This is a genomic window from Gammaproteobacteria bacterium, assembly GCA_035546635.1.
GTDB lineage: Bacteria > Pseudomonadota > Gammaproteobacteria > JAURND01 > JAURND01 > DASZWJ01.
The window spans coordinates 1-42496 of sequence record DASZWJ010000033.1 but is presented as its reverse complement, the minus strand read 5'-3'; the positions used below and the strand labels follow the sequence as shown (position 1 = coordinate 42496).

Here is a 42496-nt window from a genome sequence, read left to right as displayed (position 1 = left end):
TCTGGTTATGCCTTGGATGATGTTCCAACCAAATATGGATGTTTCCTTTGCCTGCCTTGCGGATAAAATAGATAGCATTCTTAAATAAATTAAACAGGACATGTATTAGTAACAGCTCTTTGCCATAGAATATGAAATCATGCTGATTATCCCAGATAATTTGTGGTGTATCTTTAGTAAATCGATATTGTGCAAACGCCTCGTTGATACAGTGACGGGCAGAGCATTTCTGTGGGTGAATAAGTTTTTCTTGTCGCAAGCTTTGCAAATTAGTGAGTAGCATGTCAATAATACGATTTGCTTCAGTAGTTTTGTTTTCAAGCAGGTCGAGGGCAGTCTTTAACAATTCTAATTTAGCAGCAGGGATTTTAGGGATGTTAAGTTGGTGAGCGAGTGCAGCCTGATAACCGATGGTAAGTGGTGCTAACATGGATCTAATACCATTAGCTGTGTTTTTTAAAGTCGCTAAAGGGGTACGCATTTCATGGGCGATACTTGCACTGACAATGGTCATGCCTTTGAGTTGGTGCTCAACTCTAGCCATGTGTTCTTCGATGCGTTTTTTCTCGGTAATATTAGTGGCTACGCCTAAAACGCCAACGATGGTACCGTCAGCGTCTATTAATGGCACTTTATTAACTAAAGTAAGGATTCGGGTACCATTTTTGACGGACAACCATTCTTCTTCATTCGTAACACAATACCCATCTAGCGTTTTTTGGTCGCCCGCTTGAAATTTTTCAGCGGTGTCACCGTCTGGCAGCCAATTTAAATCATAATCACTTTTACCGATGATTTCTTCAGGAGTATTCAAGCCTAACAACTCAGCAAATTTCTTGTTACAACCTAAATAAATAGAGGCGGTATTTTTCCAAAAGATAAGTTGTGGAATGTGATCAAAAATAGTTTCAATTAGCAGTTGTTGCACTTGTGAATTAAAGGTATTCATCCATTTCCTTGGTATGGGTTGATTTAATCTCTCATAAATGCGTGATGGCAGCATGGATTCCATCCAGTAATTGAATTCGGCTTTGCAATGAAAAGTGGGCAGCATCTAAGGCTTCTTGCCATTTGATTTCATCCGTTCCGCAGAGACTGGCGACCAACTGTTGCGATTGTTGGCTGTGTTTGTCGCTATCGAGGTCAATGTGGCGTTGCAAGTAACATTTCAAAGTTTCTAGTGAATAATGTGAACCAGTGGGTTCAATCGTTCGCAGTAAAGTTGAAAATAAATTCGAGGTGATATATTCACGAGCAAAGGCTAATGAGGCAGCAATGGCATGGCTGTTTTTTTCTATGATGGTAAAAGTATCGGCGATAAAGCGCCTGGCCGGCACGGGTAAATCAGTTCGGGCTAATAGGCTGGAAAGTGGCTTATCGGCTTTTATATCGCTGATAAAGCCGGTTATGGGCTGAATATTGGCGCCACAATGTGACATAGCTTCTAAATAAAGGGCAAAGTGACTTAAGTATCTACCATCAGGAAGATGATCACTTTCTTCCTCACTTAAGAGGGTATTGATTAAATGGCATCCCATAGGGTTTATGGGCGGTGTCCAAAGTGGTTGCATTGAGGTCAGTTTGCCTTGAAGGGCTTTTAGCAAGGCCATAAAGTCCCACACCGCATAGACATGAATTTGGGTGAAAAGGCGTAGTTTTTCGATGGAATCGATTGCTGTTAACAGCTTATGCCGTTTAATCGCATCAGCCAAGGGTGAGATGGCGGCGATAATCTGCAATAATTTTGTGTGCACGCGCGCGTCCTCGCTGCTGAATTTCAGCTGCGGGGAAGCTGGCAGAAGGGGCAGAATTAACGGCGGAGCGGCCAAATTCGCTCCGCCATCAATCCCCCTTCTGCTCAGCCTACCCCATTCCTTGTTACTGTTGACCCGTTTTTGGACATTTCGTGCCTGCGATTCTGCTTCCACAATGCATTATGGACAGAAGGTTTAAACAAAATCGCAGGGATGTTCGCTGCTGATCCGAAAACAGGGCGAACGGAAATGTACAAAAATTGATCAAAAGTAAAAAAAGGAATTTTGCGCGGACGCGCGTTGGTGTAAACTTTACGGGTCATAATTTAAGCTCCTGGATTAGCTTAGATTGTGGAAGTGGCCCCAAGGTGTTCTTAGCACCGAGGGGCTGCGCCTATTATCTGCGCAACTGTTTTTGAAAGCAATACCTTAATGGTTTTTTAAGCTTATGGCATAGACTGGTCTGTACCTGGTGTAGTCAAATTTTAATTTTTACTCTGATGGTTCTTCACTCCTATCGAATAAGACTCTTTATTCCACATATAAGACCAACTTCCTACGTATCAAAAGAATGAAGTATCGCTGACTTAACTCTCTAAAAGCGGAAATTTGCTACTTTTTAAATGGTATGTTATTCATATTAGAAATCAGCTAATTTTGAGGCAACTATTTTTCGTATTGGAGTTTACAGGGTTGGCAGAATATCTGGAGTGTGGAATAATTAAAAAAATTAACCCCTTTTTTTAAAAAACATCTTTGTATTGAATAGAGATAATTTAAATAGCAAATTTTTATCAATATCATATTGGCAACATTTTACATGACATCACAAAAAAAAATAGATGATCCTAAATCCTCACCAGAGGCTAGGGCTAAAAGATTGCGTAAGCTGCGGAATCTAGCTAATCTTACGCGCAAAGAAATGTGTGAACATACCGGCATCAAAATCGATACTTTAATTGGCTGGGAAGTAGCTCGGCATGGAGGACTTTCAGAAAATGGCGCACAGAAGGTTATAGGTGAGTTAAAGAAAGAAGGGGTTATGTGCACAGCTGATTGGTTGCTTTATGAAATTGGTCAAGGCCCAACGATTATTCCAAACTTTGAAAATGTAATGCTTGAACCACCTCCAAATTCTAAGGTCATTTCTGATCAAGATAAACATATTATAGAAGAACTCATTTATTTTAGAAATCATAATCCAGGATCTGTAGATTTGGTTATTCATGATGACAGCATGAACCCATGTTACCAAAAAGGAGACTATGTGGCAGGAATCAAACGTTACAAAGATGATATCCAATCAGTAATAGGTTTAGATTGTATTGTGCAAACTGCCGATGGAAAATTATTGTTGCGTAAACTATTAACTGAAGGCAATAGTAAAAAGTTTAATTTGATTTGTACAAATATCAATTCAAATATAAGTGACCCTATAGTTTATAACATAGATTTGATTTATGCTGCGGCAGTTATTTGGCACAGGAAAAAAAATCCATAGGATTAACTGATTGCTAACAAATAATCTTTATGAGATGTGATTTTATCCTTATTTAAATTATATCTTGTGTTGGGATGAATGGTTGCGAAATAATGACCCAACACTCCTGGAATAGGCAATGCCTCATGTAAGTAATTTTCCCAATTTGAAACGGGTGCCCGCCAATCATCATCTGTAAAGAAAAAAGGGATCTTCTTCTTTGTTTGTAGTAGTTTAATGATTTCGGGTTGTGCCTCATTTTCAACTGAAACCTCGGCTAACTGCTCAATCTCATTCGCAGATTTTATAATTATCCATGTTGGGTTGCCTTGAAAATCAAGAAACAACATGCTTCCAGATGAGTCAATTAAGTAATATTCAGAAAATTTATTTTCCATAAAAAATTTATGAATAAACTCGAAATATTTTATGTTATCAAAACAGGAATTCATTTTAGTAATATAGCTTAATAAATTTAGAGAAGATTTTTCAAAGTATGCTTTTTTGCACTTACAAATAGCCTGGTTTAATTCTGCGGACATATTGTTAGATTCTTTCACAATAAAATGATCAATTATTCCAGAGTTAAACCATTTAATTGCCCTAGAATAATCAGCTACCCCCGTCAACATAATTTTTTTTACGGGATTATTTTCTAATTGCCTACACAGCTCATCACCATCCATTCCTGGCATTGAATAATCAACCAGCAAAGTTGATATACAAGAAAACCTGCTTTTATAGTAAATATATTCATGAAGATTTTTAATATCAGCTCTCATTATATAGTCGGGGAATAGATTGGTATCCCCTGACTCTAAAGGCGCAACTGAAGTAATTGATTTATTTATAATATCTTCAGCTTTTGGCGACAACCTCAATATCTCCAATGCTTTGTGTGGGGTGTCGCATAATTTTAAGGGTATATTTTGGTCAATCATAAATCCGAAATTTGACAAAAAATTTGAATCGTCATCAACTAGTAACACAGTTGTTGGGAAATAAAATAATGCTTGGGTAATATTGCTCATATGGCCATGCCTTGATTGTGTAAAATTTTTTCAGATGATAAATTGCAACTAGTTTTTCCAACACACTATAAAGATTTTCTAAGAAATATGAGAAGGAAATGTAAGAATAAATTCCGTAAAACAGTTTTCTTCCGCATGACAAGTGATGTCGCCCTTTAATACCCTCATCAATTCTTTGCAGAAATATAGCCCTAGATTGTGTTGCTGTGAACGATAGGTTGGTAAAAAAACTGATTCTAATTCATTGGAGGGTAAACCTATATCAGTATCTTTAATATACAAATAATTTTCATTTTTACCTTTTTTCGTTATTATAGATATCGTACCATTTTCAGTTCTTTGAGCACGATAAACACTGTTGCTAAATAAATTCAACAAAAGATTGTTGATATACACTTTATTTCCATTAAACAAAAAATCTTCTGAATGAGTAATCGACTTAGATAAAATAAGTCTTTCACGATCTGATTTATAAGGGTATTTTTCGATAGCTTTGTCTAAGCAATCACTCATTGAGCATAACTCTATTAGATTTCCTATATTAATCCTAGTCAAGTTTAGTTCCAGTATATTAACATATACATTAGCACAATAAGTGGCTTGAGAAGCAAAATTTAATGCTTTCTCTAGCATGTCAAAATGTCGCGGTTGAATATCAGGGAGATTGAGTTGATGCTGAGCAGCTTGTTTATAAGTATCAATTAACACAGGAAGATATTTTTTTACACCTTCAATACCTGAATGCACGGCTAAAAGAGGGGTGCGAAGATCATGTGCAATGCTTTGGCCTATGATTTCAAGGTGATTTTCAAAATTTTCTTTCATATAGAGGCTAACAGCTCCAATTAAAATGAATCGTGTTAAATTAATCCCGCATGTTAAATAGCAAAAACGGCTCCAATTTGGCATAAAACTAAATTAAAAATTCGAAAAACATGATAAATGCAAAAATCGTAAATAATTTAATATGTGATACAAAGTTAGCGAGGATTTATTCTATCATTTTTAAAGTTGGGAGAAACCACGAATCCTAAAATATTGCTAGATTTAACAAGAATATTGTGTTATTTTAAGTTTCTTAAATTAACCTTATGGAGATTAGTTATGAAAAAGTTTAGAACTAATGCAAAGAATGTAGGCAATAGCTACCAATTCTAAAGTTAAACGCGCCAGTGTTATCAATGCTGGCGCAGTTTTTAATTCTCAAATTGTCTTCCACTCATGCTTATTTTAAACAAGTGTCAAAACAAAAATTTTTAATTTTATTTTACTTTATAACCGCTTTTGGATCTTCCTTAAGCAGCGTTTCGACATTTTTCAGCATAGATCCTTATTTTAAAAATATTTATTACATAGGCATAGCTTTGGGCGCTAGGACACTAGCTGCTTTCTTATTTAGTTATTTGGTGCCAAAAATTATAGCATGGTTTGGGATATCTCGCGCATTCATACTTTCACAAATTTTCGGGGGCTTATCTTTAATTGTTTTACTTTTAGGGTTTCAGATAAAGAATTTTGCTCTTACGTTGCTGGGGATAATGTTAACTGGCTTACCCGGTGTCCTTGTCGCAATATTATTATCCATAACATTTAAATTAACAACCAAGGATGAAAGTTTGTTCAGAAAATACTCGGGTAATAGGGAGTTAAGCGCAAGCATTGCCTTACTGCTAGCGACGGCAATATCCCCGCTCCTGCTTTTAAAATTTAAAATAAATTTTATAATCTTAATTGATGCCATAAGCTATGTTTTAGCGCTCATTTTATTGCATTTTATAAATGTCCAGAACAATAGTGCACTAGAAACAAGCAGACCATTAAATTTGTCTAAGCGCAAAATATTCTTAAATGCTGATACAGTGACCTTTTACACTCAAATAAGCATATCTTTACTATTAGCTGGATTAATACCCTTATTATCTTCATCTAGTCAACTTGGAATAATTGAGGGAATGCCGAAATTATTGCAAGAATGGTTATGGTTGATCGAACAATTAACCGGCATTATAGCCTGTATATTTTATGTCCACATATCAAGATTCATCAAAAGCAGTTTGTTATCTAAATTTTTATTGTTAAATAGTGTTTGGCTATGCTTGCTGCAATTTAATATTAGTTATGCAATTTTTCCTGCATTAGCCATAACCAGTTTTTTCATGCAACTTTCATTTTTACGATTCAGGGATGATCTAATTTTGATGGCTGGAAATGACAGCACGTTAATTCATGCCTATTCGGCTATAACTTTAGCGCAAAAAAATTTCATATATTTCTTTTCGCCGCTGTTGTTAGCCACCATCTTTAATCTGTCCAAAAAACAATCAATTTTGATTATGATATCATTACAGCTAATACTATATCTAACTTATATTTTTATTAGAAAATTTTTATATAGGGATAGCCTCTATAATAGAAAAAGCAGTGCTTGTTCTTAATACGGAGTTTATATGAAAATTTGATTCTTTCAACAACAACTCAAAATCGGATAAACTACGCTCTTTTCCCCCATGCGTAACTAACATATTGATATCGCCTAGAAAAATACTTTGTAAATTATTTCCATTATCTATTAATTTTTCAATGATTAAGATCTTAGATCTTTTTGTTACAGCTTTTCTGCAATTTTTTAGTATGGCTTTTGCATTATCATCATCCCAATCGTGTAATATCACTTTTAATAGATACAAATCTCCTCCTGCAGGAATAAAATCAAAAAAACTTCCCGATATAATTTCACAGCGATTATTTAATTCTAAACTATTGATATATTCGTTTGCGGGTATTGTAACATGAGCTAAATCAAATGATATGCCTTTTGCTGAGGGATATTTTTTTAAAATGCTGCCAATAAAATGGCCTTTTCCGCCACCGATATCAACAATATAATTAAACAGAGAAAAATCATAGACAGATAAAATAACATCAATAGTAAATCGAGACCCTGTCTCCATCGCGTCATTAAATATTTTAGCTTTTTCTGGATTAAGGTTTAAATATTCCCAATAATCCATCTTGGTTGAATGATAAAACCCCACTTGACCAGTTTTAACGCTATGCAATAAATTTGCGGCAGCATTATATAAAGATTCACCGCATAAGATAATAAAGTTTTTTGCAGAATTATTGGCAGTTGAGGTTAATGGAAGCGCTAAATCATTTAAAGAAAATTCTTTATTTTCATTTTCAACAAAGATGCCTAATGAAGCTAAGCATCTCATCACTCTATACAGTGCGCAAGGTGAGGCCGAACAAAGCTCTGCAAGCTGCTCAATTTCTTTACTACTCTCCAATAAATAATCAGCAATGTCCAATTTTGCAACTACGTACAAACACTGCGTGATTTCATAGCCATAAATATATTGTAACATTATTATTATGTTCTCCAGATTAATGTCAGTTAACGCATCCCCGCGATTTATAAAGACTTGGAAAAATTCGATAGGGATTAAAATAAAAATCCTTGGATACCCCTAATATACATTGGCTTATCAGATTGCTATGATCACTATAGTAAAGTGGAATAACAAAAGCTTCACTTTCAATATATTTTGCTATCGCATTATAATCTTGAAATCTTTTATGTGAAGAGGGTTCAGAAAGGGCTATATTTAACAAATTATCAAGCTGAAACCCTTTGATGTTAGCTACATTTGCCCCATTATGCGCAAAGGGTTGCAAAACCGTATAGGCTTCACGATTTTTTGCAACATAAAGCTCCATAAATGCATCAGCTTTATGGTTCTGATATAAGGACAACAGTATTGAATAATCAGCATCATAAATGAATTTCATTGAAATATTATATTTTTTGGCTGCTTCAATCAGTGCATTTTCTTCGCATGTATTCTTACTATCAATGTGGCGATGCACATAAACAATAGCCATTTTGTCTTTTAAACTGGGCACTTGTTTGAATACTGTCTCAGGGTTTATTTTTGGTTTAGATATAGGAGACATATTCGCTATTGATCCTCCTAATCCTGTAGGAATAATGCCATAAGCCTTATGTGAGTTTGATACACAGAATTCTACTTTGTGTTGGTCGTATATTTCTGCGGAAATAGCTTCTCTGACTATTTTATAATTAAATGGGAAATGGAAATTATTTATTACAAAAATCATTGTAATATTAGAATTGCTTTTAATTGTCTTATAATTATCGTCCTGCAAACCATTTAAATCAGAGGTTCTATACATAATGATGCCGTCAGGCCTCTCTGTTTTAAGAGATTCATGAACTTTATTCTTATCTAAATAATAGAAGATTATGCCATCATTTTTTATATTTAATGGATCATAATAATGGGTATTTTTCTTTAGAATAATATAATCATGATTCAAAGTATCTAAAAAATATGGCCCAGAGCCTAAAAGTTCTCCTGACAAGTTTCGCTTAGTAATAACAGCGTTGGGTGAGGCTAGTTGAAAAAGAAATATGGTTGGATGTGTATTTATTTTAAATTTGATCGTAGTAGCATTTAGCGCCTCGACCTGGGGATTCTGTTTATTGCATCCAATCAAACCCTCTAGCTCTAAGCTGACTCGACTTTTATTACTGCAGACTCTCAAAATTGAATTTACAACATCCTGAGAAGTCACCTGGCTTCCATCAGAAAATTTATGATTATTGTTCAAAGTTATTGTAATCGTATTGTGTTGTTGGTCAATATCCCAGGATTTAGCTAAGATTGGTTCTAATTCTTGGTTGGGATTTATAGAAACAAGTGGCTCAAACACCAGGGGAAGCGTATATTTTGTATGTGCTTGAAGAAAAGATATTGGATCAAACTTTCCAAAACTGACAGGAACAGCAAAAATTAGAAAATTTTTATATTGTTTCCAATCATTGATAGGATTGCTCGCAGGGGTGGCCAAAGTATCCACTGCAGAAAACAACAAAAAAATAATTATAAAGTAGCGGAAAATTAGAGCACTCATAAAAAAATCTTGAAGCAGCATAAAAGACCGAGAAAGTTAACTACAACCATACATTATATCCTTATGTGCCATTTTAACAAAGTATAGACTTTATCTTAATAACTTCTTCATCTGAAAGTTGTTCTTTTAAAATAGCAGTATTAAAAATATGTTGAGCAATTTTCTTTGCTAAATATCCTTGATTTGCATTTATATAGATAAAGAATAAATCTATCCATGGACTGAGAGATTGCTCATCCAACTGTGCTGCCTCATAAAATGCGGTCATAGCCATTTCAATATTTCCAGATAGCTCTAAACATTTTCCATAGTAATATGCATTCATACCAATCGCTGGGGGACCTAACTGAATTGCTTTTTTAAACATTGGTAATGCATCTTGATAAAGTTCATTATTAGAATAAAAGAGGCCTAGCTCACTATATCCTGTAGAATCGTGTTTATCCAAGTCTATCATTTCTAACAAACAACTTTCCGTATATTTATAATCCTGATTGCGCATTGTCCATTTAGATTTGGTTTGCAGTAAAGTAAGAAGATTTTCTTTTGCGCTTATTTCTTCAAAGACTGTTTCCCCTATGATATTGCGGGCAATTTGCTCGGATTTATCTAAGCAATCTTGCTGAAACGCTTTGCCCATATCAATCACCATTGCTAAGCCTCGATAGACTACTGATGCGTAAATTTTATTTAAAAATGTATCATTAGATTGATGCTCTATAATATCAATAAGTCGTTGAGCAAAACTTAATATTATGTTCTTATATTCAGAAAATTGATTGTGTCTATAGAAATAAACCACAAGACGATTTAACAAAATTATTTCTTCTCGACTTGGAATATTAGTTTGTGTAAGACATTGTTTTGATAGCTGAATTAACCCAGTCAAGTCTATAGTAGCTCCAGAGGACAAACAAACCTCAATTTTTGCTGTTTCCTTTGCGGTTTCAAATTCCAAATTAAATGGTTCTATTTTTATTTCATAAACCTTATTGGTAATAATTTCTTGCGAAAGACCATAACGCATCATTATATAAATCCAATTGATTAGCTCTCTCAAATTAGAGTTTGATTGCTCAAAAGAAACTTTATTTGCAGAAGCGATAGCATTCTTTTTAATCATTGAAGAAATATCATTAAATTCTTTCATAAATTCTGGTGATTCATGGGCAACTAATTCCTGAAAAAAACCGGATTTAGGAATTCTTTGAGGGAAAAGTATAATTTCGCGAAAAGATAAGTTTTGGCTAAACATTTCAGCGTAAAACCTAGAATTTAAGGTGGCGTTTTCATGTTTTTTACCCAAATATCCACATGTTAAATTTTCAAATATCATCACGTATTATCCTTTTTAGTAAGTACTTGCACCTTAAAAAAACCGTTTACCTAGCATGGATGTTAGGATTCAGAATCCATAGTAGAAGGCGGTCACATAGTTATCTTTATGACTTAAAAACTATAGGGTTTTTTCTTCCCAAGGAGGTGTTTTACTGACAACCCCCTTTAACCAGCTAATATTTTTAAAATTCAAAGGTTGCTTACCTGTGGCAAGATAAATATTTTTAAAACCGTTAATAAAAATTTCTTCACTAACTATCTCACCTTTTATACCATTACCTAGATCTGCATCAATGTATATCGGTGTCTCTGGAAGGAAACCATCACAAGAAGATAAAAATTGATTTGCCGAAGTAAATAACAGAAAGTTTTTATTATATCTGCTTGCCGATAATTCCCACATGGTGTGGGTTAGTGGATCATCATCGATTAATATCGCATCTATTTTATGCAATGTATTACTTATATTTTTTATTGGAATAAGACTGACGAGATCCTTGGGTATTATGCTAACCCCGAGGGCTTCACATTGCAGCAAAATGTTACGATCGTCAATATGACTTGTTACCAATATACTTCTATCATTAATAGATAGGTTTTGTATGAGGTCGAGACCAGTCTCTTCATATCCTATAAATTCATAGTCAAACAAATAGGTTACATTATTTTTTTCAATTTTTATATTTTGAAACCAATTTTTTATCTCATCAGGAGAATGAAATTGGTGTAACGTTATTTTTATATTTTCCATTTTGGTATATTGTTTAATTCTCTCTTTCCATAGTTCATGTATTGAAATATCATCATCTACAATAGCCAAGTGCTGCTTATCGTAGAGATGCAAGATGGGTACAAACCAAGAGGGAGATGGAGTTTTGGGTAGACAAACTTTCACCGACGTACCTTTTCCCAGCTCTGATTCAATTATTAATTTCCCACCCCATGAATCAAGGGTATTCTTTGCATAATACACCCCTAATCCATGACCATCCTGCTTGCCGTATGTTACACCGGGTTGACCAAGAATTTTTAAAACCTCAACTGGGATACCTCTGCCATTGTCTTGAATCCAGATCTCAATTTTTTTTTCATTACTTAAAAGCTTAATCGTTATTTTTCCTGTGTCTGTCAAAGATTCGACTGCGTTATTAATAAGGTTAGAAAGTATCCGTTTAAAGTCAGAAATCTTAATCATAGCAAATAAGCCATAAGAATCAGAATTAAATATATTTTCAATTTCAATGTTTGGTTTTGACCTATATTGCATTCTCTTTTCAGTAATTAACATGTTGATTACGCTAGAAAGCAACTGTTTGGTAAAATGCTCATCTTCTTCGATTTGTTGAGTTAATGGATTTATTGAATTTTTCTTTAGTAAAGTATTTGCAATATCTCTAATCCTCCATACGGCATTCCTAAATAAAATTCTATTATCTTCAGGTAATGTCATTGTGGATTGAATAATCATATCTAGAGCTGCTAATGGTGATCTAATATCATGAGCGACTTTTAAGGCGGTTCGAGATAACTCTTCTTGTAATTTCTTGTGCTCAGTTTCCGTAATAAATTTTTTCAAGTATGCGCGAGATTGTAATATTTCATGAATGAGTTTTGATATTGCCTGGTTGATTCTTTCTTCTTCAGCTGTATAGCGAATATTGCTGGTGAGGAAATCTTGTTCATCTTGAATATTTTCAAGCATTTCTATTTTTTTAGCGAGCAACTCGATTTCGGCAATAAAGTCATTAAAACGAATAAATTCAGTTTCGAGGTTAACTGTTAGTCGCCATCGTGCCCATAGATATAATGGAATAATCAAAATCGACATTAATAATTCCAGCATCAAGAAAGGCATAAGAAATTTGTTAAAGTTGGTATTGTAGGAGTAGTAACCCCAAGTTACTTTTGCTTCATCTTGGATAGGTATCAATTTTCTTGATAACTCATTGGTTGCAGAACCAAATTGCTGAATAATTATTTTTTGATTATCCGTGATCAAAAAATCCGAAAATAGACCTGTAGATTCTATAAGCTCAACTTCTCTGACGATTGAAAAATTATCCGAATCTATGAGATTGACCAAAACATGTTGGGGAACAATGGTTATCCAAGTTTTAACTTGTTGATCGAATGTTTGTCGTGAGAAAAAATAGGTTCCAAAAAAAATACAAATGCCAATTAGCATAACCAAGCTCAATACCGAGACTGAAATTTTTTTTGAAAGTCTTTCACTTAGAGATTTGCTATACGTGGCCATTATTTCAACGTCCGTGATCTGAGATGCAAATATCCATAACAAAACTTCCTATGGGGTTATTAGCAAGCAAGCCGTCATTTGTAAACAATAAATATGTTAAAAAAACATTGACAAGCAATTTCTTAACAAATATCATGTTAAAAAAACGATACTGAAACCCATAAACCTGTTATAGCTTTGATTAAAACACTTACCTTATTGCGCTGGAAAAGTGAAAACGGGAAATTTTTGGATGTTAACCTCGACTAATTACGCTAATTCACGTTATGAGGATTTATACTCTAGATTTCGGTAGAGCATGACTGAAACCCCATATTTTTCAAAAAACATGGGGTTTCAGGCACGCTTTACGATACAAACTGCGTGTCATTTTACTAACTTTAACTAAAGGAGAAAAGCCATGAACTTCACTATGAAGAGCGTGTCCACCAGCAATGCTGGTCTTGTTGCCCGAGGCTAATCGGCAATACAGCGCCATACAAAGCCACTAACTTTGTGTGGCGCCTTTTTACTAAAAATGACAAGGCGGAGAAAAGCCTCATGACTCATGTTTATATACCAAAATTTAAACCGATTGTCCAATACCATCGCTTTAATGAGCAACTTTATTTTAAAGCCGCTGGAAAAGCTAAAGCCATTGCAGATCCCTCGGGGTTTATTTACTCACTTTGTCAGCTTATTGATGGTAAAAAAAGTGTGGAATTAATAAAAAGCACCTTGAAAAATCAATACCCTCAAGAAGTTAATTACCTCGAAGAGGCGCTTAGGGTTTTTGATGAAAATTATTTATTGGAAGATGCTTTTTTGAGTATGCCAGCAGCCCTTACGGATTATGATGCTAAGCGATGGAGTAGGAATATAGAGCTTTTCGGTCTTTACAGCAAGATAAATGAAAATAAGTATGCTCATCAATTACGATTAAAAACTATTAAAGTCGCCCTTTTCGGACTAGGTGGTTTGGGTTCTCATATTCTCTATGATTTAGTCGCTATAGGAGTTCAAAACATCCGCGCTGTTGACTATGATAAGGTAGAGCTTTCTAATTTAAATCGTCAAATTCTTTATAATGAAACTGATTTGGGTACCTCTAAGACTGAAGCTGCAAAAAAACGTATTGATCAGTTTCTTCCAAGCAATAATATTACTTTTATAAATAAAAAAATTACCTCTGAACATGATATAGGATTAATTATCAAGGATTGTGAAATTGCTATTTGTGTAGCAGATAAGCCTAAAAAGGAGATGTTGGGTTGGCTTAATGCTGCTTGTGTAAAGCATAAAGTAATTTTCATTAATGGAGGGGTTGATGTTAACCGAGCATTGTATACTACAGTTTCGCCAGGTGAAACTGGATGCATTGAATGCTGGAAAAGCAATGTGGCACAAAAAGATTCTTTGGCTCACGAACTATTGCAATTAGAGCCGGCAGAGGATTCACCAGATGCGCCAGCAGTGGTCAATTTTGTATCATTACTGACGGGCTTAATGCTCACAGAGTTTTTAAAAATCGCAACCAAAATTTCCCGACCGCAGGCATTAGGTCGTTTAATGTCAGTAGATTTTGATACGGTTCAAATAGTAGAAGCGGAAAGTTGGGAAAAAAATCCCGAGTGTTTAGTGTGCGGAGCACATTAGCCATGGAGGAGCTTCTATTAAAGCAGCATGAACTACCAAAATTTAGTGAACTCTTGCCTGAACATTTAGAGCGCAGATTGGATGAGATATTATCATTAAATCGCAATGATCTCAAAAAAGCCCTTACAGAGAGGGATGTTCATACTTGGGAAACTCTAATGAGACCGCTGGAGATAATGGATACGCGCTTGAGCGAAGTATGGATACCTATCCAACAGATGATCTCAGTATCCCCATCAAAAGATTTGCAGGATGCTTATCAGCGATGCTTATCTAAATTGTCGGAATATGCCGTAGCGTTGGGACAAAATCTTGATCTTTATCAGGCGATGGAATCAATACTGAATAATAAAGAAGAAAATATTCTTAATCAAACACAAATTAAGGTCTTAGAAAATTATTTGCAGGTTTTTTATCTATCAGGAGTTCATTTGCCTGACAACCAAAAAACTATATTAATTGAATTACAACAAAAACTGCTGGAGTTAGAAAATCAATTTGAACAAAATGTGCAGAATGCTACTGCCAATGGATATCTGATGGTAGCTGAAAGTTTCGAGTTGGAGGGTTTGCCAGCAGAATTCATCCAGGCGGCAGCACATAAAGCTAATATTCAAAAAGAACAAGGCTATCTTTTGGGGCTTGAAGAGTCATCTTACCTTACAGTACTGCAGTGTGCTCAATCGCGTCAATTACGAGAAAATCTTTATAAGGCATATATCACACGTGCCTCAGAGCACGACGTGAAAGGTAATAAATTTGATAACGGTGCAATCATAGATCAAATTCTTCTAATACGGTCACAAATGGCTCAAATTTTGGGTTTTGATAATTTTGCACAACGTTCTCTTGCAATGAATATGCTCAAGCAACCAAATGAGGTAGAAAAATTTTTATTAGATCTTGCCAATAAATCCATTCCAGCAGCAAAAGAAGAAATATCTAGACTAGAGTTTTTTGCCAAAGAACAAGATGGAATCATGAAGATAGAACCTTGGGATATAGAATACTACACAGAAAAGCTAAAGAAAAAATTATATTCCTACAATGAAGAGTTATTAAAGTGTTACTTTCCTGTTGATAAAGTTTTAACAGGTTTATTCAATCTTTCCTATCAATTGTTTGACATTTGTATTGAAGAGATTCCTAACCCGGATGTTTGGTATCCTGATGTTCGGCTATTTCGGATATATGGTAAGAATAAAAATTTACATGGATACTTCTACCTTGATCTATATTCAAGGCCAAACAAGCGTGATACATCATGGATAGAGCAATACCGCACACGTTGTCGTGCAGAGGATGGAAGTTGGCAAATACCCGTAGTGTTGCTTATGTGTAATTTTCATCCGGCCGAAGGACATAAGCCCCCGCTGCTTAGTCATGAAGATGTACGGTATTTATTTCATGAATTCGGCCACACACTGCATCATTTATTAACTGATGTAGAATATTCTGGAGTTTCAGGCATCAATGGAGTTCCGACCGATGCACTTGAAATACCTAGTTTATTTATGGAAAACTGGATTTGGGAGGAACGAGTCATTAGGCAGATATCTAGCAACTACAAAACAGCAGAACCCCTCCCTGCTCACATAATTTCTAATTTAAACGCGTCAAAAAATTTTAATGCGGCCATCAAATTGGTTCAACGCATTCGATTAGCCTTAATAGACATACGTTTGCATTCAGAATATTCACAAAATATTCCTGGTTATATTAATAATGTATTGAATGATGCAGAAGAAATTTTTTCATTTCTTCCCAGTTGCATGGATGATCGTTTCCTGCATAGTTTCAGTTTAATTTTTTCTTATGGGTATGCTGCAAAATACTATAGCTATTTATGGGCAGAAATGATTGCTAGCGATATTTTTTCTAAATTTAAAAATCATGGACTTTTTAGTAAAGAAGTGGGGCATTCCTTTATGTCATTATTTTTACAGTCTGGAGGCTCGTGTGATCCTATTGAACAATTTAAAAAGTTCCATGGTCGTAACCCTTCTGAGGATGCCTTGTTGCATTACAGAGGAATTAGGAGATAAAAATGATGATCAATAAAAATTTTAGGTTACTTTTTTCCGCTTTTTTAATATCTTCTGTTGGAGATTGGCTATTTCGTTTAGCCCTGCCTTTACTAATTTATAAAATGACTGGGTCAGCTTTAGATATGGCTATTGCTTATGCTATGACCTTTTTACCTTTTGTTTTAGTGACTCCTTTTGGCGGAGTCATCGCAGATCGCTGGGAACGTCGTAAAATTCTTATATATGCAGATTTCTGTGCTTTTGTGTGTACACTGTTATTAGGGATTTTAGCTTTTTTTACACATAACCTTTATATATTTTGCTTTCTAATTTTTTTAATTTCTGCATTTACTTCCTTAGCTCATCCTGCTTTTCAGAGCATCATACCTCAGCTGGTCCCTAAAGGAGAATTAGCAAAGGCCAATTCCCTAATGAGTGTAGTAGATAATTTATTACTGTTAATTGGGCCATTAGCGGGAGGGCTTACGATTGCTATTTTGGGTAGCTTGAATGCGATATTTTTAAATGCTGCATCATTTATACTTTCAAGCACGTTAGTATTTTTCATTAAAATATTGAATGATATTTATGATGAGAGCGAGGGAAAGTATATCACCTTTAAAACTATTTTTAAGGATTTAACAGAAGGTTTTAATTATGTATGGAATCATAATCCCACTATAAAATATGGTTGTTTATTATTTGTATTTGCTAATTTTGGTTTACAGCTTTTTTATGCCAATTTTATATTTTTTTTAGCTAATTTTTTTCATTTAAATCCCAATCAAATTGGTCTTACTTTAGCGCTCTCAGGAGTAGGTGCCGTGACAGGAGCATTAATAGCTCCTATGGTTGGTAAATATTATAACGCAGGACGATTAATCGTCATCTGTTGTTTGCTTGAGGGTTTGATGGTGCTAACTTTATTAGGCGCCGCCAATGAATACTATATCGCACTATCTTGGGGTATTGCCTCTGCCTTTGGTTCTATTACGATTGTCACTTACTTTACCTTGAGACAACAAGTTGTTCCCAGTAATTATTTAGGTCGATCAATAGCTATCACACGTCTCATTTCGTATTCAGCTATTCCTGTAGCCTCCATTTTAGGAGGGTGGATATTACAAATTACTTCTCATATTAATTATTTAATCTTAATCAGTGGCGTAATTATGATTATAAATGCATGCGTAGGATGGTTCTCACCTTTAGGACGACCCTCAGTAAAAAATGTTGATATCAATAAAGTTGAATCTTATTAACCCAAATATTTTCTGAGTGACTAACTAGTACAGTGGAATTAATTATAACCTCATTGAATATCTCTTTATTAAAAGGATGAATAACATGCTACAGCATCTACCTTCACACCTGCACAAAACACATCAATTAGTCCATGCTGAATTTATTACGGATCATGAAAATGGCAATGGTATTTTCGATCTTTATAAAATAAGAGATTGTCATAAAATATGGGAAAATCCTTTATTAAAAGCTTGTGTGTCAGGCCTACTTACATTTGAAGATTTTCGTTTTATTTTTTCACAGTATTATTTGTACAGTAAGAATTTTACACGACTTTTAGCTGCATTTATGGTGAATTGCGAAAGCGACATTTACAGATCAAAACTCTCGGAAAATTTATGGGAAGAAGGTGGAGGATCAGATATAGAAAAAAGGCATGCGGAAATTTTTCGACGTTTTTTAGTTGATCATTTATATCTAAATCCATTAGAAAATATCGTATTTGAACCATTTACGCAGGATTTTTTTCAACAATATTTAGATATGTGTCTTAACTACAGCTCCCTTGAAGCTGCTGCAGCTCTTTCCCTGGGAACGGAGAGTATCGTTCCTAAGCTTTATCAGATTTTCAGGCAGGGACTTCGTGCTATTGGGTTGCAAAATAAGTCACTGCATTTTTTTGATTTACATATTCAATGTGATGATGATCACGCAAAAACATTGGAAGATATCTTATTATCTTATAAAGACGAGGCTAATTGGTTACATCTTTGCAAAGCCGCGATTATTCGAGCTTTGGATTTGCGTGATGTCTTTTTTGAAAATATTTATAAGCATATTTCTTATAAAAAAAATTTAGATGAACTATCCAAAAGTGTTACGCAACAACCTGCGGGTATTCATAATAATTTTGATTTTGAAAATTTACGCAGTACAACCTCCTTTTCTGGAAATTTATTATACAAAAATCAACAAAAGGAAGGGAAAATTAATTTCTTTGTAGAGAGAATTCCCTTCCCGTCCTATGTCCTAGACCCCAGATTGGTAGAAATTCCATCCGGGCATACTAATGAGCAGCATAACCATGCGCATGAAACCTTATTTCTTATTTTAGAAGGTTGTGGCAATGTCATTATTGGTGAAAATACTGTTCATGTGAAACCCGGTGATATTGTTTTTATTCCCCGCTGGATTACTCATCAGACATTAAATACTGGAAGCGTAAATCTGCGATATTTTGCTGTTACTGATTATGGGTTTACAAAAAACTTTCCTGAGAACACAGACATAGTATATCGCAATATACTTGAGAAATGATACATGACTAACTTAAAGCAGTTAAATAAAGCTGAAATATTTACTCAATTGCATTATGGGAAAAATCCTTTAATTCTACCAAATGCGTGGGATGTCTTGAGTGCGAAGCTATTTGCTCAAGCAGGTGCAAAAGCTATTGGCACCACTAGTGCAGGGATTGCTGCATCGTTAGGGTTGTCTGACGGACAAAAAGTACCGAAAGAAATGTTCTTATCCATTACAGAACAAATTGTAAATGCTGTCGATGTGCCAGTAACTGTTGATATAGAAGCTGGCTACGGTTTTGATTTACTCAGTATCTGCGATACAGTAAAAAAAGTGATAGATATGGGCGGAGCAGGAATTAACATTGAAGACACTATTTTTGATCCTTCTATTAAACTAGAAGATATGTCTGAGCAATGTAAAAAAATTTCTGCAATTAAATCGACTTGTGAGAATTGTAATTACCCACTTTTTATTAATGCACGAACCGATGTTTATTGGTTAAATCCTTTGCCAGAAAAAATATCCTCTGAAACAGCCTTACGCCGTTTGCTCGCCTATCAAAATTGTGGCGCAGATGGTCTGTTTATACCTGGGTTGACTAATTTATTTGAAATTTCGCGCTTGGTGCGAGCCGTAAGCTTGCCAGTAAATATTTTAGGTGGTGCTTGGGTTAAATCCGCTGCTGATCTAGCGACAGCAGGCGTCTCTAGGATTAGTGTTGGTTCGACACCTTGCAGGGCAACAGCAGCCTTTATTCAAAATATGGCGCATCAATTGATTGATCAAGGCGATTTTTCTATTTTTGAAGACACTCCATCTTATCAGTGGCTGAATGAACTTTTTAACAATACATAATTTTCCTGGGAGGAATTAAGGAACAAAGCATGATTGGTATCCAATTTAATTCATATTTCTTGAAAGATGATGTCTTGATGCAACTTTTTTTGCATTTGCTTGAACGCAATCCAAAGCCTCAAAAAATGAGTAAAACAATATACAGAGTTTGTTTGGCTATACAAATACTAGAAATGATCGGTAATAAATTTCCTCAGCAAATTGAAATTGATTCTATTGAGTTGATGCTTAGGCGATTTAGTAATCGAAAGTTAGCTAGGTCTGCTTTTAATAACGCTTGTGAGATTGCAGTGAATGTTGATGAAGTCGCATAGAAAGCTGCTTAATAATATTATCTGGTATAAATTGGAAATTAAGTTCCTTCGTAAAAGAAATTGAAGATGCGGCATTTACCATAAGAAAATGCATGCATAAAAGATAAACTAAGAACCTTGAATAAAAATTAATAACTTGTATTTGATAATACAGTATTCTTTTTTGAGAGAATGCTCATGATAATTATAACAAAAAAAGTAAATGAAGTAATTAGTGTTGCCGATGATATTGAAGTTAAAGTGTTAGAGGTTGCAGAAAACTATGTCAAAATGGGAATTAATGCCCCACGAGATATTTCGGTTTATCGCAAAAAGATTTATAAGCCTGCTGAGTTATTGAAGTTAAAAAAATCAAAGTAGCTATACTATTCTAGATACTGATAGTTTATCTTTTTGTGGCTATCGGGAGATAAATTATCTTGAAATTCCTATGGTGACAAGTTTTACCTACGAACTAAATAAAAAGTTCACCCCAAAAGTTGATAATTCCAAACATTGAGAATTATCAATTAAAAGTTTACCCTTCGTTATGCGAGCCCACTCCATTTTCTCATCATTTCGTGTAAAGACTCTCCTATCACCGGCTATTGACACTCAATAGCAGCCATTACTATTTGGGTATTTGCTAAATTATCAACAGTACCAATTTTAAGAAGTCGTAACTTAAGGTGGGGTTCAGCCATTTCCATGTCTTCTCCTAAATCCAGAAAAACTTCATCGACACGCTTGCTCTTATCCGCACTGTCTAAACCACCGGCAACCCAACTAAATATACCAACTACCTTTTCGGGAGGCGTATTAGGTTCCTCAGCATGAGCGATAAAAGGAACCAAAATGCCTGCTGCTTGAACAAGACGTTTGCTCGAAGCTTTTGAAAGGGATTTCCTGATAAGGAAAATGTTTTGAGCTTTTTCAGGGAATTCAAGGAGTATAATTTTACTGCTAGGTGCTTGCATTTCCAACAAATGCTTTATTTTGCTTCGGATTTCCTCCCAAGGCTGTGTGCCCAGCCAGTGCAGCCAAGTATGGTTGACCAGCTCTTTTTCCCGCTCTTTTTCAGTAAAGAATTTTTTTAATAGTTTTATCATGACAAGCCATTTGCGTAAATGTAAGGCTCACATCTGGGTTGGCCATATATAATTCTTCGACACATATTCGACACATTTTCTGTCGTTGCCCTTGATGATCTGATAACTCATTGATTATATGGTGCCGAAAAGAGGAGTCGAACCTCCGACCTACTGATTACGAATCAGTTGCTCTACCAGCTGAGCTATTTCGGCACATATTCCAACTAAGGCTTCCAGGACTGGGCGGTAGCTCATTCCCTACATATAAATCCAAGCTTTCAACCGCTAAACCCCAAGAAGACCCAAAAGTATAAGGAAGCTTTTACGGTATTGCAATCAACCTATGACTCACCTATAAATCTCCCCGTTAAATAACGGAATGGGGGTGCGATGATTTCCTTTCAAAGTAAACAGGTTCTAGGGATGCAGGGAAAACTCCTGCTAGATCCGCTGGCTTTATGCTTGGTGCGGGCTGGGATTTTAGGGCAGGGGGAGGCTATGCAGGCAGTTTTGGCGGCGCAGGGGGCTAAGTTGTCGTTGGTGGCTTATTTGGCGCAGCATCGGCAGGTAGATTGTGGAGTGATGGCGGAGCAATTGGCGGAGTATTTGGGGTTGCAGCGTTTTGATTTGAATCGGTTGACGGTGGATGCGGTAGTGACGGGAGTGGTGGATGAGGAGTTTATACGCTTGCAGCGGGTTTTGCCGTTGTATGTTGAGGCTGGGGAGCTGTATGTGGCGATTGCGGAGCCGGGGCAGTTGGAGGTGTTGGGAGAGATTAAGTTTCATACGGATATGAATGTGGTGCCGTTGGTGGTGGAGTGGGATAAATTAGCGCGCTTAATTGAGGCTTGTTTGAGTGAGCGGCAATATCAGGCGTTGAGTCATTTTCAACCGGTTAATTCAGGGCTGGCGGATAATGATGAGCGGATTATGCAAATGGTACAGGAAATTTTGTTGGATGCGGTAAAAAAGGGCGTGTCCGATATTCATCTGGAACCATATAAAACTTCTTACCGGATACGCCAGCGTATTGATGGTATTTTGCACAAGGTCACGCAATTGTCTCCAGATTTAGCGGTGCGGATGACGGCGCGTTTGAAAATTTTAGCGCGGCTAGATATTGCTGAGCGTCGTTTGCCGCAGGATGGACGTTTTAGTATTGAAATAAATGCGCAGGAAGTCAGGGATTGTCGCATCAGCACCTGTCCCACTTTATTTGGTGAAAAAACAGTCGTGCGGATTCTCGATGGTGGCAAAATCATCTTGAATGTAGATGATTTAGGTATGGAAGCGGTGCAGAAAAATTTATTTGTGCAGGCGATACATAAACCGCAAGGAATGCTATTGGTCACTGGGCCTACTGGGAGTGGGAAAACTGTCACTTTATATACAGCGCTAAGTTTGCTAAATACCCTTGATAAAAATATTTCTACGGTAGAAGAGCCAGTTGAGGTGCAGTTACCTGGCGTTAATCAGGTGAATATTAATGTCAAAGCGGATTTAACTTTTTCTAAAGTATTGCGTGCGTTTCTGCGTCAAGACCCCGACATTTTGATGGTGGGAGAAATACGCGATCGTGAGACAGCAGATATCGCGATGAAAGCCGCGCAGACCGGACATTTTGTGCTATCGACTTTACATGCTAACAGTGCTCCCGAGACGATTAGCCGTTTGCTGATGATGGGCATTTCAGCGTTTAATATTGTGCATTCTATTCACATGATTATTGCGCAGCGATTAGTACGCAAACTGTGTGTGCATTGCCGACGTGAAAAAGATACTTCCATGGAAATATTATTGGCGGCTGGTTTTGAAAAACAAGACATTTTACAATTGACCTCTTTGCAGAAAGGCAGCATTGCAGTAGATGAATGTGTGCAAATATCTTCCACCCAAACTTCTATCGTCCCGAATCCACCATTAAAATTATATGAAGCCGTAGGCTGTGAATATTGCATCAAGGGTTATAATGGCCGTATCGGAATTTTTGAAATTTTAAATATGACTTCAGCAATAGCCAATATCATTATGCATCAGGGTACTTCCTCTGAGATAGCGGCAGAAGCTAAGCATGAAAACATGATTAATTTACGTGCGGCAGCGTTGCGACAATTATTAAGTGGTATCACGAGTCTGGAAGAAGTGCAACGAGTGATTTTATGAAAGTGTTTCGTTGGAAAGGGATAGATCATAAAGGTATGCGCGTAGAGGGCGAATTTCTCGCAGACAGTGTGATAAAAGTTAGGCAAAAGCTTGGTCAGCAACATATTACACCCTTACGTATTACTCGAAAATTTCAATTTCCTCTTTCAAAGAAAAGAAGCATTAACTTTGAAGATATTACCGATTTTAGCCGGGAAATAGCAACGCTGCTTGCCAGTGGAATTTCTCTTAATGCAGCGCTAACAGTCATCAGTGACAGTGCTGCCAATGCGAATATGCGCACAATCACTAAAGCACTACAAAAACACGTAGAAAGCGGCCAATTATTTAGTCAAGCCTTGCAATCGCAACCCAAATATTTTGATCCAATATTCTGCAATTTAATTTATGTGGGAGAGCAATCAGGCCGGCTTGATAGCATTTTAAATGAAATTGCCAACCATCGCGAAAAAATTATTTCATTAAAACACAAGATTAAAAAAGCGCTATTCTATCCTATGATTGTATTATCCATAGCATTAGTAATTACCGTGGGTTTGATAATTTTAGTTATTCCGCAATTTGAAAAATTATTTCAAGGATTGGGTGCACAATTGCCTGTATTTACGCGTTTGATTATGGGGCTAGCGGATAGAATACGTCATGACGGATGGTTGTTTTTGATAATAATGATAGTAGTGTATCTATTGCTAAAAATGGCTATAAAAAAATCAACTAGAGTCAATGCCCTCATCGAAAAATTAGGGTTAAGCATCCCTTTGGTTGGCAGTACTATCAGTAATGCAATTTTTGCACGGTGTTTTTCCACACTAGCCACCTCATTGCGTGCAGGATTGCCACTACTTGAAGCAATGGATATGACGGCAAAAGTTACAGGTAACATTTTTTATAAGCATGCGTTTATGGAGTTGTCGCAGTGTATTAAAGCCGGGCAGGCGATAAATGACGCCATGAAAAAAATCCCGATTTTTCCATCACGGGTGATTCAAATGACGGCTATAGGCGAAGAGTCAGGCCACTTGGAAAAAATGTTTGCTAAATTAAGTGAACATTTTGAAAAACAAGTGGATTACACAGTGCATAATTTAAGTCAATTATTAGAGCCAATCGTTATGATGTTTTTATGCGTGGTGATTGGCAGTCTGGTCATTGCCATGTATCTGCCGATTTTTCTTTTGGGTTCGGTGATATGAAGTAAATGGGAGAAATAGATTGTCATTGTCCAGCATGGTATTGTGGTCAAGTGTCGTAATGTCTGGATTATTTGCAGGAGCGGCAATTAATATTTTGACCGAACATATACCTCGAATTTTGCAACAAAATTGGCGGCAACAATGTTGGATATTGCACAATGGCAACGACACATCGAGCTGCTATTTGAGCAAAAAAAAGTTGCGCTTGCATTGTTTAAACTGCGATATGCAATTGCCGGTTTGGATGAATTTACCTCTATTTCCAAGGTTAATGAAATTAAGAAAATGCGCGCACTGCAATCAACAGCTTGTAAAGCATTATGTCTGGGTAGAGTTAGGGGTGAGTATAGTCACCTTGGTGATAACCCGCCATTTTGGAATACACGCCGAGACTTTTGTGATTTTAGTATTAATTTGGGGATTAATTCTGCTGGCTTTGATTGATAGTAAATATTATCTATTACCTGATTGTATTACTTTGACTTTGATATGGTTGGGTTTATTGAGCAATGTTGGTGGGCTATTCGTAGCGCCTGAACAAGCGATACTGGGAGCGGCTGTAGGATATCTCAGCCTGAGAGTGATAGGCGTTTTATACAAGCTCATACGGAAAGCAGAAGGTATAGGGCATGGTGATTATAAACTGTTGTCGGTATTTGGGGCGTGGCTGGGGGTTTATCCTTTACCGATGATTATGTTTTTAGCTTCAATGATTGGATTAATAGTTGTCATCATGCTGATGCTGCGTGGCAGGCATAGTTATGATATGCCTTTGCCGTTTGGTCCCTATTTAGTGGCAGCAGGGTTGAGTGTGCTGTTATTTGGGAAATTTAATATATTTTTTTAGGGTATTCACCACAGGACTGAAATGGCCATCCCGCAAGGGATTTCCGTTGGTCATATTTTCCCACTAAAATTTGTAGGAACAAATTTGAATGCTCAAGCAGCCCGAAGGGTAAAGTATAGGAAGTGCTTTATAATCCCACCCCTAAAAGTTTAGCAAAAATACTCACATACTCTGTGTGTGCTGCGCTTTTTCCTAATTTTTAGGGGTGACCATGGAATAATCTGACCGTTTGGTGCTGCTTCAAGCAACAAGCTGAATAGTTACATTCATAAAACACCTAATTTTATCTGTTGGATAACTTTGGGTCGATGGTATTACTTGAAGGCTCGCTTGGTTCTGGTTGTGTTTTTAGAAGATTTTCTAATCTCCCCTTAGCGTCACTTAGAGATTTTGTGCGCTCATGCCAAAGAGCAAATTTGTAAAATGGTGCTACTGACTGATCTTTGTTAGGTTCCTGTTTTGATTTAACTTCAGTAGTCCTTTCGCTTAACGTGATTTCTTCTTCAGCACTCTGCTCAGTCGTTTTTAATTTCCTTTGGGACTCACTAGGAGAGGGGGGACGCTTACCCCAAACAGCAGTTTTGGAAAATGGTGGAGACAGAGGTTCTCCAAATGGTTCAATTGTTGGAACTTTCTGTTGTGGTAATTTAGCCTCGGGTATGTTTGCGCTTGGTTCGATTAATATAATTTCTGCTTCTTCGGCTGGTTCGCGTGGTTTTAACTCCTTCTGAGTTTCCTTAAGAGATAATTGGCGTTCATCCAAGCTGGCACTTTCTCTCATCATTTGCTCAAGTATTTTTAATTTATCTCGATCTTCTTCAAGAAATTGTTTACGCCCTTGAATAATTTTGTTTAATCCTGTGAGCTTAGCATCTGTTTCACGTTTAAGGGCTAAACTTGCTTCTAATTCCAATTTTTCATTCTGCGCTTGTTTTGCATCCAATTCGGGTTCAGGTTTCTTAGCGCCATATTCAACTAACAATGAGACAATTTCCCCAGATTCAGTAGCCATCATGGGAGCACTAATATCTGGATCCGCGCCTTTGCTAAGTAAAGTTTTCACAGAGGCAACATCATTTCTCGAACAAGCATAATATAATGCAGTTTTACCACGGCGATCCTGTGCATCTACATCCACACCCAGGTCTATGAGCCATTCTAATAGATGCTGATTCTTTACTGTTGCACGAGTAGATAGCAGCAAAGACATGAGAATGGTCTGTCCATTCCAATCTGTAGCTTTCACATCAGCACCCTTTGCGATTAATGACTTCATCAGCTCTTCTTGCAAGTCTGTGGTATATTGAGCAGCTTCATGCAGGGGAGTGCGTTCCTTTGCGCAAACAGCGCGGGGATCAGCTTTAGCTTCTAACAATGCTTTTGCCACCGCTCCATGATTATTCTGTAGTGCCAAATGTAAAGGGGTTTTTTTGCTGAGAGTACCATATAGGCTCTGTTCTGTTATGCTAGGGTTTGCATTTTTTTCAAGTAATAGTTGTGTGGAATTAAGATGCCCATAATATGCAGTGATATGCAAGAGTGACCATCCATCTTTTGTCAGCCGAGCATCCAATTGACCATAGTGCGCTACATCTTCGGGTGTCAACCAACCCAGCCGCGCTTTATGATGAGCCCTACTCCAGCCCCCCCATATCTCTCCATGAATAGGGATGTAATCCCTCAGATACTTTTTTGCCAAAGGAATATGAACCGTTTGTGGATCTAGAACATACTCACGTAAACTAGTTGGAGATAAAACCTCTGTGCTATATTTCTTACAGGGAGTTGCTTCAAGCCGAGTTTCTTCAAAAATGCCCAGTTCTACCAATGTCTTACCAAAATCCTCAGACCTAAGCACCCGCCCTGCAATCTTAAATCCCATGTCCTGGTCTGAAGAAAGACCGGCCAGTTTAGCCGGTTGATATAACTCAAAAAAGCGATCAAATAATTCTGCTAATTTTACGTTTGGGTCGACATCATTCACCGGGTATTCGCGGTCGTTTATTTTTAATATTACTTTCACTGCTTATTTTCTCCACTTTTTTAAAAGTTAATAAAAAAAAATTAACTTACACTCATAATAGATGCATCTTACATTAAGGGTAATATGGATTAATTAAGAAAAGATTAAGGGCGCCTCTAGAAATTGATCTTTTCGCTCAATACGGCGTTGGATTAGATTTTAAAATCCTCATTTATTCCCGTATTAACTCCGGTTTTAAAATCTAATCCGCCTTGTCTTGGGCGAAAATCTCTGATTTCTAGAGATGCCCTTAATTGAAAAGATGCGCGCGCGATTCTTAAATGTACAAAAAACTAAAATCCATTTAGCAGTTCGCAAAGGTTTTTCCATGCATAAATTAATATTCGCTTAAGAGTATGCTGGTAGATTGGTGAAACACTTTAACCTAAATACTTCTGTCGTGAGCATAAGTCCCAAGTTGTTTTGCATGAATATAACCGCTAATATATCCTTCACGGATGACTTAAGACGCAAGAGTGAACTCTAACCATGGCCAATCTAGTTACTTCTCAATGGGCAATGTGCCCACCCAAATATTTTGGTGTCGAATATGTTATAAATCCCTGGATGGAAGGACAAGTTGGACGCGCCAAGAATGATGTTGCACAGCAGCAGTGGCAAGCATTATATGAATTAATTTCGGCGCGTGCCAAGGTACATCTGATTCCAGCGATACGCGGTTTACCTGATATGCCGTTTACGGCTAATGCTGGCTTGGTGCTGGGGAAGATTTTTGTGCCTTCGGCCTTTCGTTTTCCGCAACGGCAGCCGGAGGAACACTTTTTCATTCAGTGGTTTCGCGAGCAGGGTTATAACATCGTCGATTTACACGGTGAAGGCACATTTGAAGGCGAGGGCGATGCGCTGTTTCAACCCGGGGAAACTTTGTTATGGGCAGGTTATGGCGTGCGTACAGCCTTGGAAGCGCATCCGCGATTATGTGAGATTTTTGATGTAGAAGTGGCTTCGTTGAGGTTGGTGGATCAGCGTTTTTATCATCTGGATACGTGTTTTGCGCCCTTGGCGGATGGACGCGTGGTTTATTATCCTCCCGCCTTTGATCAACCTTCTCTAGAATTACTGCATGCGCGAGTTCCGCCGCATAAACGTTTGGCCGTTAGTGAAGAAGATGCGCTGAATTTTACTTGTAATGGTGTGGTGTGCGGGGAGGCTTATATTTGCAATCAACCGACAGACGCCTTCCGGCAGCAGCTTAAATCCTGGGGTTATGAAGTCATTGCTACGCCGTTAACCGAGTTCATGTTGGCTGGGGGTGCTGCTAAGTGTTTGAGCTTGTGCCTGACGCAAGATGTGCCGGCAACGACTACTCCGGGCCCGCATTTTAGCTCAGCGATTGCCGATTGCACGATCGAGCTACAAGGGCATATTTTAGATAATGGCTTGATGAATCAGGTTCTCGATGCGATTACCGATGCAGGCGGTAGTTTTGAGATACCCCGCCTGAAGGCGGGGTTGCGTCACGATCAAGAATCTTTGGCGCGTATTCATGTCTCTGCGCCCACAGCAGAAAGGCTACAGGTTTTGTTGCAAAAGCTGTTGCAATTGGGTGCACGGGTTGCGGGGGAAGTTTAGGTTCATCCAGTTAACTGTCTCCTGAGCAAAGCGAAGGATGACAGTTCAACACATTCCAAGGCTACTAAACGGATTATACCAAGCCATTTGCTCAGCGATATCCTCTTTACAAGTAGCAAGATTATTTTCAAGTTCCTTTAAACGCTCTACATCAATTAAATGACTAGACTGTAATTCTGTTAAAGTTTCTCTATGTTCAGCTAAAGCAAACCGCAAACCTCCGACTTGCGAACCTGCTAATTGTTCTAACTGCATATTTGATTTTTCCAGCTGCTCTAACTTTGTGCTTAATCTGTCCATTCTTTGTAAAGTTTTGCTGTCAGTAAGACTCGTATATTTCTTAGGTTTTGTTTCTGATGCTGTGGTTCCAGATAGTGCGCGATCAACCGATCGAAAAAATCCAGTAGTCATTTTGCTCAGAGATGCTCCTAACATCAAAGGAGTCCCTACTTGCGATGCAATGGGCACAGGTGATTGACTAGGTATTTGAGTGGGTAGCACTTCAGCGGAATCTGCTATCGAGGGAACAGTCAAAGGAATAATCACAGGTGCGGGAGTTTGAGGAGGTATCGGTGTTAAGGGAGTTGTTTCAGCTTTAAGTGCCTCGCCAGACTGTGCTATGTGGCGGGTCAATAATTCAGCAATGGTATCCTCATGTTGTTCAGTAGCGAATTGTTGCATTTTCTGTAATTTCTCTAGCCTGACACTTTCTTGACCGGGTACAAATTTAGCTTCTAGTAATTCTTTGACTAGAGTGAACTATCCATGAAGAATTGGTGATAGCAAAAATTCATTTATATATTCGCCGCTGATAGGGACACCTGTTGCCAGAATAGCTTGTACAAATGGTGTTTGATTACTTTGAATAGCCCTATACAAGGGTTCGAAAAAATATTTGCGATTAACTTCTGGTGAGATTTGCTGCAGATGAGAGTGCAATATCGCTTTAAATCTATCTAGATTGCCATCATCATAGGCTTTAATCAAATGGTCTTTTCTGAGCGGCCTATTTAATTTAATTGCCAGGCTAATTACATGTTCTGAAATATATTCCATGTCTGGAAAGGGAACTTTTTCTCCTTGGCTGGTAACTTTTCCTGTTAAGGGTTTAAGAATGTTTTCATTGATACTTTTATCTGCTGCTAAGGGAGGGTTTTCAAAAATATTTCTGATGCCAATAAAAAGTTTATTATCGATAATCCACAGACACTTTACAGAATTTACAAAAAAATTGATTGCGGATGGATCATTACTTTTAACAAGTGTCGTGACGGTATTGTAAAAATCGATTCTGTTGGCTTCATATTTAGGTGTATCTGGAAGCACTGCTAGTTGATTCATTAGTTCTATTAATTTCTCTTGCATTCTATGTGCAACCAGATAAGAAAAAATACCGTGTAAATTTTCTTCTTTCATAAACCAGTTTTTAATGTTTCTTTCGGAGTAAGTATGCCCATCTTCTGCTACCATACAGCGGTCATTTAATATCACTCCAAGCGAAATGGGGCATTTAAAATCTTCTAGATAAGTGAGCTCACCTGATAGTTTTCTTTGTTTAATTTTGATATCTTTTTTTGTCTCTTGTGCCATGAATGATCTCTCCAATTAATTTTTTAGGTATTTCAGAGGGGTAAGTAGTTACTTTTTCAGCGCTGATGAGTTGTATCTGGAAATAATCTCTGTTATACCTAGCCCTCATTTGCTTTTAATATTTTGTAACTATTCAGCACATTGTTGGAAGTCGCACAAAACGGTCAGATTTTTCCTAAATTTTTAGGGGTGAGATTGGGAAAATATGGCTGTTTCAATCCTGTGGTGAATAGTTATAATATTTTTTGGTAGTGGAGATTGTCGTTTCTGGACTATTGTATAGTCAGCAAATCAGGTGAGTCTATGCTAAAAGTTGGTTTAACAGGCGGGATTGGCAGCGGTAAATCTACTGTGGCCAGTTTGTTTGCCAAATTGGGTGTGCCGGTTATTGATGCGGATATCATTGCCCGTGAAGTCATTGCAGATTCTATAATCACAAAGGAGATCATGCAGCATTTTGGCAGCCAGGTATTGCATGAATCCGGTAGCCTTGACCGTCAAATTCTCCGCAAAATTGTTTTTGAACAGCCTAAAGAACGGCGTTGGTTAGAAGCATTGTTACATCCGCTGATTATCACTGAAATGCAACGTCAGGTGGATAAGCTTCAATCTCCGTATTGTTTATTGGTTATACCTTTATTGATAGAAGCGACTTTGTCTTATGCTTTGGTGGATAGAATTTTGGTAGTGGATACTTCCGAAGGGATACAGATTAAACGCACCGAAGCGCGAGATCACCTAACGGCGGAAGAAGTACAACGCATCCTGGATTCACAGGCCACACGCGCGCAACGCTTGCAGCAAGCAGATGATGTGATCGTTAATGCTGGAGATTTAGAGACTTTGGCGGCAGAAGTTAAGCAGTTACATCAGCATTATTTGGCGCTTTCTTCGGGCTTTTCTGCGGGGGAAGATGAGTAGCAAATATTGGAGGAAAGCTTATGTCTATTTCCAAATTACGTAATTTCACTTTCCTAGATCGCTGCCTGATGCAATTTGATCAAAGCCTGCGTACTTTGTTTAATTCGCCGTCATCGATCAGACCCAATCCTGCAGCTAACCTTGAGGAGCCTGCATTATCAAGCGCAGAACGCAAGCACAGTGCCGGTTTGCTGCGCGTGAACCATGCCGGTGAAATCAGCGCACAAGCGTTATATCAAGCCCAGGCGTTGATGTCGCGTTCGACTGAGGTGGCACGTTCTTTAGAGCAATCAGCTGAGGAGGAAAACGATCATTTGGCTTGGTGCAACCAACGCCTGCAGGAATTGGGTGCACACCCGAGTTATTTAAATCCATTCTGGTATTTGGGTTCATTTACAATTGGTTTAGTGGCAGGATTAGCGGGCGATGCATGGAATTTAGGTTTTGTGGCTGAGACAGAACGCCAAGTGGTCAATCATTTAGAGCGGCATTTGCAGAAATTGCCGGCAGCTGATAGCAAAAGTCGGCATATATTGCAAAAGATGCAGGAAGATGAAGGGCATCATGCTTCGGTAGCGATGACAGCCGGTGCAGTGGAGTTGCCGGAAGCCATTAAATTTTTGATGAAATGTTTTTCTAGGGTGATGACTCGGACGGCTTATTGGGTATGAGAGATTTTCTCATTTTTCTCTTACAGCTTTGGCCTTTTTCCTTCTCCCACAAGGGGAGAAGGAAAAAGGCCAAAGCTGTAAGAGAAAAATGAGGCGGGTTGTCTTTTTTCAAACACATCCACTCAAAAACCTTCTAAATTCCGTCAACTCAGGATATTTAGCGCTCACCTCCAACACATAATTCAACGTGCGTGGAATATCATTCAAATAAATATCATTGCCATCGCGATGCCATTTCCTAGCAAAAATATAAATCGCTTTTAAATGACGCTGAATACCCATCCAGTCAAACCAACGTAAAAATTGTTGGCTAGAACCTGCAGGCAAGAGTGCAGCGTCTACCGCTAACTCATAATAAAACAATGCCCATTCTTCAACCTGCTCAGGTGGCCAGGCGAGATAACAATCGCGCAATAAAGAAACCACATCATAAGTGATAGGTCCCATCAAAGCATCCTGAAAATCAATAATGCCCAGATCCCCATCGGCCAGTTGCAATAAATTGCGGGAATGATAATCACGATGCACGCAGAGTTGCGGTTGGCTGAGTGCAGATTGAATCAGTGCTTGAAAAGTTTCCGTCAGCAAAGTTTGCGTCTGTTCAGTTAAATTTAATTGCAAATGCGTCAACAAATACCAGTGCTGGAAACGTTTTAATTCTTCGGCAAATAAAGCAAAATCAAAGATCGGGAAATGCCAGCCATTGTCTTGATGGCAAGATTGAATAAGTAATAATTTTTCCAATGCTTGCTTATACAAACGGTCGACATTACTTGAATTTAACACATGGAAAAACAGATTATCGCCCAAATCAGTTTGCAACATAAAACCTTGGTCTAAATCTGCTTGAATCACCTCAGGCACTTTTAAACCCTGTTTGGCAAATACTTTTGCCAGTGCAACGAAAGAATGACTATTTTCCAGCTCGGGGGGTGCATCCACAGCAATAAAGGTTTTGTCATGGAGTTTGATGCGAAAATACTGACGAAAACTGGCATCACCCGCCAAAGGCGTCAGCTTGATAGGGTTTTCAGATAAATGGCGGCTAATCCAGTGTTGGAAGTTAGCTAATCTTTCGTGTGTGGGTAAGGGTGAGATCATATGGCTGCGGCTAGGTACGTCCTGCATCGATAATAAAGCTTTGTTTAGTACACATACGACTATCGTCAGCTGCTAAAAATAACGCCATACGCGCAATATCCTCTGGAACCAGCTTTTGTTTTAATGCTTGAGATTCCAGCAATTCTTGTTCTGCTTCCGGCGTCAGCCATTTCTCAAGTTGGCGTTTAGTCATCACCCATCCTGGCAGAATGGTATTGACGCGGATGCCGGCAGCACCGAATTCTCGTGCTAGTCCTCGGGTTAAGCCGACAATGGCAGCTTTCGCTGTCATATAGCCAATGTAATCACTGTTTTGTGCCAGAATAAAACAGTTAGAGCTGAGATTAATAATCGAGCCGCCATCTTGCTTTATCATTGAAGGAATCACACTTTGTGCCGCAAAAAACTGGTGATCCAGATTCACACGCATGATATTACGCCATTGTGCTTCTGTAACTTCTAATGAATGATGGCGTTCGTCGCTGGCGGCATTATTGACCAAGACTTGAATCCCGCCTAAAAGGTCATTGGCATGATCGATCGCTTGTTTAAGCGCTGTCACATCGCGGAGATCACAGGGGATAAATAACGGTTCTGGCAAATTCTGTTGTCTGAGGGTGTTGAGCAATTGTTGGGCGCTGGTTTCATCAATATCTATGAAAGCCACTCGACTGCCTTGCGCGCAAAATTGGCTAACAATGGCTGCCCCTATACCGGAAGCGCCGCCAGTGATGAAAACACCGCGGCCTTTTAAACTAGGATAATTCGCGTATTGTGTCATAAAAAACCTTGGCATTTTGCGCTACTGTGTCAGGGGAATCACCTGGAGCATATAAATTGGAACCCAGTCCGAAACCTCCTGCGCCTGCTTGCATGTAATGTGGCATAGTCGTGGGGGTGATACCGCCTACCGGCAACACAGGAATATCTGCAGGTAATACTGTTTTAAACGCCTTTAGCATAGCCGGAATCGGTGCTGGAAAGAGTTTTAGCGCATCGGCGCCGGCATTAATCGCTGTGAAGGCTTCTGTGGGGGTGTAGAATCCGGGTATGCAATATAATCCTTCTTCTTTTGCTGCCTGGATAATGGTGGTATCGGTATGCGGCATGACAATAAGCCTGCCGCCGCGCTTTTTGACTTCATAAACCTGATCGACATGGGTTACCGTCCCTGCGCCGATGAGCGCACGGTCTTGAAATAAATTGCTTAATAATTCCAGACTGTTCAGTGGATCGACAGGGGAATTCAGTGGCACTTCGATGCAGGTAAATCCTGAGTTAACCAGGATAGTGCCAATGGCAGGTACTTCCTTGGGGGTAATACCGCGTAATATGGCGATTAGGGGACATTTGGCTAGGGTTTCTAGTAGTTCCATGATTTTATGTATTGTTCTGAGGGTGGGTGAGAGGTGTATGCAAGATTAGATGAAATGAGGATAAAACTCAAACGGTACTTTCTCCAAGAATCTCAGGATGACCAGATTAATAAAGCCAAATGCCAGCGAAAGCTGGCATTGAGGCTATTCTGTTAGGGTTTTTAGTAGGGTTTGACCACCACCTTAGTTCCAATATCGATAAAGTTTCTGGTTAACCATAGTGCAGCGCTAGGTACGACTCTGATGCAGCCGTGGCTAGCATTGCGGCCTGGAGGAACTTCATTGGAGCCATGTATCGCATAGTTACCAGAAAAAAACATGCAATAAGGCATGGGAGCCCCACCCCCCGGGATGGGGAACTTCGAGGATTTGCAGCTTGCACTGCCTTTGCTCAACACATGAAACACACCAACTGGTGTATGACAACTGCGTCCTAAATCGCGACAATAACTTGATCCACCTGAAGCGCGTCCAGTACCTACTAGCTCGCCATTATCAAAAGCTGACCAGCTATGTGCTTGGGGATCAAAAACAAATACTTTTTGCGCAAATGCAGGCGCAGTGACGATGAGAGCCAATAATGCAGTGGCTGCAAGTATGATATGTTTAATTGTTTTCATATTCTTCCTCTCTGAAGTCTGGGATTTCCATAAAGTGTTGTTGTCATATTAAAAAATATAGAACAAGTTGAGAGATTTTCTTATGTTTGTGGAAAAGATCTGATAACTATTTGAATGGAAAAGAATTTTAAACAAAAACATTTACCTCTCTTGCGAGCAGGTGATGGTTGGAATTCGCTTTAAATTTGGATATAGGAAACTTCAAGAAATAAAGGCATCATATGTCAACAAACATAGTATTAAGGATCATCCTGAATGAGCCAAACTTATTTTAAACCCACAACTTTAATATTATTAACCCCGCTGGTGCTATGTGCATGGGGGTTCAGCTGGCCGATTATGAAGCTGGCGCTGCCGGCAGTTCCGCCCTTGTGGTTGGCTGTATTGCGCTTGGGTGTGGGTACACTCACTTTGTTTATTATTTTATGGGCGTCCGGTCGAAAATTTTTACCGAATCGTCAGGATTTACCTTTGCTGTTTTCAGTTGGTGTTTTACAAATGGGCTGTTTTACCATGCTGATTATGTTGGGATTAATGCATGTAGAAGCTGGACGTAGCGCTATTCTGACGTATACCACGCCTTTGTGGGTGACGCCGATTGCCGTGTTGTTCTTTAAAGAACATTTATCCAAGCTGGCATTGTTGGGAATTATTGTGGGCATCCTCGGTGTGTTATGCATGTTTAATCCTTTGAGTTTCAATTGGCATGATTCTCTAGCCTTGAAGGGCAATGGGTTATTATTGTTAGCCGCTTTTATTTGGGCTATGGTGATTATTCATGTGCGTTTTGGTATACACCATCGCAGTCCCTTGGAATTGGCGCCTTGGCAAATGCTTTTGGGGACACTTTTTGTATGGATGATGGCACTTATTTTTGAACCTAAGCCTGCAATTGATTGGTCATGGCATTTGGCATGGCAAATCGCCTATTTGGGACCTATCGCCAGTGCTTTTGCTTATTGGGGGGTGATTGAGCTGAATCGGCAGTTACCTGCGATTACGATTTCGTTGTTGCTTTTGGCGGTTCCAGTTATTGGTCTGCTGAGTTCTGCAGCGATACTGGGTGAAGCAATTAAAATAAATACTTTGATTTCTATGATTTTGATATTGGTAGGTATTGCTTGTGTGGCAGTTTCGCGGTTTTTGGAGTATCGCAAGCTGTCATCAGACAGGTGATTTTAAACAAACTCCGTACGCGCACAGCACCAAATATCTATCTTTTGTGCGCCTGCTTTTTGTAATACCCGGGCTAATTCTCCAACCGTCGTGCCGGTCGTCACCACATCATCCACAATTGCCACATGGCTGGCCAGAATAGGGCTATTAATAGAAAAAACCTGCCGCATATTACGCTTCCGCTCATTTGCAGGTATCAGAGCTTGCGGTTGGGTGGCAATCTGTCGTTGGCATTGATGGATACTTAAGGGGATATGCAGTTTTTTGTGTAGCGGTCTGGCTATTTCTAACGCCTGATTGTAACCGCGTTCGCGCAAGCGTTGTGGGTGCAGTGGCACGGGAATAATCAATTCTGGTCGGTAGTTTTGTGGATAGTAATCAGCAACGACAGTCGCAAGTAAGTTGCCAAGAATTTCTGCATAGGTGAATTGATTGCCAAATTTCAACGCCAGCACTAAATGGTCAAGCGGCGGTTTGTAGGCAAAGGGTGCTAGCAAAATTTGGTAGAGGGGAGGTGCGCGCAAGCAGTTGCCACAGGGTCTATTTTCTCCCATCAAGGGTCTGGCACAGCGTGGGCAGGCGTTTTTAATCCAAGGCAGTTCGTCAAGGCAAAGTGTACATAATGCGGCATTGGTTGTAGGATTGCGACAAAGTGCACACAGAGGGGGGAGCAGCCAGTTGCAGGCTGTTTTTAGCCATTTCATGGTGTTTATTTCTCAAGTGGGAATCTTTCTTTTAATTTACCTCTCCCCTGGTGGCTATCCCTCAGCTTTGTTGGGGACATTGTGGGAGAAGAACCGCAATAAAAAGATTATTTTTACTCACCATATCACTTTCAACAATACCGTAAAAAATGTCTATCTTTACTAAAACTGCTATAAAAAATGCGGCCAACTACGCCGCTGCCACCTATGATAGCGTTGCAATTATTGCACGCGAAGTAGCACGGCGCTTGGATGCACGTTTGGATTTTATGCGTATCCAGCCGCAGGTTATCCTCGATCTGGGTGCAGGTACTGGCTATAGCAGTGGTTTTTTAGCAAAACGCTATCCCGAAGCGCAAATCATCGCTGTAGATTTTGCAGAATCCATGCTTAAGCAAGCCCAAAAAAATCATAGTGCACAACCAGAAATTACCTGGATTTGTGCGGATGCTGAACAATTACCCTTGCCGGAGTTTTCTGTAGATTTAGTCGTGTCCAATTTCATGCTGCCTTGGTGTGAAGATATAGAAGCTGTTTTAGCAGAAACACAAAGGGTATTAAAACCCGGTGGTTTGTTATTATTTTCCACACTAGGACCAGACACCCTGCAGGAGCTTCGCGCAAGTTGGGCAGAAGTGGATGAGATGGCGCATGTACATGTGTTTTTTGATATGCATGATATTGGCGATGCGATATTGCGCGCGCATTTGGTAGAGCCGGTGATGGATAGAGAGGTGATTATGTTATCCTATGCTAATCCCCGCCAATTACTGCGTGATTTAAAGCTTTGCGGTTGGCAGAATTTGCTAGTGGAGCGACATCAATTTTTGACAGGGAAAAAGCGCTTACAAAAATTTTTAGAAAATTATGAGAAATGGCGAGATAAAGAATCGCGCTTCCCGGTGACTTATGAAGTGATTTATGGTCATGCTTTTTGTGTTGAAAAAAGATTTAACGAAAATATGCAGGAATTTAGTATTTCTGTAAGCGAGATCAAGCGTAGGAGGTGAATTCAATACCCCTTAAATCCCTTCTTGCCCACCCTTTTTCAAGGGGGGATATAATATTCCTAGGAACAAAACTATGCAACCCAACAACACCCAATGGCTAAAATGGGCCAGCGAATTGCAAGCCATCGCACAAAATGGTTTAACCTACAGTAAAAATATTTTCGACTTGCACCGATTTAAAGCCATATTAAAACTCAGCGCAGAAATGATGGCCGGACACACCAATGCCTCTCATGAGCATATTATCAATGTATTCACAGCGGAATCAGGTTACGCCACGCCAAAACTCGATGGTCGTGGTGTGGTATTTAAAGATAATAAAATTTTAATGGTGAAAGAACGCGCGGATGATCTTTGGTCATTGCCTGGCGGTTGGATTGATATTAATGAATCTGCAAGTAGCGCGGTTGTGCGCGAAATTCGTGAAGAATCCGGTTATGAAACCCGAGCCGTTAAATTATTGGCGTTACTGGATAAACAAAAACAGGATCATCCTCCAGAATGGCCGCATGCCTATAAATGTTTTTTTCTATGCGAATTAATAGGCGGTAGTCCGCAAACCAGTGATGAAACGTCAGCGGTGGATTTTTTTGCTAAAGATGAACTGCCGGAATTATCGATCAATCGAGTGACTAAGGCGCAGATATTGAGATTTTTTGAACATTATACACATTTGGATTGGCCGACGGATTTTGACTAGTCTACTCCACCTTTTAAGGCTAGGGTATGCACACATCTTTCCTTAGCCTGGAAGCTAAGGAAAGATGTGTGGATACCCTAGCCTTTTAAAGAGGGGTGCTGCAGTGATACAAAGAACACCTAAATATGGCGTCCCCAAGGGGATTCGAACCCCTGTTACCGCCGTGAAAGGGCGATGTCCTAGGCCTCTAGACGATGGGGACGAGGCGCAAGAGCGGGTGGGTGTAACGGGCCCGGAGGCCGAAATCAAGGCGCGGAAACGCCCGCAAAACCTAGCTGAGCACCGTTCCGGCAGCCGATGCGGCGTCGTCGATCTGCAGGCGCACGCTCTCGCGGCCGTTGTAGTGGTCGATCCGCAGCGCGCCCGCCACATGCAGGATCGGCTTGGCTTGATCGAGCAGTGCCGGACCGAGCGCTGTCTGGCTGGCGCGGAAGGCGATTGCCTCGATCCGTCCCCTCTCCTGCCCGACCAGCGTGCAACGAACGTGGCCGTCACCCACCGGCTGGGCATAGTCGACCCGCACACCGGTCAGGGCGAAGCGCGGCAAGGCGTTGCCCGCGCCGAACGGACCGGCGCGTTCGATCATCGTGACGAGATCCTGCGTCGCCGCGCCCGGCGTCAGGGCCGCATCGATGCCGAGCTCGCGGATGGCGGGGGCTGCGCCAAGCTGCGGCGCCACGCGCTCGTCGAGGAAGGCCGCCAGCGCGGCGAGCCTCTCGCGCGCCACCGTCAGGCCGGCCGCCATGGCATGACCGCCGCCGTTGATCAGCAATCCCGACTGGCGGGCAGCGATGACCGCGGCACCGAGATCGACCCCGCGCACCGAGCGGCCGGAACCCTTGCCGACGTCGCCGTCCATGCCGATCACAAAAGCGGGCCGGCCGTAGCGCTCGACCAGCCGGCTCGCCACGATGCCGATCACACCGACATGCCAGCCGTCGCTCTCCACCACGAGCGCCGCCGGAAGCCCCTGGCGCTCCGGACCGTAGGTGCGTTCGATGTGCTGGATCGCCTGATCGAGCACAGCACGCTCGATCGCCCGACGCTCGGCATTGAACTCGTCCAGCCTGAGCGCCAGCGCGCCCACCTCGTGCGGATCGTCGCTGGCCAGCAGACGGGCGCCGAGATCGGCCTGGCCCACCCTGCCGCCGGCATTGACCCGCGGCCCGAGCAGGAAGCCGAGATGGTAGGCGCCCGGCGGCTCGCGCAGGCGCGCCACATCGGCCAGGGCGGCGAGGCCGGCATTGGCACGGTCCGCCATCACCCGCAATCCCTGGCGCACCAGCGCACGATTGATGCCGGTGAGCGGCACGACATCGGCCACGGTCCCCAACGCCACGAGATCGAGCCACCGCCGCAGATCGGGCTCGGGCCGCGTAGCGCTGTACCAGCCGACGGCGCGGAGGGCGCGATTCACGCCAACGGCGAGCAGGAAGGCAACGCCTACCGCCGCGAGCTGCTTGTGGGGACTCGCATCATCGAGCCGATTGGGATCGACGACGGCCAGCGCCGGCGGCAAGGCAATCTCGGCCTGATGGTGATCGATCACGATGACATCGAGGCCGGCCTGCCTGGCTTCCGCCAGCGGTTCGTGGGCGGTGACACCGCAATCGACCGTGATGACGAGCGCCGTCCCTTCTTCCTTGAGCTTGAGCAGTGCGGCCGTATTCGGGCCGTAGCCTTCCTTGCGCCGATCCGGGATGTAGATGCCGACATCGGCGCCGACGCTGCGGAAGAAGCGCAGCAGCAGGGCCGACGACGTCGCGCCGTCCACATCATAGTCGCCGAATATGGCGATCCGTTCGCTGGCCTGGATCGCCTTCACCACCCGTTCGACCGCGACATCCATGTCCTTGAGATGCGACGGATCAGGCAGGAACTTGCGCAAGGTCGGTTCGAGAAAATCCGGCACGCCTTCGAGATCGACCTCGCGGGCCGCCAGCAACCGGCAGATCGCCTCGGGCAAGCCATGGCGCTGCGCCATCGCCAGCGCGATCCGCTCATTTGAAAGCCGTTCCGCCCAGCGTCGGCCGGTGAGCGATCGCTCGACACCGAGGAAGGCGGCGCGGATGGTCCGGACTTCGGAAGACATGCCGCCAATGTACCTGCCAGTCGCTATCGCGCTACTGCGTCTGCGCGCAAGGGCTGTGGGCAAAGTGGCGGCGGCGGACGCCTGCTGTTACCACTTCCATTCGAACGGCCAGAGGCGCAGGACGGCGATGTTGACGCGCTTAGCTTTCACCCCGCCGATCTGCAGCGTAAGCGCCTCGCCCTTCACCTCGACCTGCACGCTCTCGCGCGTGCCGGGGCAGTTGGTCGCCCGGTCGGGCCCCAAGATCGGCAGGCGCTTGCCGTCCTGGATCGCATCGATCCAGCCGGTCTCCGACAGGACGATGCGGTAGCGACCGGCGGGAATGTATTCGAGCGTGACAATGCCGCCATTGCCACTGTCGCTGCCGCGCGCCGGCGCGACCGGATAGATCACATCGGCGACTGGCCGCAGCTTCAGCGCGAAGACGCCCTCCTTCGGCAAGGACTGCGCATTGTCGATGGGCGGGATATAGGCCGAGAAAGGGTCGGGGTCCCGGGCCACCGCCGAAGGCAGCAGGCCGCACGCATCCTGGGCCGCGGCCGGCAGCGCCAGCCACGACAACATTGCGACAGCCAAGGCGCTCCCTGCTTTCTTCATGCCGGTCGCGTTGCCCGGCGTGTCTGCGGCCGGGTCCGCGTCCGACAAGAATGGCTAAGCCCAGCTCGGCAGGCCAGTCTTTATCGAGAAATTGTGATGGGCGGAAACCCACCTGACCGTGCCGGTCTTGGAGCGCATGACGATCGAATGCGTCTCCGCGCCGTTGCCGAAGCGTCGCACGCCCTTCAGCATCGAGCCCGAGGTGACGCCGGTGGCGGCGAACATCACATTGCCCTTGGCCATGTCGGTCATCGAGTATTTGCGATTGAGATCGGTGATGCCCCACTTGCGGGCGCGCGCCTTCTCGTCGTCGTTGCGGAACAGAAGCCGGCCCTGGATCTGGCCGCCGATGCAGCGCAGGGCCGCCGCCGCCAGCACGCCTTCCGGCGCGCCGCCCGAGCCCATGTAGATGCTGATGCCCGAGTCGCCGGTCGAGGTGGCGATGACGCCCGAAACGTCGCCGTCGCCGATCAGCATGATGCGCGCGCCGGCTTCGCGCACCTTGGCGATCAATTCGGCATGGCGCGGCCGGTCGAGGATGCAGACCACGAGATCGGACACGTCCACCTTCCTGGCCTTGGCGAGGTCCTTCAGGTTGGCGGCCGGCGTCTTGTCGAGATCGACGACGCCGTCGGGCAAGCCTCCGCCCACCGCGATCTTGTCCATGTAGACATCGGGCGCGTTCAAAAAGCCGCCGTGCTCGGCCATCGCCATGACGGCAAGCGCATTGGGCAGGCCTTTCGCCGTGATGGTGGTGCCTTCGAGGGGATCGAGCGCGATATCGATCTTGGGACCGCCAGCGCCCACTTTCTCGCCGATGAAAAGCATCGGCGCCTCGTCGCGCTCGCCCTCGCCGATCACCACCGTGCC

The 42496-nt window shown here is 40.8% G+C and carries 39 protein-coding genes and 2 tRNA genes; 18 read left to right on the top strand and 23 right to left on the bottom strand.

Features of this window, described 5'->3' with window-relative positions:
• From VHE99_09380 to VHE99_09370, 3 genes are all read right to left on the bottom strand, one after another.
• The coding region (locus VHE99_09380) for a PAS domain-containing protein (protein ID HVV69222.1) at positions 1–949 on the bottom strand (949 nt) is incomplete at its 3' end.
• Between the two features lie 31 nt (positions 950–980).
• Positions 981–1754 carry a DUF3050 domain-containing protein gene (locus VHE99_09375; GenBank protein ID HVV69221.1) on the bottom strand — a complete coding sequence of 258 codons (774 nt, stop codon included), beginning with the start codon at positions 1752–1754 and terminating at the stop codon, positions 981–983.
• 104 nt (positions 1755–1858) lie between these two features.
• The gene (locus VHE99_09370) at positions 1859–2077 is read right to left on the bottom strand and encodes a hypothetical protein (GenBank protein ID HVV69220.1); all 219 of its coding nucleotides are present in this window, start codon (positions 2075–2077) and stop codon (positions 1859–1861) included.
• 497 nt (positions 2078–2574) lie between these two features.
• On the opposite strand from VHE99_09370, the gene VHE99_09365 reads away from it, so the two are divergent.
• Positions 2575–3255, top strand: coding sequence for a hypothetical protein (locus tag VHE99_09365; protein HVV69219.1), 681 nt, complete (start codon positions 2575–2577; stop codon positions 3253–3255).
• Between the two features lie 2 nt (positions 3256–3257).
• On the opposite strand, the gene VHE99_09360 is transcribed toward VHE99_09365, so the two are convergent.
• A complete protein-coding gene (locus VHE99_09360; protein ID HVV69218.1) occupies positions 3258–4265 on the bottom strand; it encodes a response regulator in 1008 nt (335 codons plus the stop codon).
• Between the two features lie 78 nt (positions 4266–4343).
• Positions 4344–5090 carry an ATP-binding protein gene (locus tag VHE99_09355; protein HVV69217.1) on the bottom strand — a complete coding sequence of 249 codons (747 nt, stop codon included), beginning with the start codon at positions 5088–5090 and terminating at the stop codon, positions 4344–4346.
• Positions 5091–5446: 356 nt separating this feature from the next.
• Here VHE99_09355 and VHE99_09350 point away from each other — a divergent pair, with 356 nt between their 5' ends.
• Positions 5447–6700, top strand: a complete 1254-nt coding sequence (locus VHE99_09350; GenBank protein ID HVV69216.1) for a hypothetical protein — start codon at positions 5447–5449, stop codon at positions 6698–6700.
• On the opposite strand, the gene VHE99_09345 is transcribed toward VHE99_09350, so the two are convergent.
• The 4 genes from VHE99_09345 to VHE99_09330 all read right to left on the bottom strand — a co-directional run bounded on the left by VHE99_09345 (position 6653) and on the right by VHE99_09330 (position 12726).
• Positions 6653–7633: a methyltransferase gene (locus tag VHE99_09345; protein HVV69215.1), complete on the bottom strand. Its 981-nt coding sequence runs from the start codon at positions 7631–7633 to the stop codon at positions 6653–6655. The two genes, VHE99_09350 and VHE99_09345, sit on opposite strands and share 48 nt — an antisense overlap.
• Before the next feature lie 25 nt (positions 7634–7658).
• On the bottom strand, positions 7659–9203 hold the full coding sequence (locus tag VHE99_09340; GenBank protein ID HVV69214.1) for an ABC transporter substrate-binding protein: 1545 nt from the start codon (positions 9201–9203) through the stop codon (positions 7659–7661).
• Between the two features lie 73 nt (positions 9204–9276).
• The gene (locus VHE99_09335) at positions 9277–10539 is read right to left on the bottom strand and encodes a hypothetical protein (GenBank protein HVV69213.1); all 1263 of its coding nucleotides are present in this window, start codon (positions 10537–10539) and stop codon (positions 9277–9279) included.
• A gap of 120 nt (positions 10540–10659) precedes the next feature.
• Positions 10660–12726: a HAMP domain-containing sensor histidine kinase gene (locus tag VHE99_09330; GenBank protein ID HVV69212.1), complete on the bottom strand. Its 2067-nt coding sequence runs from the start codon at positions 12724–12726 to the stop codon at positions 10660–10662.
• Between the two features lie 612 nt (positions 12727–13338).
• Here VHE99_09330 and VHE99_09325 point away from each other — a divergent pair.
• From VHE99_09325 to VHE99_09295, 7 genes are all read left to right on the top strand, one after another.
• Positions 13339–14433, top strand: a complete 1095-nt coding sequence (locus VHE99_09325) for a ThiF family adenylyltransferase (protein HVV69211.1) — start codon at positions 13339–13341, stop codon at positions 14431–14433.
• Positions 14434–14435: 2 nt separating this feature from the next.
• Positions 14436–16478 (top strand): M3 family metallopeptidase, encoded by a 2043-nt coding sequence (locus VHE99_09320; GenBank protein HVV69210.1) that lies wholly within the window; start codon positions 14436–14438, stop codon positions 16476–16478.
• A gap of 2 nt (positions 16479–16480) precedes the next feature.
• Positions 16481–17722, top strand: coding sequence for an MFS transporter (locus VHE99_09315; protein ID HVV69209.1), 1242 nt, complete (start codon positions 16481–16483; stop codon positions 17720–17722).
• An 85-nt stretch (positions 17723–17807) separates the two neighbouring features.
• Positions 17808–19022, top strand: a complete 1215-nt coding sequence (locus tag VHE99_09310; GenBank protein ID HVV69208.1) for an iron-containing redox enzyme family protein — start codon at positions 17808–17810, stop codon at positions 19020–19022.
• Positions 19023–19025: 3 nt separating this feature from the next.
• The gene (locus VHE99_09305; GenBank protein HVV69207.1) at positions 19026–19865 is read left to right on the top strand and encodes an isocitrate lyase/phosphoenolpyruvate mutase family protein; all 840 of its coding nucleotides are present in this window, start codon (positions 19026–19028) and stop codon (positions 19863–19865) included.
• Positions 19866–19894: 29 nt separating this feature from the next.
• Positions 19895–20179 carry a hypothetical protein gene (locus VHE99_09300; GenBank protein ID HVV69206.1) on the top strand — a complete coding sequence of 95 codons (285 nt, stop codon included), beginning with the start codon at positions 19895–19897 and terminating at the stop codon, positions 20177–20179.
• Between the two features lie 177 nt (positions 20180–20356).
• Positions 20357–20539, top strand: coding sequence for a carbon storage regulator (locus VHE99_09295; protein ID HVV69205.1), 183 nt, complete (start codon positions 20357–20359; stop codon positions 20537–20539).
• Positions 20540–20763: 224 nt separating this feature from the next.
• On the opposite strand, the gene VHE99_09290 is transcribed toward VHE99_09295, so the two are convergent.
• Both VHE99_09290 and VHE99_09285 read right to left on the bottom strand, forming a co-directional pair.
• Entirely contained in the window at positions 20764–21267 is a 504-nt protein-coding gene (locus VHE99_09290; GenBank protein ID HVV69204.1) for a hypothetical protein, read from the bottom strand.
• A 119-nt stretch (positions 21268–21386) separates the two neighbouring features.
• Positions 21387–21462, bottom strand: a tRNA-Thr gene (locus VHE99_09285).
• Between the two features lie 210 nt (positions 21463–21672).
• On the opposite strand from VHE99_09285, the gene VHE99_09280 reads away from it, so the two are divergent.
• Genes VHE99_09280 through VHE99_09270 form a run of 3 tightly spaced genes read left to right on the top strand, consistent with a single transcriptional unit; the run spans position 21673 to position 25452 of the window.
• Positions 21673–23412 carry an ATPase, T2SS/T4P/T4SS family gene (locus tag VHE99_09280; protein HVV69203.1) on the top strand — a complete coding sequence of 580 codons (1740 nt, stop codon included), beginning with the start codon at positions 21673–21675 and terminating at the stop codon, positions 23410–23412.
• Positions 23409–24605: a type II secretion system F family protein gene (locus tag VHE99_09275; GenBank protein HVV69202.1), complete on the top strand. Its 1197-nt coding sequence runs from the start codon at positions 23409–23411 to the stop codon at positions 24603–24605. Before VHE99_09280 ends, VHE99_09275 begins: the two co-directional genes overlap by 4 nt.
• Positions 24606–24624: 19 nt before the next feature.
• Complete coding sequence (locus tag VHE99_09270) at positions 24625–25452, top strand: A24 family peptidase (protein HVV69201.1); 828 nt, start codon at positions 24625–24627, stop codon at positions 25450–25452.
• 283 nt (positions 25453–25735) lie between these two features.
• Here the strand turns inward: VHE99_09270 and VHE99_09265 are convergent, their stop codons facing one another.
• The gene (locus VHE99_09265; GenBank protein HVV69200.1) at positions 25736–27475 is read right to left on the bottom strand and encodes an ankyrin repeat domain-containing protein; all 1740 of its coding nucleotides are present in this window, start codon (positions 27473–27475) and stop codon (positions 25736–25738) included.
• Positions 27476–27964: 489 nt separating this feature from the next.
• Here VHE99_09265 and VHE99_09260 point away from each other — a divergent pair, with 489 nt between their 5' ends.
• Positions 27965–29068: an arginine deiminase-related protein gene (locus tag VHE99_09260; GenBank protein HVV69199.1), complete on the top strand. Its 1104-nt coding sequence runs from the start codon at positions 27965–27967 to the stop codon at positions 29066–29068.
• A 45-nt stretch (positions 29069–29113) separates the two neighbouring features.
• Here VHE99_09260 and VHE99_09255 read toward each other — a convergent pair whose 3' ends face one another.
• Both VHE99_09255 and VHE99_09250 read right to left on the bottom strand, forming a co-directional pair.
• A complete protein-coding gene (locus VHE99_09255) occupies positions 29114–29749 on the bottom strand; it encodes a hypothetical protein (GenBank protein HVV69198.1) in 636 nt (211 codons plus the stop codon).
• Between the two features lie 78 nt (positions 29750–29827).
• The gene (locus tag VHE99_09250; protein HVV69197.1) at positions 29828–30658 is read right to left on the bottom strand and encodes a hypothetical protein; all 831 of its coding nucleotides are present in this window, start codon (positions 30656–30658) and stop codon (positions 29828–29830) included.
• A 303-nt stretch (positions 30659–30961) separates the two neighbouring features.
• On the opposite strand from VHE99_09250, the gene coaE reads away from it, so the two are divergent.
• Both coaE and coq7 read left to right on the top strand, forming a co-directional pair.
• On the top strand, positions 30962–31579 hold the full coding sequence (gene coaE, locus VHE99_09245; GenBank protein ID HVV69196.1) for a dephospho-CoA kinase: 618 nt from the start codon (positions 30962–30964) through the stop codon (positions 31577–31579).
• A gap of 20 nt (positions 31580–31599) precedes the next feature.
• Complete coding sequence (gene coq7 / locus VHE99_09240; protein ID HVV69195.1) at positions 31600–32250, top strand: 2-polyprenyl-3-methyl-6-methoxy-1,4-benzoquinone monooxygenase; 651 nt, start codon at positions 31600–31602, stop codon at positions 32248–32250.
• 108 nt (positions 32251–32358) lie between these two features.
• On the opposite strand, the gene VHE99_09235 is transcribed toward coq7, so the two are convergent.
• The 4 genes from VHE99_09235 to VHE99_09220 all read right to left on the bottom strand — a co-directional run bounded on the left by VHE99_09235 (position 32359) and on the right by VHE99_09220 (position 35347).
• Positions 32359–33351 (bottom strand): phosphotransferase, encoded by a 993-nt coding sequence (locus tag VHE99_09235; protein ID HVV69194.1) that lies wholly within the window; start codon positions 33349–33351, stop codon positions 32359–32361.
• A gap of 10 nt (positions 33352–33361) precedes the next feature.
• Complete coding sequence (locus tag VHE99_09230) at positions 33362–34132, bottom strand: SDR family oxidoreductase (protein ID HVV69193.1); 771 nt, start codon at positions 34130–34132, stop codon at positions 33362–33364.
• On the bottom strand, positions 34107–34727 hold the full coding sequence (locus VHE99_09225) for a 2-dehydro-3-deoxy-6-phosphogalactonate aldolase (GenBank protein HVV69192.1): 621 nt from the start codon (positions 34725–34727) through the stop codon (positions 34107–34109). The genes VHE99_09230 and VHE99_09225 overlap by 26 nt, the downstream gene beginning before the upstream one ends.
• A 161-nt stretch (positions 34728–34888) precedes the next feature.
• Complete coding sequence (locus VHE99_09220; GenBank protein ID HVV69191.1) at positions 34889–35347, bottom strand: L,D-transpeptidase; 459 nt, start codon at positions 35345–35347, stop codon at positions 34889–34891.
• A 255-nt stretch (positions 35348–35602) separates the two neighbouring features.
• Between VHE99_09220 and VHE99_09215 the strand changes: the two genes are divergently transcribed.
• A complete protein-coding gene (locus tag VHE99_09215; GenBank protein HVV69190.1) occupies positions 35603–36523 on the top strand; it encodes a DMT family transporter in 921 nt (306 codons plus the stop codon).
• Positions 36524–36525: 2 nt separating this feature from the next.
• Here the strand turns inward: VHE99_09215 and VHE99_09210 are convergent, their stop codons facing one another.
• The gene (locus tag VHE99_09210) at positions 36526–37227 is read right to left on the bottom strand and encodes a ComF family protein (GenBank protein HVV69189.1); all 702 of its coding nucleotides are present in this window, start codon (positions 37225–37227) and stop codon (positions 36526–36528) included.
• Between the two features lie 149 nt (positions 37228–37376).
• Here VHE99_09210 and bioC point away from each other — a divergent pair, with 149 nt between their 5' ends.
• Positions 37377–38237, top strand: coding sequence for a malonyl-ACP O-methyltransferase BioC (gene bioC, locus VHE99_09205; GenBank protein ID HVV69188.1), 861 nt, complete (start codon positions 37377–37379; stop codon positions 38235–38237).
• 73 nt (positions 38238–38310) lie between these two features.
• Positions 38311–38937: an NUDIX hydrolase gene (locus VHE99_09200; protein HVV69187.1), complete on the top strand. Its 627-nt coding sequence runs from the start codon at positions 38311–38313 to the stop codon at positions 38935–38937.
• Between the two features lie 126 nt (positions 38938–39063).
• On the opposite strand, the gene VHE99_09195 is transcribed toward VHE99_09200, so the two are convergent.
• From VHE99_09195 to glpX, 4 genes are all read right to left on the bottom strand, one after another.
• A tRNA-Glu gene (locus VHE99_09195) sits at positions 39064–39139 on the bottom strand.
• Between the two features lie 69 nt (positions 39140–39208).
• Positions 39209–41029 carry a single-stranded-DNA-specific exonuclease RecJ gene (gene recJ, locus VHE99_09190; protein HVV69186.1) on the bottom strand — a complete coding sequence of 607 codons (1821 nt, stop codon included), beginning with the start codon at positions 41027–41029 and terminating at the stop codon, positions 39209–39211.
• Between the two features lie 87 nt (positions 41030–41116).
• Positions 41117–41674: a hypothetical protein gene (locus VHE99_09185; protein ID HVV69185.1), complete on the bottom strand. Its 558-nt coding sequence runs from the start codon at positions 41672–41674 to the stop codon at positions 41117–41119.
• A 6-nt stretch (positions 41675–41680) separates the two neighbouring features.
• The coding region (gene glpX / locus VHE99_09180) for a class II fructose-bisphosphatase (protein ID HVV69184.1) at positions 41681–42496 on the bottom strand (816 nt) is incomplete at its 5' end.

Coding starts and splice junctions, on each gene's coding strand:
- VHE99_09370 (HVV69220.1), bottom strand. CDS start 2,077: ATGACCCGTAAAGTTTACACCAACGCGCGTCCGCGCAAAATTCCTTTT.
- VHE99_09365 (HVV69219.1), top strand. CDS start 2,575: ATGACATCACAAAAAAAAATAGATGATCCTAAATCCTCACCAGAGGCT.
- VHE99_09360 (HVV69218.1), bottom strand. CDS start 4,265: ATGAGCAATATTACCCAAGCATTATTTTATTTCCCAACAACTGTGTTA.
- VHE99_09355 (HVV69217.1), bottom strand. CDS start 5,090: ATGAAAGAAAATTTTGAAAATCACCTTGAAATCATAGGCCAAAGCATT.
- VHE99_09350 (HVV69216.1), top strand. CDS start 5,447: ATGCTGGCGCAGTTTTTAATTCTCAAATTGTCTTCCACTCATGCTTAT.
- VHE99_09345 (HVV69215.1), bottom strand. CDS start 7,633: ATGTTACAATATATTTATGGCTATGAAATCACGCAGTGTTTGTACGTA.
- VHE99_09340 (HVV69214.1), bottom strand. CDS start 9,203: ATGAGTGCTCTAATTTTCCGCTACTTTATAATTATTTTTTTGTTGTTT.
- VHE99_09335 (HVV69213.1), bottom strand. CDS start 10,539: ATGATATTTGAAAATTTAACATGTGGATATTTGGGTAAAAAACATGAA.
- VHE99_09330 (HVV69212.1), bottom strand. CDS start 12,726: ATGCTAATTGGCATTTGTATTTTTTTTGGAACCTATTTTTTCTCACGA.
- VHE99_09325 (HVV69211.1), top strand. CDS start 13,339: ATGACTCATGTTTATATACCAAAATTTAAACCGATTGTCCAATACCAT.
- VHE99_09320 (HVV69210.1), top strand. CDS start 14,436: ATGGAGGAGCTTCTATTAAAGCAGCATGAACTACCAAAATTTAGTGAA.
- VHE99_09315 (HVV69209.1), top strand. CDS start 16,481: ATGATGATCAATAAAAATTTTAGGTTACTTTTTTCCGCTTTTTTAATA.
- VHE99_09310 (HVV69208.1), top strand. CDS start 17,808: ATGCTACAGCATCTACCTTCACACCTGCACAAAACACATCAATTAGTC.
- VHE99_09305 (HVV69207.1), top strand. CDS start 19,026: ATGACTAACTTAAAGCAGTTAAATAAAGCTGAAATATTTACTCAATTG.
- VHE99_09300 (HVV69206.1), top strand. CDS start 19,895: ATGATTGGTATCCAATTTAATTCATATTTCTTGAAAGATGATGTCTTG.
- VHE99_09295 (HVV69205.1), top strand. CDS start 20,357: ATGATAATTATAACAAAAAAAGTAAATGAAGTAATTAGTGTTGCCGAT.
- VHE99_09290 (HVV69204.1), bottom strand. CDS start 21,267: ATGATAAAACTATTAAAAAAATTCTTTACTGAAAAAGAGCGGGAAAAA.
- VHE99_09280 (HVV69203.1), top strand. CDS start 21,673: ATGCAGGGAAAACTCCTGCTAGATCCGCTGGCTTTATGCTTGGTGCGG.
- VHE99_09275 (HVV69202.1), top strand. CDS start 23,409: ATGAAAGTGTTTCGTTGGAAAGGGATAGATCATAAAGGTATGCGCGTA.
- VHE99_09260 (HVV69199.1), top strand. CDS start 27,965: ATGGCCAATCTAGTTACTTCTCAATGGGCAATGTGCCCACCCAAATAT.
- VHE99_09255 (HVV69198.1), bottom strand. CDS start 29,749: ATGCAACAATTCGCTACTGAACAACATGAGGATACCATTGCTGAATTA.
- VHE99_09250 (HVV69197.1), bottom strand. CDS start 30,658: ATGGCACAAGAGACAAAAAAAGATATCAAAATTAAACAAAGAAAACTA.
- coaE (HVV69196.1), top strand. CDS start 30,962: ATGCTAAAAGTTGGTTTAACAGGCGGGATTGGCAGCGGTAAATCTACT.
- coq7 (HVV69195.1), top strand. CDS start 31,600: ATGTCTATTTCCAAATTACGTAATTTCACTTTCCTAGATCGCTGCCTG.
- VHE99_09235 (HVV69194.1), bottom strand. CDS start 33,351: ATGATCTCACCCTTACCCACACACGAAAGATTAGCTAACTTCCAACAC.
- VHE99_09230 (HVV69193.1), bottom strand. CDS start 34,132: ATGACACAATACGCGAATTATCCTAGTTTAAAAGGCCGCGGTGTTTTC.
- VHE99_09225 (HVV69192.1), bottom strand. CDS start 34,727: ATGGAACTACTAGAAACCCTAGCCAAATGTCCCCTAATCGCCATATTA.
- VHE99_09220 (HVV69191.1), bottom strand. CDS start 35,347: ATGAAAACAATTAAACATATCATACTTGCAGCCACTGCATTATTGGCT.
- VHE99_09215 (HVV69190.1), top strand. CDS start 35,603: ATGAGCCAAACTTATTTTAAACCCACAACTTTAATATTATTAACCCCG.
- VHE99_09210 (HVV69189.1), bottom strand. CDS start 37,227: ATGAAATGGCTAAAAACAGCCTGCAACTGGCTGCTCCCCCCTCTGTGT.
- bioC (HVV69188.1), top strand. CDS start 37,377: ATGTCTATCTTTACTAAAACTGCTATAAAAAATGCGGCCAACTACGCC.
- VHE99_09200 (HVV69187.1), top strand. CDS start 38,311: ATGCAACCCAACAACACCCAATGGCTAAAATGGGCCAGCGAATTGCAA.
- recJ (HVV69186.1), bottom strand. CDS start 41,029: ATGTCTTCCGAAGTCCGGACCATCCGCGCCGCCTTCCTCGGTGTCGAG.